The following is a 56622-nucleotide window of genomic DNA, read 5'->3' on the forward strand; positions in this document are numbered from 1 at the left end:
GTCAGACAGTGATATGTGTCGGGTTAGACGGGTGAATGAGGCGTGACGATACCGGAACACATCGAGATCGATCAGCCCCTTCTCGATGGACGGTCCGTCGCGGCGGGGTTCCGGTCGAACGATCAGACGTGGTGTGACGGCCACAACCAGCTTCAGGGCCTTCTCAGGGTGTTGTACCCGGCCTATCGCGTCGAGTACACCTACGCCGTCGAGGGGCGGTTCCCGTGGTCGAGTCCGGCCCACGAACGCGAGTACGCGCTGCTCGACGGCCTCTGGGAGGACAACGACGCGGGACTGGCGATGCATCGCCACGCCGCAAGCGAGACGACGACGATCGATCCGCGGGCGCGCTACGGCGACGCGTCGGTGCCGACGGTCGCGCTCGGCTTCCACGGCGACGAAGCGCGAGCGGCGTCCGTGTTGCCGACCCAGCTCGAACACGAGCGCGAACGGATCGACCGGCAGATCGAGCGGTGGCACGAACAGGCCGACACAGAGGCCTCGGCGGGCAACCACACGAAGGCCCGGCGCTTCCGCGAGCAGGCCGACGCCTACGAGGGCGGCGATCCGCTTCGCGACCTCCGTGAGATCTACGGCTTGCCAGACGGTGTCGACGCCGACTCCTTCGAGGGCGTCGAGTCGATCGATCGAGTGTCTCTCCCCTTCTGGATCGCCGAACTCGGTGCCCAGGACCAGTCCGAACTGTGCTACGTCGCCGTCCGCCCGACCGACGAGGGCTGGGCGCGAGACACCATCACCTCCGTGGGCTGGCTCGAACAGTTCGTGGCGAGCCACCAGTCGGTGCTCGAATCGGACGGCCACTGGCTGGGTGCCGAGGACGTGGCCGTCGAGAGCACGCAAGACCGGATCGACCGTCGGCGCGAGGAGTCGGACGACCGGCCGGCTCGCAGGCAGGACGACGAGGTCGTCGACCCACCGGAGACGGAACTGCTCGACGCCCAGCGACTCGTCGATCCCAGTCCCGACCGGAGCTTCTCTGACGTGGGCGGGATGACGGCGCTGAAAGAGACGCTGGAGGAGAAGGTGCTGAAGCCCCTCGAACACCCCGAGCGCTACCGGGAATACGGGCTCAGTACCGTCGACGGCGTCCTGTTGCACGGGCCGCCGGGCTGTGGGAAGACCTACATCACGGGCGCGCTGGCGGGCGAACTCGGCCAGTCGTTCGTCCGCGTCTCGCCGGCCGATCTCTCCAGTAAGTACATGGGCGAACCCGCACAGAAGGTCCAGGAGCTGTTCGCCATCGCCAGGGCGAACCAGCCCTGCCTGGTCTTTCTCGACGAACTGGACGCGGTCACGGTCGCGCGGGACAACGACGACTCGAACCAGAGCGAGCAGGGAATGGTCAACCAGCTCCTGACGGAACTGGAAGGCGTCCGCGACGAGGACGTGGTCGTCGTCGGCGCGACCAACCACGTCGACGACATCGACAGCGCGATCCGGCGCTCTGGCCGCTTCGACGAGCGCATCGAGGTGCCGCCGCCCGACGCCGACGCCCGCCGCGAGATGCTCCGGGTCCACCTCGCCGGACGGCCCACGACCGAGGGCCTCGACCTGTCCGCGACCGTCTCCGCGACGGCGGGCTACGCCGCCAGCGACCTCGAACGCGTCGTCGACGAAGCGGCCCGCGCGGCGCTGGCAGACGACAGTCCGGTCGGGACCGACCACCTCCGGGCGGCCGCCGAGCGGACCGAGACGAGCATCGACGAGTGGATCGGCCGCTACGAGTTCGTCGCCGAGGAAACCGACGGGACGGGGACGGTCGTCCAGCCGTCGAGTGTCGACCACCTCCAGGCCGACGCGATCGTCAGCGGCGACGTGACTCGGACGTTCGACGACGTTGGCGGCATGACCGACCTGCAGACGACGCTCGAAGAGAAGGTACTGGAGCCACTACGCCAGCCCGAGCGGTTCGAACAGTACGGTCTCGAACCGACCAGCGGCGTCCTCCTGTACGGCCCGCCCGGCTGTGGGAAGACCTACATCACCGAGGCACTGGCGGGCGAACTCGATCACTTCTTCGTCGAGATCTCGCCGGCAGAGCTGGTCAGCAAGTGGATGGGCGAGCCCGCCCAGCGCGTCGCGGACCTGTTCGAGATCGCGCGAGCGAACCAGCCCTGCCTGGTCTTTCTCGACGAGATCGACGCGGTCGCGGGGAGTCGCGGCTCCAGCACGAACCAGAGCGGCCAACAGCTGGTCAATCAGCTGTTGACCGAGCTGGAGGCCATCTCCGACGAGAACGTGATCGTCGTCGGCGCGACCAACCTGATCGAGGACGTCGACGGTGCGATCCGGCGCTCTGGCCGCTTCGACGAGCGCGTCGAGGTGCCGCCGCCCGACGCCGACGCCCGCCGCGAGATCCTTCGGGTCCACCTCGCAGATCGCCCCGTCGCCGACGGCGTCGACTGGGATCGGCTGGCGACCGCCACGGACGGGTACGCCGCCAGCGACCTCGAACTCGTCGCCGACGAGGCCGCCCACCGCGCGCTGCGGGCCGGCGACAGCGTCGACACGACGCACCTCCTGGACGCCGTCGAACGCACAGAGTCGAGCCTGCGCCAGTGGGACGACGGCCAGCGCTACCAGCAGAGCGAGGACACGTCGGACCTCCGGTACTTCGGCTAGCGCGACGACGATTTTCGATCGCGAGTGTCGCTGTACAGCGACGGCGTCGGTAGCTGTCGAATCGCGTCAGCGAGTCCAGACCGGAACCACTATTGCAACGTGGTGGTACCACTAGGTTGTATGAGCGAATTCGAGCAGTTCAGCGACGTCGGTGAGGCGGAAGTCACACGCGCGATCGGGCAGGAGTGGACCGAGGAGTTCATGGACTTCTCGGACTCCGACGTGATCATCGTCGGCGGCGGCCCCTCCGGGCTGACCGCGGCCAAGGAACTGGCCGAGCGCGGCGTCCAGGTCATGGTCGTCGAGAAGAACAACTACCTCGGCGGGGGCTTCTGGCTTGGCGGGTTCCTGATGAACAAGGTCACCGTTCGAGACCCCGCACAGAACGTGCTGGACGAACTCGACGTGGACTACAAGCAGTCCCAGGACAGCGACGGACTCTACGTCGCCAACGGTCCCGAAGCCTGTTCCGGCCTGATCAAGGCCGCCTGTGACGCCGGTGCGAAGATGCAGAACATGACGGAGTTCACCGACATCGTCATCCGCGAGGACCACCGCGTCGGCGGGATCGTCATGAACTGGACGCCGGTCCACGCGCTGCCCCGCGAGATCACCTGCGTCGATCCGATCGCCGTCGAGGCCGACCTCGTCATCGACGCGACGGGCCACGACGCGATGGCCGTCAAAAAGCTCGACGAGCGAGGCGTCCTCAACGCGCCCGGTCTCGAAGAGGAAGCCAGCGGCATGGATTCCACCGGCGACGACACCTACGGCGCACCGGGCCACGACTCGCCCGGCCACGACTCGATGTGGGTCGGCAAGAGCGAGGACGCCGTCGTCGAGCACACCGGCCTCGCCCACGACGGCCTCATCGTCACCGGGATGGCCACCGCGACCACCTACGGGCTGCCCCGCATGGGTCCGACCTTCGGTGCCATGCTGCTCTCGGGCAAGCGCGCCGCACAGGCCGCGCTGGACGAACTCGAAGTCGACGCCGAACCGGTCGACGTGACGGCGACGAACGCGACCCCCGCGGACGATTAGGGAGAGCCTGAGCGAAGAGAAGGGTCTCCGACGCGACCGCGGAGCAAAGCGATGCGGGAGCAGCGAGAGGGGCGCTGTGAGCGTAGCGAACAGCGGTCCTCGTCAGTGCGAGCGGGAGTGAGCGAAGCGAACGACACGCGGGCAGAGAGAGGGGATCGTTACAGCTCGAACTCGCTGTCGTCGTCCTCTTCGGGAGCCTCCTCGAAGGCCTCTGGCGGTTGGCCGGCCTCGTCGACGACCTCGTCGGAGACGATCAGCGGGCAGTCGACGCGCAGCGCGATCGCGATGCCGTCGGAGGGGCGAGCGTCGAACACCATCTCTTTTCGTCGGTCGTCGAGGTACTGCTCGGTGTCGATCTTGGCGTAGAAGGTGCCGTCGGCCAGATCGTCGATCCGGACGCGATCGATCGCCGCACCGAACTCCGCGACCATCTCGACCATGAGGTCGTGGGTCAACGGCCGCTCGAACGGTTCGCCTTCGAGTGCCAGCTGCATCGACTGGGCCTGGTCGGAGCTGACGAAGATGGGGACGACCTCCTCGCGCGCACGCAAGAGAACGACCGGCGCGCCGGGACCTTCCTCACCGACGCCGATTCCGACGCCTTCCACCGTGGCCTCGTGTTCCATGTCCGACGGTTCGGTACGGAGGTATGAAAAGCTGTGCAGTGGGCCACAGATCGTGTTCAGATAAGCCGCTGCATCTTCTGAGTTGTAGACACCGAAAACCCTCGTACAGTTGCGGTCCCGCGACTCGCTGCGCGCGCTTCGCGTGCTTGCCGAGAGGGACTCTCCGAGTCCCTCTGGCCGTGCGAACGGGCGCTTTGCGCCCGTGAGCAGACTTCGTCGGGGTTCCCGCAACTGTACTCGCCCTTTCATCCGCCAGGGTTCAGACTGTGAGGCAGCCGAATCCTGGCGGATGAAAGGGCGAGGCGCAGTCCGGGGTTCTGCGGCGGCACTATCCGAACGGAGTGAGGATATCTGCCACAGAACCTCGGAGCGTGCCGAGGGCTTTCGGTGCTTCAGACTGCCTGCACCGATCTCTTATCTGAACACTACCGGGCCACACCGGCGAGTAGTTTAGGGGCGTGGCGACGAAAGCCGAGTCGTGAGCGACGAGTACCGGGTCGCGATCAAGCCCTCCGCCTGGCAGCGCTCGCGGGCGGTCGGCGAGTGGGTGAACCGCGACGGCGCTCGGCGGGGTTTCGCGTCGAAGGCGCTGGCCCGGGAGTGGGCCAGGGCGTGCTCGGGCCACGGCGTACACCTGTGGGTCCAGGACGCGCCGGACCGCGAGGATCGGCCGATCGACGGCTACCTCGTCGGCGGCGCGCGCGGGACCGACCGCGCTGCCGACGGGGGGAGACAGCAGTCACTCGCCGAGGGGACCGACAATCCCGGTTAATGCGAGTTGATTGGGAACGTAAAACCGGTTGAAGCGGCTTAATCCGGCGGGATTCGACAGTAACGCGTCCCCCCTTCAAGTCCCATCGGCGGCGTAGGTGAGCCCGGAGACAACGACGATGCAACTCAAGACAATCGCCACGCTGGTGCTGGCCGTCGCCCTCGTCACGGGCTCGGCGGCAGCACTGCCCGGCAACGCACCTGCACAGGCCGACGACCACGCCGATACCGACGCGGCGGACGCGAACGCCGATCGCGACGCGGACTCCGCCGAGAGTGACGACGCCGACGGTGCGGCGAACGAATCTGCCGACGCCGACCGCGGCCCGCCCGCCGACGTGCCCGGTGACGACCGACGCGGTCCGCCCGCGGACACGCCCGCACAGGTCCCCGACTTCGTCGGTGAGATCCACTCGCTGATCGGCCAGCACGTCGATGGGGCGCTGGACGGCTCGCTGGGCGAGCAGATCAGCGACGCGACGCCGGACGACGAGAGCGACGACGCGGACATCGACGACGCAGACAGCGACGAGCAGACCGACGCGGACGCCTAAGCCGACCGTCCCCGCTGATACGGACGCCGACCGAGCGCGACGTTTTTTACCACAGCGACCCTCGGTCCGGATATGGCAGAGTCCTCCGACCGCATCGACACGAGCGACCTGCGTGACGGCCTCGAACTGAACCGCTGGCAAGCGATCAAGGCCGTCACTCCGTTCCTGTTGCTCGGACTGGCGGATCTCGTCCTGTTGCTCCAGTGGGGGCTCGACCCACTCTGGGGGTTCATGATCCTGCCGCCGATCCTCTTTATCAGCGTGCTGGCCTGGATCGCCTTCCGGACGGGCTTCACCAAAGAACGGACACAGACGGCGGCAAAAGAGTAGCCCGCTACGACGAGAACAGGTCGTCGACGGCCGCCTGCGCTGCCAGTGCCGCGTCGTCGGCGACGCGTGACTCGTCGTGTCGACCGTCGGGCGCGTTCAGATACACGTCTACGTCGAGGACGCCGTCCTCGAACGAGACGGTCACGTCGAGGTCCTCGACAGCACCGGTGTCGTATCGCGAGAAGACGACGTCTTCGGCAGCCGTCGCGGCGGTCTCGACGACCGCCTCGTCGGTGGGGTCGTCACTGTGCGACTGATCGGTCGACATTTACGCGCCGCCAGCGCCGCCCGGACCGGGTGCGCCGCCGGGACCGCCACCGCCCCCCAGCATCTGCTGGAGCTCGCTCTGGAGGTCCTCGAACTGCTCGCGGACGCGCTCTTCCTGCTTTTCGAGGGTCTCGGTTCGGATCTCCAGTTCGTCGACCTTCTCTTCGAGGTCCTCGACGGCCTCGGCGTAGTCGGTCTTGACGAGCAGTTCGCCGACCTCGCGGTACATCGTCGAGTCTTCGTCGATGTCGTCGAGTTCGTCGAGCGCCGTCTGGGACTCCTGAAGCTGTGTCTCGGCCTGCTGCTTCTGGGCTGCGACCTGCTGTGCGGTCTCCTGAAGGTCCTGTAGCTCTTCGAGTTTCTCCTGTGCTTCCGGCGGCAGATTACCCTGCATACCCACCACCTCGGGTGCCGCACTGAAAAACCATTGCTTTCGGTGCAGGCGTGTCGAATCCCGGGCCGGCTCGTTACTCGGGATACAGTTCGACGCGTTCGTCGATGCCCTCGATGCGGGCCACGTCGGCCTCGTCGAGCGTGAGGTCGGTCGCGGCGAGGTTCGCTCGCAGGTGGGCCGGCGAGGAGGCCTTGGGGATCGTCACGACGTTGTCGTGAGAACACAGCCACGCGATCGCGACGGTGGCTGGCGAGGAGTTGTACTTGTCCGCGATATCTTCGAGGACCGGGTCGTCGAAGACCTTCCCGCCGGCCAGGGGCGAGTACGCGACGAGCGGGTAGTCGTGTTCCTGGGCGTGGGTCAGGAGCTCGTCCTGCCGGAAGTAGGGGTGGAACTCGACCTGGTGGGCCGCGATCGGTGCGTCGAGGTGCGTGCGTGCCGTTCGCAGCTGGTCGGGCTCGAAGTTCGAGAGCGCGACCGCCCGCGTCAGGCCCGCGTCGGCGACCGCGTCGAGCGCCGACAGCGTGCTCGCCGGCTCGTAGTCGCCGCGCGGGCGGTGGACGTAGAGGAGGTCGACGGCGTCCAGACCGAGCCGATCGAGACTCGCCTCGGTACCGGGACGGACGTCGTCGGCGGCGAGACGGTCGATCCACAGCTTCGTCGCGACCGTCAGCTCGTCCCGAGCGACCGGGCTGGCCGCGATGGCGTCCCCGACCGTGGCCTCGTTCTCGTAGATCTGTGCCGTATCGAGGTGGCGGTACCCCAGTTCGATGGCGCGCGCGATCGGGTCGGTCTCGTCGATACCCATCGTCCCGAGGCCGACGGCTGGCAGGTCCATACGACCACTACCGAAGGGGACAACTAGTGTCTGGCGGTGCTATCGGAGGACTTCGTCGACGTGTTCGGCCCACTTCTCGACGGTCGGCTGGCCCCAGTAGTGGACCGATTCGCTCCGGCGGTCGAAGTCGAGCACGCCCTTCTCGTCGAGTCGCGGGAGGTGGACCTCCACCAGGTCCGTCCGGACGGCAGACACCGATACGACATCGAGACAGTCACGACCCATGCCGCGCTGTGTGACCGCCGTGGCGAGGGCCTCGACCGTCGCCGACGACGCCTCGGTGTCGACGAAGTGCAGGACGACCGCGCGTCGACGCCAGTCTGCGAGCAGTTCGAACACGTCGTCGATCATCGGCACGGTGAGACCGCGATCGCGGGGCGTCATCCCACGCCACTCGTCGCCGTCGGGTTCGCCAGTGGGCTGGTTGGTCATGGGTCAAGCACTCAGTTGTAACACTCCCGGGTGCCAATAACTAGCCACCTAGGTGGCTAGGCTATCGGTCGGCCAACAGGACCGCGCGTCGTCCGGTGGCGCGATACTACCGATCGAGCACGCCAGCGAGGAGGTTCCGCTCTGCTCGGCGGAGGTGCTGGTGGAGTGTCGGCGAGGCGATGCCCAGCGAGTCCGCGAGCTCCTCGGCGGTCGTCTCGCGAGGCCAGTCGTAGTAGCCCGAGAGGTACGCGGCCCGGAGGACCTCTCGTTGGCGGTCGGTCAGCGGCGACAGCGGCGACCGTTCACCGTCGCTTTCGGGCTGGGTCCGCTTGCGCTTGGAGACGAGCGTCACGTCCGGGAACCACCGTTCGACGACGGTCTGGACCGATCGGAGGTCCGCGTCGCCGGTCGTCTCGACAACGAGGCGAGCCCCGCCGGGATCGATCTCGGTCTCGACGAGACGGGCACCCACCTCTGCGAGCTCCGTCCCCGGCGACGACGGTCCGTGGAGTTCGACGAGAGAGTCCCCGTCGGTCCGGGTCACCGCCGCGTCGTCGACGAGCTCGGACTCGCAGACCGTGTCGACCACCGTACTGGGGGCGGCTCCGTCGACCCGGAGGTACTGCACCACGCCGTCGCTGGTCTCGACGACGCCGGCCGTTTCGAGCGTACAGTCACAGCTTCGCGCGACCCGGACGAGACAGGCGTCGTCGCTGTCGGAGCGAAACGCCAGCCTGAGCGGGGCCTCGTGCTGGAGCAGCCGCTTGTTCTGGATCGCCGTGAGAGCGAGCCCGATCGTCTCCCCGAGGACGGCGAAGCTACGTGCGATGCGCTCGCTGAACGCGTCCGGTTCGGTCGCGTACACGGCGAGGATGCCGTGGGTCGTCTCGCCGTGACAGAGCGGGGTGACGATCACCGCCTCGAAGCCAGCAGCCGGTGCTCGCTCTGGCCGGGGCGAGAACGCCGCCAGCGATCGCGTGTCCGAGACGACCTGTACCTCGCCGGTGCGGTAGGCACGAGCGACCGGAGCGGCATCCGCCCCGTCGTCGGCGCGGAGCTCGACATCGTCGAGGTGCTCGGTCCACGCACCGGCGCTGGTCAGCGGGACGATCACGTCGTCGCCACCGTGGCGCTCGCCGATCCAGGCCAGTCCGTAACGACCCGACTCGACCAGCCGATCACAGACGGTCTGCCGGAGTTCGATGGTGCTGGCAGCGGTGCCAAGCGCGCCGATGATGTCCTGTACCAGTACGTTCGTCCGGCTCAGCGTCGAGAGTTCGTCTCGCTGGGACTCGATCCGGCGGGTCCGCTCGCGGCGTTCGGTCACGTCGCGCGCGACTCCCATCAGACCGCCGTAACTGTCCCCGCCGGTCGACAGGAGCGTGTAGTGGATCGACAGCTCGCGATCCTCGCCGTCGCGGGTCCGGAAGGTCATGTCGACTTCCGCGCCGTCGGTGTCGGGGTCGTCGAGCAGCGCCTGGACGGTGCGCTGGCCGGCCACCAGTTCGCCGGGAGCGAGCATCTCGGACGCGTGCATCCCGATCAGCTCTCCGCGTTCGTAGCCCAGCATCGCCGCGAACGACTCGTTACAGAAGTCGACGACGCCGTTGTGATCGAGCGTGTACAGGCCGTCGCGCGCCTGTTCGACCAGCAACGCGAGCAGTCGCCGCCGCGTCTCGCGACGGACGCGGTCCGTGATGTCCTCGAACTGCTCGATCGTGATTCCGTCTCCCACACTCTCGAGGCGATGTCGCTGGTGGACGTAGTAGCGGGTGCCAGTGGGGGTGGCAACGACCACCGAGTGGTTCTCGACCGGCCCATCCCGAGGGCCGATGTCGCGGCGGCCACCGTCGTCGGGCTCCGCCGAGACGATCGCGTCCAGTCGCGCGTAGAAGTCCTCCGTCTCCGGGATCGAGCGCTCGATCCGATCGACGGGAAAGAGCGCTTCGAAGCTGTGGTTCGACCAGCGCACGCGGCCCTCGTCGTCGACGGCGAACAGTGCGCTGCCTTCGGTCACCTCCCGACAGATCGTCGAGAGAGCACTCCCACGCGCGTCTTCGAAGGCGTCGGGGAACTGTCCGACGAGCGTCTCGATCTTCTCTGCGAGGAGAGACGCCGCGTCCGCGGTCTCGCGTTCGACGATCGTCTCGACTCGGCGTGTCGTCTCCGCTGGGATCGTCGCCGGGTCCGCGCTCGCGTACAGCACCGACGGACAGTCGACGGCATCGAGGAGCGCGCTGCGTCGGTCCGCCTCGATACCGTCGGTCACGACGAGCCCGTCCCACGATTCGGACTCGGCGGCCGTGACCGCCTCGACGCCGGTCTCGTGGTGTAGGCGACAGTCGGCGAGGCGAGCGGCGAGCCGGTCGGCGACGCTGTCGGTCGGCGTGTCGACGTAGAGCACTCGCTTTCCGTCGCTCGTCTCCGATCCGGACCCGGTTTCGCCGGTCATAGTACCCACCCCGCTGTGATTATCTCAGTGAACACCTCCTTCTGTGTACACATAACTATTTCCACAAACGATCGACTGGCGAAGGCAACGGGCGGAGCGACACTCGCGGAGTCTGGCGGCGCTACGGGACGGTGCCGGCGGTCCGTTCGGCGACGGCGACGAGGGTCGCCCAGGTGTTACAGCCGGCACGGAGCGCCACGAGATCGGCAGCGGTGATCTCGACGACGACTGTCGCCCCGTCTCGACGGAGCGTGGCGGTCGTCCGCTCCCCGCCGATCTCGCCGATCTCCGGGCGGACGCTGCGTGCGACGCGGCGTGCCTGCTGGTCGTCGTCGTACTCGAAAGAGAGAACGGCTTCGTGATCCACGCTACTTGACGTCGACTTCCTTGACGTCGCGCGACCGCTCTTTCAGCAGCACCCGGTGACCGCAGTACGGACAGCGAACGCCGCCGTACTCGTCGAGCGTCACGTCACGCTTACAGCGGGAACACTTGTAGCTCATTACTCGTCCTCGTCTTCGGCGAGCGCAGCGCGGATCGAACGGGTGACGGTCTTCCCACCGGGGGTCTCCGGACGGTACGTGCCGCCAGTGTACTTGTATCCACAGTAGCTACACTCCCAGATGCCGGTCCCCTTGCGGTCGACGCGGTCTTTGCCACATTCGGGACAGGCGTGGTCGTCTCGCATGTCGTCCTCGATCTCGGCGACGCGGCGGCGGGCGACCCGGCCGTACCGTGCGCCGAAGCGACCGGCACTTCCGGTTCGTCCCTTGTCTTTGGCCATAGTATCGTACTGTCGGCCCAGGACTTTCATAAACCTGTTGAGTTTGGACCGACCGCGGGACCCGGACTCCCCACTGGCCACCGCCCCGATCCGATCGAGTCGTCGGCCGACGCCGCGTTCGACACGCCACGCTTATTTATTAGACCCGTCTAATACTACCCGACTGACTCATGTTCGTCCACGCGGAGCTACCGAACGTCAACCGCGAGGTGAGAGCGTGACCGGATTCGTCGAGATCGTCGCGGTCGCGATGATCGCGCAGTTGAGCGTGTTGCCCGGTGAGAAAGTCCAGTTCATCATCGCCGGCCTCTCGACGAAGTACAATCCACTGGTCGTCGTCGCGGCGGCCGGGAGTGCCTTCGCGGGCTGGACGGCCCTGGAGATCGCCTTCGGAGCGGCCATCCAGGCAGCGCTGCCGGGCGTCTACCTCGATGCCTTCACCGCCGGAATGTTCCTCCTGTTTGCCGTCCTGCTCTACCGGTCCGCCCCGACGACGGGAGCCCAGCCGGAGCCGGCGGCGATCGCCGACGGTGACGGGGCTGGGGCCGACCACCGTACCGACGGCGGGACCGCGACCGTCGACCTGCCCGAGGTTGTCACGCTCGCGGGCCGTGAGTTCACCGTCCCCGACCGTTTCGGGAGTTTCCTCCCCATCTTCCTCCTGATGGCGGCCGGCGAGTTCGGCGACAAGACCCAGCTAATCACGATCACGCTCGCGGCCGAGTACGGTGCGACGGCGGCGATCTGGGCCGGCGAGATGCTGGCGATCGTCCCGGTGAGCCTGCTGAACGCCTACTTCTTCTACACCTTCTCGCACCGGTTCGACCTGCGGAAGGCCCACCTCTTCGGAGCGATCCTGTTCGGCTTCTTCGGGCTGGATACGGTGCTTTCGATCCTGACCGGATTCTCGATCTGGGAGACGATCGTCGACGCGCTCACGACGGCGCTGCTGGCCGTCGTCTAGTCCTGGAGGTCCGCCTCGGCCAGCGCGTCGTTGAGGTCTGCCCGGACGCGTTCGCCGAGTTCTCGGTCGCCGGCCGTCGTCACGATACGGTTCTCCTGAACGCTGGAGCCGTCCCGAATCAACAGTCTGACGTTGCCGTGTTCGTCCGCTCGGGTCGCCTTGGCGCGCACGCCGGTCCGCGATCCCGACCCACCGGCGTCGATCGGCCCCGGAATCACCTTCTTGACGTGAGGGTGGGCGGCGACCGTCTGGATGGCTCGCTTGCCGGCCCGGCCACCGACGAGCGTCGAGTGTGAGCCGCCGAGTTTCTCCTCCGGGGCGGCGTCGACGACCTCCAGTGCCGGCTCGCCGCGTCGCTCCAGGACGTGTTCGACCGGCTGATCGCCGTCGACGCGATAGAACGGGTAGTGGAGCTGACTGCGGACGGCCCCCACCACGTCGCGATCGCCGGTGACGTACACCTCTTCGGGCCGCTTACGGCGTACGTCGTCGGCGACGAGTCCCGCGAAGTTGCGCAGTTCGACGACGCCGGTCTCGCCGCCCGCTTCCGGCGTCGTCGTGATCGTCCGTGCGGCCACGACCGTCTCGTCGGCGAGTGCGGTGACCGTCGCCCGCTCGCGGTCGAGTTCGAGGACGACCACGTCCGTGTTCGCCGACCGACAGACAAGGCAGTAATCGCCCGGTCGGTCGAGTTCGGAGCCACACTGCCGACACGACATACAAGCGTTTCGGGGATACGAACGCAAAAGCGAGGCGGTTCGACCGGGCGACCCGAGCGGTGCTAGGCCCGTTACAACTGGGCCGGATCGCGCTTCAGGTACTCACGGAGCAGGACCGTCGCGTAGCTGCCTTTCGGCAGCGAGAACGCGAACTCGACCGCGTCCCCGTCGCGTCGCCGGACGTCGATCTGGCTCCGGACCTGAACCGCACGCCGGGTTCCCGACGAGTCGAACTCACCGGGGAGCGCGAAGTCGGTCGGTTCGAGTTCGGCGTCGGCGAGCACCGCGCGTTCGATCTCGCCGGGTTCGCCCTCTGCCAGCTCCGTCTCGGTCCCGACGAGGGGAGCAGTGACGAACGCCCGGCCCCGCTCGCAGTGTCGCTCGACGGTGTCGACGCGCCCGGCAGTGACCCGCTGTGTGCGGTCGGTGTCGGGGAGCGGGAGGCCGTCTGGCGCGTCGCTATCGGCGAAACAGACCACGTCGCCAGCGACGGGGCGGTCGAAGGGAAGCCCGCGGTCGAGGCGTTCCGAGAGGACGCGGTTGAACAGGTACGACTGGGCGGCGTTGACGAAGAGCGTCTGGAGGTTCGTCGGCAGCGTCTCCAGCGCGCTCCGGAACGCCGCTGGGGAGGCGTCGTCGGCGTCGGCCAGACTGTGACAGAGCGCCCGCTCGTACCCCAGCGCTCGCGGGAACCGCTCCAGTGCCCCCTCCCAGTCGTGGGTCTCTTCGACGTAGGCCCGTGCCGCCTGTGTCGCCTCGGGCTCGCGCTCGTTTGGGTTCCCGAGGTAGGCCATCACCGCGCCCTCCCAGTCGTTCCGGACGATCGCCAGCCCGACCTCGTGGGTGATCGGGCGCTTGCTGCCGAAGCGTTGCTGACCGAAGTAGTTCGGCACCGCGACCGTCGGCTCGTCGGCGGCGTCGGCGCTGCCGGCGAACTCGCGCAGTTGCTCGGTGATCCCGTCGACGCCGTCGGGGCGGTCCACCTCCCGGACGATGATCTCGAAGGCGTTGCCGGCGAGGTCGCCGAACAGCACCGGTCGTCCCGCCCGCCCGACGACGTCGATCTCCGCGCCGTCGATCTCGGGCACGTCGGCCGCGTCCGCGTCGGCGATCGAGAACAGCTGGGTCGTCACGGCCCGCTTGTCTTTCGTCCCCGCCCACGAGACGCGCTCCCGAGAGATGCCGAGACGATCCGACAGCGCCGACGCGAAGTCGTTCGTGTCCCAGTTGTGCAGCGTCGCGCGCACGACGAGGTGAGCGTACGCGCCGCTGTCGGCGTCGGCGGGTTCGGCCTCGAACGCCTCCAGTTCCCGGACCGCGAAGTCCTCGGGCGAGGCACGGAGTCGGCCACCGATGCCGTCGCCGTCGCTGACGTAGTAGCGCATTCCGACGGCCTGCTCGATCGGCTGGGCTGGGCGCATGGTCTGCTGGGCTCTCGCCGCGGCGCGCACATAGGGCTAGCGGTGCGACTCCGGAGAGAGCGAGACGCGGATCTCACAGTGCAACGGACGACGAACAAAAGGGAGACGAATCGTCTACCGCGCGCCTTCGAAGTCGTCGTAGCCGGTGATGTCGACCCCGTCGCCGGTGACGGTGGCGACGTAGACGCCGTTGCCCGAGCCGGTGTCGCGCTCGGTCGCCGCGTACACGGCCTCGACGGCCAGTTCCTCTGCCTCCTCCATCGAGAGGTCGTCGTGGTAGCGGTCTTCGAGCTTCCCGTGGGCGACCTGCATCCCGCTGCCGGTGACGGTGTAGTCGTCTTCCATGACCCCGCCCGCCGGGTCGATGCTGTAGACGTGGCTACCCTCCTCGTCGACGCCCCCGAGGATGGGGTTGATCGCGAAGAAGGGACCACCGCGGGCGAAGTTACCCGCCAGCGTCGCCAGTGCGGAGATGCTCATCGGCTCGCCGCGGCGGACCTCGTAGAGATCGGACTCAGAGCGCAGCGTCCGAATGAACGACTGCGCGCCGCCGACGCTGCCCACGAGGGTGAGCGCGGCCGACGGGTGGATCTGCTCGACCTTCTGGACCGACTTGTTCGAGACGAAGCGACCGCCAAGCGAGGCTCGCATGTCCGTCGCGATGACGACGCCGCCGTCGGTCGTGATGCCGATGGTCGTCGTGCCGGTCTTCGCGACGGCGTCGCCGTCGCCGGCGTCGGCGTCCATGTCGTCGAACGATGCGAGTTCCGGTTCGTAGGGGTTCGCGTCGAGGTTCTTCATACCAGGGAGGTCGGGGAACTTACTCATCGTCATCACCTTCGAGTTCCAGCTCGGTAACTCGTTCGGCGATCTCGTCCTCCGAGAGCGCCGTGAACTGCTCGGACTCGACGTCGATCGTGGCTACGTCGACGCCCGTCGCGTCGAGGCCGTCGTCGCTGACCGATCCCAGCGCTCGCAGCGCCAGCGAGAGTCCGGCTTCGAGGTCCATGCCCTCGTCGTACTCCTCTTCGAGGAACGTCTGGATCTCGTCGCGGTCGCCGCCGATCGCGACGGCCTGCCACTCGTAGGGGGTCCCCGACGGGTCGGTCTCGAAGAGGCGCGGTTCGCCGTCCTCGATACCGCCGACCAGCAGCGCGACGCCGAACGGGCGTGCGCCGCCGGTCTGGGTGTACTGCTGGATGTAGTCGGTGACTTCCTTGGTGAGCGATTCGACGCCGATCTCCTCGCCGTAGCGCAGGTGGTTGACCTGGGCCTGTCGACGCGCCAGGTCGATCAGCTGGCGGGCGTCGGCGACGTGGCCCGCGCTGGCGATGCCGACGTGGTCGTCGGCCTTGTGGATCTTCTCGATGCTGTCACGTTCCAGCAGCGGGGAACGGGCGTGTCGGTCGGCGGCCAGCACGACGCCGTCTGCCGTGCGGACCCCGACACTCGCCGTGCCGCGCTTGACTGCTTCGCGTGCGTACTCGACCTGGTAGAGGCGTCCGTCCGGGGAGAAGATAGTGATCCCTCGGTCGTACGCCTGCTGTTGATTTTGTCCTTGCATTGGCTTCGTTCACCTTGGGTAAGGGGCTGCCAGCTATAACCCTTGTGTCACAGACGGCTATTGCCGACAGCGGTGTCGCTCGCTTGGAGTCAGTACAGGGAGAGGTCACCCGTGACCGCGTCGATCCGGTCGTCGGCCGCCGGCCCGACGGCCAGCGCCGTGACGGTGCCCGGATCGAGTTGCGTGTGACCGGCGTCCCTGACGATCGCATTCGGCAGGCCCTTCCGCTCGGCGTCGTCGGCCAGGCGGAACAGCGCATCCTCGCCCGCGGCCGCGAGGACGACCTTCTTCTGACCCTGCCCTTTCCACTCGGACGTGGCCTGTCGATCGGCGTCCTCGTAGGCCATGAGCGAGGCGTGGGCGACCTGGGCCGCCAGCTTGCCTTCACCCATCCCGACGTCGGTCCGGGCGACGATGGCCTGCTTCATGCCAGTGGGGTGGACCCGGGCAGGTATATGTCTGGTCCCCGCTACGCTTTTCGCCGCCATCTCCACCTGAAACTACTCCACGCGAGCCGAGAGAGCCCCACGAGCACGGAACGGAACGTTTTCACCACCGCGCTCGCGAGTACGCGTATGATCCTCTCGGATACGGACATCCTGCGACGGCTCGAAGCCGGCGATCTGGTGATCGAGCCACTCGACGACATCGACCTGCAGGTCCAGCCGGCCAGCGTCGACCTCCGGCTGGGCCGGGAGTTCCTGGAGTTCCAGCACGCCAACATCCCCTGCATCCACCCCGACAGCGAGCAGGAGACCGAGGAGTACACCGAACGCGTCACCGTCGACGGGGACGACGAGTACATCCTCCACCCCGGCGACTTCGTGCTCGGGACGACCCGCGAGCGCGTCGAGATCCCGGCCGACCTGCTCGCCCACGTCGAGGGGCGGTCGTCGCTGGGTCGGCTAGCGATCGTGGTGCACGCGACCGCCGGCCTGTGCGATCCGGGGTACCAGGGCCAGATCACCCTCGAACTGTCGAACCTGGGGACCGCGCCCGTCGCGCTGTCGCCGGGTATGCGGATCTCCCAGCTGACCTTCACCGAGCTAAAGACCGAGGCCGAACGCCCCTACGGCGAGGAACGCGGCTCGAAGTATCAGGGACAGGAAGGACCGCAGGCGTCGAAGATCGAGAGCGACCACGAATTCGGAGGCGACCAGAAGTGAACCGGACACCCGCACAGAGCAGGGGAGGGCGGTCGCCGTGAGGTTCGTCGAGGAGATCGTCGTCGACGAGTTCCTGCCAACCTTCAGGTCGCTGCTCGCGGAGGCGTTGCGCGAGCGTGACCTCACCCAGTCGGAGGTGGCCGAGCTGCTGGGGATCAGCCAGAGCGCCGTCTCGAAGTACGCCCACGGAGAGGTCGAGCGCAACGAGCGCCTGCTGGAGAACGACCGGCTGGCGGCGCTGATCGAGGAGTTGGCCGACGGGCTGGCCAGCGGCGAGATGACGCCCGTCCAGGCGTTGATCGAGACGGAAGTGGTCGTCCGCGAACTCGAACAGGGGGGCACGCTCGCGGCGCTGCACGAGGACGCCGTTCCGGAACTCGCCGAGTACGGCGGCGACTTCGCGGTCCACGACCCCGACAGCAATCTCCGGGAGGCAGAACAGACCCTCTCGTCGGTACGGCGCGGGCTGCGGCTGCTGGAGAACACCAGTGGCTTCGCCACGCTCATTCCGGCGGTCGGCTCCAACCTCGTCGAGGCCCTCAGCGACGCGACAGGCATCGAAGACGTGGCCGGCGTCCCCGGTCGGATCCTCGACGTGAAGGGGCGGGCGACGATCCCGGCCGAGCCGGAGTTCGGCGTCAGCGAACACGTCGCGGGCGTGTTGCTCGCGGCACAGGCCGGCGGTGCGGACGCGAGCGCGATGGTGAACATCCGCTACGACGACGGCGTCGTCGACGACCTCGAAGCCGCGGGGTACACGACGGTCGCGTTCGACGCCGAGGCCGACACCGAGACCGCGATCGGGGCCGCACTCGACGAGTGCCCGGACGCCGACGTGCTCTACCAGACCGGCGGCATGGGAATCGAACCGATCAGCTACGTGATCGGGCCCGACGCCAGCGCCGTCGCGGAGATCGTCCGCGAGATCGCGTGATGGGCGACGTGCGCTCGTTCTACGGCCGGTGGGCGCGCCTCTACGACTGGCTGGCGACGCTGCCCGGCGTCCGGTCGTGGCGGCGCGCGGCAGCGTCCGACCTCGACCTGGCAGCCGGCCAGACCGTCGTCGAGATGGGGTGTGGCACCGGCGCGAACCTCCCGCACCTGCGGTCGGCGGTCGGCTCCGAGGGGCGTGTCCTCGGACTCGACGTGACACGGGCGATGCTCGACCGTGCGCGCGGTCGCGGCGACGCCGACCTGCTGCGAGGTGACGCGACGCGACCGCCCCTACAGAGTGGCGTCGACGGCTTGCTTGGGACGTTCGTCGTCGGCATGTTCGCCGATCCCCGCTCGGTCGTCGACGAGTGGTGTACCCTCGTCGGACCCGGCCACCGGGTCGCACTGTTGCACTTTACGAGGAGCCGGCGTGCGTGGGCGCGACCGATCGACGCCTGCTACCGGGCGTTCGTCTGGGCGTCCTCGACCGACAAGCGCCAGCGCGACGTGGCCGACAGCCACGACCGGCGCGTCGAGGAGGCCTATCGACGGCTGGCCGAGCGCACGGCGGACTACCGCGAGCGACGGCTGGCCGGTGGCTACCTCCGGCTGGCGAGTGGCCGCGTCGAGTGACGGACGGTCGGCAACGGTGGTCCGGACGACGAATCAGGGGCGGTACCGCTCGGCGTGGGCCGGGCAGAACGCGGTTCCCTGGAGCTGTGCGGCGACGACGCCGGGCTGGCGGTGGGGGTTCGCCAGTCGGCAGCCAGACTCCTCGCAGAATCCCTCGCCCGTCTCCAGATAGTGGTACGCCTGCAGGACGTAGCCCTTGAGCGCCTCGGTCGTGCGCGGGTCGTCTTCGACGAGAAACTCTCCCTCGACCTCGCTCTCTAGGACCTCTCGTGGCGGGGAGTCGCCAGCGACCATCGCGTGCTTCTGTTGTTCCTTGTAGTACTGTTCTGGCTTGGCGGGGGCCTCGTAGAGCCCCGGGACCGACACGAGCGCCGGCTGACCGAGGACGTTGACGCGCTTGTGCCAGCGGCCGTCGTGGTCGCCCCAGGTTCCGAGGACGCGATCGAGCACCGGAACGTGGAGGTGATCGAGCCCGCGCTCGTCGGCGGGCAGTCGTTCCCCGAGGCTCCGCTGGACCTGCAGGCCGTCGTAGATGACGCCGCCCGCCCGCTCGGGGTGGTCCAGCGCCCGCTGCTCGTAGCGAACGATCCCCAGCATCGTGTTGCCCGTCTCGCGCTCGTACGGCGAGAGCACCCGCGCGGCGGCGAACGCATCGGCCAGCTCGTCGTCGGCGTACAGATCGAGGAAGCGATCCCGCACCTCGACGCCGGCCTCGATCCGCGCGGCCAGCCAGTCGGCGATAGCGTCCACGTCGGCGACCGTCGTCGGTGCCCGGTACAGTGTGACCCGTTCGACCATGTATGAGTGAGTGGTACCATTCAGTGAAACAGTTGCGGTCTGGGCCAACGGTAGAGAACAGATCGAGCATTCGCGCGAACGAGCGGTTCGAAGAACCCGGAAGTTCGCGCGATTCACCGTCAGAGCAAGCTCTGACGAGCAGTGCGTTCGCGGCTTTTTCACCACCGGAAGACTCATTTCACTCGTCTTCCGAGCCTTGCCTCGCTTCGCTCGGCAAGACCACGTCTTTGCAAGGGGGTACCCACAGCGCCGCGAAGCGGCGCGAGGAAACCCCCGCAGTAAAAAGAGGGTCAGTCGTCGGCGACGACCGGCTCGTCCTCGTCGGCGAGAAGTCGGTCGATGGCGTCGACCATCGCGTGGACGGAGGCCCGGGTGATGTCCGAGTCGCTGTTGGAGACCGTCACCGTCCGGTCGCCCCGAGACATCTCGACCTCGACGGTGACGACGGCGTCGGTGTTGCCGGTGATGGCGTCGACGTGGTAGGAGTCGAGGTTCCAGTTGACAGAGCTACCGAGCGCTTCCTCGATGGCGGTCATCGCGGCGTCGACCGGGCCCGAGCCGGTGGCGCTGGCGGGCTCGCGTTCCTCGCCGTCGACGGCGAGGCGGATGCTGGCCGTTGGAGTGCCGCCACCGGCGATGGTCGTCAGATCGAGCAGTTCGACGCGGCGCTCGCGGTCGGTGCCTTTGACCTCCTCGGCGATGGTCAGCAGGTCGGCGTCGGTGACCCGTCGGCCGCGGTCGCCGATCTCCTTGACCCGCCCGACGATCGTCGCGAGCTCGTCGTCGCTCACGTCGATGTCGTGCTCGTCGAGCGCGGCGGCGACCCCCGCGCGCCCGGCGTGTTTGCCCAGCGCGAGGCGGCGCTCGCGACCCACCTTCTCGGGCCGGTAGGGCTCGTACATCGCGTCGTCTTTCAGCGTCCCGTCGGTGTGGATGCCCGACTCGTGGGTGAAGGCGTTCTGGCCGACGACGGCCTTGTTCGGGGCCAGCTGGATCCCCGTCGTGTTGGCGACCAGCTGTGCGAGGTCGTACACCTCGGTCAGGTCCATCGTCTCGACGCCGTAGCCGTGATCGAGCGCGATGGCGACCTCCTCTAAGGCGACGTTGCCGGCCCGCTCGCCGATGCCGTTGATGGTCCCGTGGACCATGTCGGCACCGGCGGCGACGGCCACCAGCGCGTTCATCACCGCGAGCCCGAGGTCGTCGTGGGTGTGGGCGCTGACCGGCCCCAGTTTCGAGAGCCGGGAGACGGCTTCGAGCGCGCCGTCCGGCGTCGCGTGACCGACGGTATCGGCCCAGCAGATCCGGTCCGCACCGGCGTCGATGGCGGCACCGAGCAGTTCTTCGAGGTAGTCCAGGTCCGCCCGGGAGCCGTCCTCGCCGATGACCTCGACCCACAGCCCCTGCGCTTTGGCGTACTCGACCAGCTCGACGGTCGAGGCGACGTTGTCCTCCCGAGAGGTCCCGACCTTGTCCTCGACGTGGCGGTCGCTGGCGGGGACGACGAGGTTGATCCCGTCGACGCCACACTCCAGCGCGAGGTCGATGTCGTTGCGAATGCCACGGCAGAAGCTCGTCACCGTCGCGTCGAGGTCGAGATCGGCCACGCGGGAGATGGTCTTTCGCTCGCCCGGCCCGGTACAGGCGCTGCCCGCCTCGATCACGTCGATCTCGGCCGCGTCGAGCTGGCGGGCGATCCGTGCCTTCTCGTCGGGCGAGAGCGAGATTCCGGGGGCCTGCTCCCCGTCTCGAAGCGTGGTGTCAAGGAACTGTACGCCGTCAGCATCAGAGAGGTCCCGCGTCAGCGGGTGACCCCCGAACAATGTCGTCTCTGTCACGGTTGTGTCCTGCGAGTTATCGTCGCTGGCGAATTTCGCGCCCAGCCGCCGTGAGGCGACTTCCTCTATCCTCGTTGTCGGAATCCGACATAGTACTCGATGGTCAAGCGGCCGCCGCTGATTAATCTGTTGGGATCGTTTCGCACGGTCGGGTCACGACTCGATCACCACGCGGTCGCCGGGCTCGACGCCGTCGGCCGCGCCCGCCGGTAGCTCGACGACGGTATCGGCGCGGGCCATCCCCAGCCCGGTCCAGGGCGACAGCGTCTTCACCTGTGCGACCGTCTCGTCCCGGAGCCAGACCACGTCGATGGGGAACCGAACGAACAGCATGTGGATCGACTGGTAGCCGTGGTCGCCGAGCAGTGCCGAGAGCGGCCAGGGTGGCCCGTGGAGTCGAAAGACCAGCGCGTAGTCGTCTGGAATCGACTCGCGAAACATCAGCCCCTTCGCCTGTTCGACGGTCGACGCGGCCACTTCGACGGTGTCGGCGAGCGTCCGACGTTCGTCTCCATCCTCGTGGACGACGCGCATGGCCGTTGGTGGAGGCCGCGGGGCAAAACCCTTGCTGGCCCGAGACAGATTCAAGCGTCTCGATTCGTCAGTGGGCGTATGGAGAAGGCACCCGGCGGGACGAGCGTCGGCGTCGACGACCCGTACGCCCACGTCGACCGCTGTGACTGGATCACGGACGACGGGAAGTGCCGGTGGGCCGTCGAACACGGCCACCACGACCCCGACTTTGCCGACGCCCGCAGTGCCGAGGACTTTCAGTGTCCCGTCGTCGCCGGGGGAGACGACCACGACCCCAGCGTCTCCTCGACCGGTGAGCAGGCGGGCCGGTGGGACTGGGGAGACTGCCCGCACTTTCGGCGACGGGAACGCGACCGGGCGTGTACTCGCTGCGGGCTCGAAGAGCGACGGATGGCCCACACCGACGAGCGGCCGTTGCTGGAAGAACACCACCTGTCCTATCGCGAGGGGGGCGGCGACGACCTGAACCACGAGATCACGATCTACCTCTGTCGGTGGTGTCACGCGAAAGTCCACCAGTCGTGGGCGCGGATCGACGACGACGCGAACCCGGACCCGGAGGCCGTCGCCGAGCGCGAGGGGCGACGCACGCGCGAGCGGTCCGAGCTCGGGTTCGAATCGGCGGCCGAGCGGTACCGCGACGACGAGTGAGTGTTCTGGGTATCAGATGTGATACTCACAAGACACCGTTAAGCGCCCCATGTGAAAACTGAACACAAGCACTGCCATGGACCTCACCAAGCAGTCGCTGGGGCAGTCGTACGTCGTCGCGGCAGGCGTCGCCTTGAGTCTGGCGCTGCTGGGCCACGCCGTCGTCGCGTCCGAGCACGGCTGGCTAACTGCCGTCCTGATCGTCGGTGGACTGGTGCCGGCGCTGACGCTCGCTGGCGCGCAGTACTGGCTCCCGGCCAGTGGTATCGAGGGCGAGCAAGTGTGGCGCGTCGCCGAGTGGAGCAGTCTCGGAATCGGTATATTGACACTAGTCAACGTCGCGGTCCTCGCGTTCGGCCATCCACTGAGCGATCTCGGACCGGTGGTGCTGGCGACGAGCGTCGCCATCGGCGGCATAGCCGGTGTCCTCGTGGGGACGATGCTCGAACTGCGAAACACCAACGCACGGCTACAGCGGAGTAACGACGTTCTCAACCGGGTGCTCCGGCACAACCTCCGCAACGACCTGACCGTCGTCCTCGGCCATCTGAGCGAACTCGAAGCCAACGTCTCGGGACAGCAGGCCGACCGCGTCCGGCAACTCGAAGGAAAAGTCGACGAGATCGTCGCGACGACGGAGAAGGCTCGCGAGATCGACGTGGCACTCACCGCCGAACACCGAACGCAGCACCCTCTCGACGTGGTGTCCCACGTCAGGGAACGCGCCGAAGCGGTCGAGACAGCCTACCCGGACGCGACAGTCGAGACCGACCTGCCAGAGTCGGCATGGGTGTACGGGGACTGGCTCGTCGGGACCGTCCTCGACAACGTCGTCGAGAACGTGATCGTCCACGCCGAGGGCGACCCGTATCTCCGGATCGACTGCGAACGAGACGCCAGCGGTGTCACGGTTCGGATCGCCGACGACTGTCCGCGGATTCCCGACCACGAGCGCCCGATGTTCGATCACGGTGTCGAGACGCCACTGAACCACTCGACCGGGGTCGGCCTCTGGCTCGTCCAGTCGGTCATGGAGAGCTACGGCGGCGACGTGACACTGGCAGCCAGCGAGGCGGGCGGGAACCGGGTCGACCTGACGTTTCCGGCGGCACCGAGCGGGGACGAGGAACGGTTCTCCGATCGTCTGCGCCGAGCAGAGCACTGATACGGACGGTTGTAGGCGTTTACCCAGTCGACCGCACGACGGCGTGCGGTCGATCTGGTAAAGACCTACAACTTTCCGTATGACCCGTCAGGTGCGTTCGGTCGTTTCAAGAGATATATACGGCCCGATAGCGTCCCCTGTAGTAATGACCGAAATCGCCGTCATCGACAATCACGGCCAGTTCACGCACCTCGAACAGCGTGCGCTGCGCGACATCGGCGTCGACGTGGAACTCGTCGACAACGACACGCCGCCCGGCGAGATCGAGGCCGACGGCCTCGTCCTCTCGGGCGGACCGGACATGGACCGCATCGGCAACTGCCCGGCGTACCTCGACATGGACGTGCCGATTCTGGGCATCTGTCTGGGGATGCAGCTGATGGCCGACCAGCTCGGTGGCCGCGTCGGTGCCGGCGAGTACGGCGGCTACGCCGACGTGACCGTCCAGATCGACGACGACGAGGACCCGCTGATCGGATCGCTGGCCCCGGAGACGCGCGTCTGGGCCAGCCACGCCGACGAGGTCAAGGAAGTGCCAGACGGGTTCGAGCGCACCGCACAGTCCGACGTGTGCAACGTCGAGGCCATGAGCAACGGGACCGATCGCTTCGGCGTCCAGTGGCACCCGGAAGTCGCCCACACCGAAGAGGGCGAAGCGGTGTTCGAGAACTTCCTCGCCGTCTGTAACGGAGAGTGAGCCGTCGATACTGCAGGTAACCGATCCACCGCGGGAGGGCGCAGACGGGTACATTTAACCGGATCGATGGGGTGGCCTACAGTATGACAGCGACGCAAGGGAACCTCGCGGGGCTCTCGCGCTTTATCTTTCGGGCCCCTCGCTGGTACACGAGCGTGACGTTCGCGCTGGTGCTGGCGGCCGTCACTGGCATCGCCGCCTTCGACTCGCGGTTCGTCCTCGACGACGCCTGGCAGGGCGTGTTCTTCGTGGGGATTCCGACCGTCCTCGCGAGTGTCGGCACGGCCTACGTCGACAACGCCCTGGGCGGGCAGCTGACGCCCAACCGCGCGTCGCTGCTGGCGCTGTTTTGCGAGCTGATCGTCATCGCCTTCGTCGTCGGTGCCGGCGTCGTCTCGGTGCTGACGGCCTTCGACCAGGAGTTCGTCCTCGATTCGCTGCTGGTGAGTCTCGCCGCGATCTTCGCGTTCCGTCTGCTGGTCGTGATCGCCGTCTCCCGGAGTTCGCTCCCGGTCGCAGCGATCGCTGCGAGCATCCAGCCGGCCGCGGCGGCCGCGCTACTTGCGGTATACACGGGCACGACTTCGGCGCTGCTGGACGATCCGACGCTCCGGCGGTTCCTCTCGCGACCGGATCAGGCCCCGCCGGAGCTACAGTTCCTCCAGCCGGTCGACTTCGGCGTGCTGGCGCTGATGTGCGTGCTGTACGCCGGTGCAGTGTGGCTCTTTCTCGTGTTGCTGGATCGCCCGTGGCGCTCCAGTCTGGGCGTCTCGGTGCTCGATTTCATCCAGGGCTTCATCGGGCACATCGCCGAGGGGAGCCGCGAACTGGAGGACTTCTTCGAGGAACTCGGCGAGGAAGCGCTCGTTCCGGTGACAGTGCTGTCGGTTCGCCGCCCGGACGGCGAGGAGAAAGCCCGCTTCGTCCTCCCGATGATCCACCCGGGTCCGATGGGCGAGATCGGTGGCGGAAACCTCCCCAAACGAGTCGCTACCGAGGCCGACGGACTCGCCTTCCCGCCCCACGCCACGGCTGGCCACGACTTCAACCTCGTCACCGAACGCGAGGTCGACTCGATCCTCTCGGCGGCGCGGTCGGCCTATCGAGAGCTCGAATTCACCGACCGGGCGACGGCGAGCCGCCGGGTGGAGGAGGGGGACGCGTCGCTGCTGGGACAGGCCATCGGCGACGACGCCGTGATCGTCTCGACGTTCGCGCCGGGGTTCGCCGACGACGTGGAGTACGCCGTCGGCCTCTCGGCGGCTGCCGAAGCCCGTGCGGGCTCGCTGGACGAGATCCTGCTGGTCGACGCCCACAACAGCAACGACGGTCTGGAAGGCGAGGACCTGGGCCACGTCGTCCCCGGCAGCGAGCGCTCCTTCGACATGATCGACGGAGCCGGGAAGCTCGGCGCGGAACTGGCCGCCGCCGACCGGGGCCAGCTACGCTGTGGAGTCGCCTGGGACGAGACGCCCTGGGAACCCCAGGAGGGGATCGGCCCGCTGGGGATCCGCGTCGCCGTGTTCGAGGTCGAGGGAACCAGAACCGCCTACGTCCTGATCGACGGCAACAACATGGAACCGGGGCTGCGAGGCGACATTCTCGCCGCGCTCGACGGCATCGACGACGCCGAGGTGATGACGACCGACACCCACATCGTCAACACCGTCGAGGCGGAGAACCAGGTCGGCAGCTCGATTCCCGACGACGAGCTGATCGCGCTGATCGCCGAGCTGACCGAGCAGGCGATCGACGACATCGAACCCGTCGAGGCGGGGATGGCCAGCGAGAAAGCGACCGTCACCGTCTTCGGGAACGACCGGACCGAGACGCTCGCCTCGACGGCCAACGCCGTCGTCTCGCTGGGCGGCGCGCTCGCGGTGACGTTCATCCTCACCGTCTTGACGGTCAGTATCGGGATCTTCCTCGTGACCGGCGGGTAGGAACTATTATAGCGGCGTCGCGTATTAGGTGATAGATACGGTCGAAGGATGACCCGGTAACGCTCTTCTCGGGCCGGCGTGCCCGCCACGGTCAGCGTCTCGACGCGTCGCCAGCCCCGGCTACGGCGACAGCGACACCGCGATACACGACCAGCCATCGATGTCACTACCCGACCACGCAGACAGAGACGAACAGTACACCTGGGAGACCGGTCAGATCTTCGCGACGCCCGCAGAATGGGATCGGTACCGAGCGGAGCTGCAGGCCGACCTCGACGCGGCCGATCCACCCGCCGCCCCGATCGAATCGACGGCCGCGGCGCGCGAGCTCGTCGACACGGTCGCCGACTGGTACCAACGCATCCAGCGACTCGAACTGTACGCGACGCTCCGGGACTGCATCACGGACGACCCGGCGGCGAGCGATCGAGGCGGGACCGCACGCAGCCTCTCGACGCGAGTCGAGACGGCCGTCGGCGAGCACCTCGACCGGCTGCACAGCACAGACGCCGTGACGCTCGATCGGATCGAAGAGGCACTCGGAGAGCGACGGCGCTACTTCGCATCGCTCCGTGCGCGGGCCGCTCGCCGTCGATCGCCGGCGGTCGAGGCCGTCGTCGAGCAGTTCGCCGAACAGTGTTCCAGCGCCGACCGGATCGTCCGGGCCGTCAAGAACGACGACTTCGACGCCCCGACCGTCGAGACGCCCGACGGCGACGAGCGAACCGTCACGCTGGGCCGGTACGCGACCGAGCTCGCCGCTTCCGACCGCGACTATCGGCGGCGAGTGTACGAGTCCTCGCTGGATGGGCTCGCCACGTTCGAGGGGACGCTGGCGACGGCCTACGACGAGAAGCTCACGGCCGCCAGCACGTCCGCCGACGCCGTCGGCATCGACTCGATCCGGGAGCGACAGTTGACGAATCGCTCGTACCCGGAGGGCGGTATCGAGTTTCAGTTCCCGACGGCGCTGCACGACCGGCTGATCGACGCCGTCGGCGACGCGACGGGGCCCCGAGAGCGCGCTCGCGAGCGCCGCGCCCGACGGCTGGGGATCGACGCCGTTCGACCGTGGGACACCCAGGTCTCAGTCGCCGACGCCCCCGAACCCGAGATCGAGTACGAGGCCGCCGTCGGACACGTCGTCGACGCCGTCGCACCCCTCGGCGAGGCGTACCAGGAGCGCGCCCGCCGGTTCTTCGCGCAACGGCGCGTCGACGTGTACGAGTGTGCGGACAAACGCAGCGACATCCCCGCGTTCTGCCCCTCCTCGGCCGAAGACGGTGCCTTCGTGCTCCTGAACTTCCAGCGGGACGTGCGAACGGTGTTTCACCTCTGTCACGAACTCGGCCACGCGCTCCACGTCGAGCACCACCGTGAGGGGCCCGCGATGTACGCTACCGGCCCGCGCCCGATCTCGGAGGTGCCGAGCGTCCTCCACGAGGTGTTGCTGACCGAGCACCTCGCCCAGCAGAACGGACCACTGGCCGCCCACGCCCGCGAGCGACTGCTGCAGTCACTCGAAATGCTGCTGTACGAGCAGGCCGCGAACGCGGCGTTCAAGCGTCGCCTCGCCGCGACCGTCGACGGCGGGGAGCGCCTCACCGCCGACCGGATCGCCGACGCCTACCGCGAGACACTGGCGCGGTTCGACCCCGCGCTCGAACCGTGTGACCGGACACGGTTCGAGTGGCTCACCGGGGCGCTGTTCCGCGACGCCTTCCACCACTACCAGTACGTTCTGGGTGCCGTCGGCGCGCTCCACGTCCGCGAGTCGCTCCGAGACGGACGCCTCGATCCCGCGACCTACCGAGAGTTCCTCCGCTCGACGGGACGAGACGACCCCGTGTCGCTGTTCGAACGACTGGGCGTGGATCTGACGACGAGTGCGCCCTACGAGCGGGCGGCGCAGGCGTTCGAGGGATATCTGGATCGCTGGACGTAGGCCGACGACTCCCACAGCGCTCGCTGGAAGAGCTCTGTTCGCAGAGAAACGCCGAGGGAGAGATTTGAACTCTCGTGTCCTGAACGGACAGTTGCTCTCGAAGCAACCGCCTTGGCCGGGCTAGGCTACCTCGGCTCACTTCATCGTAGCGCGATGTGCTCTTTATCGGTTTCGGTTCGGGCCGGGAGTGACAACCGTTGGACAGCGCCATCCCGATGCCTCCGACAGTAATATTGCGTGTGGCTGACAGAGGAGGGCATGAACGTGACAGAAGCCAGCGACGTGTGTTCGCGGGTGTTAGACGAGATCGGATCGGCGGTGATCGGCGAGCGAGCGTTCTTCGAGACCGTCCTGCTGGGGGTCGTCGGCCGCGGTCACGTGCTGCTGGAGGACGTACCCGGCACCGGCAAGACGCTGACGGCACAGACGATGGCCCAGACGCTTGGCCTCTCCTTCTCGCGGATCCAGTTCACTCCCGACCTGCTGCCGGCAGACATCACCGGGACCCACGTCTTCGACGAGCGCGAGCGGAGCTTCGAGTTCAACGAGGGGCCGATCTTCGCCAACGTCGTCCTGGCCGACGAGATCAACCGCGCACCGCCAAAGACCCAGTCGGCGCTGCTGGAGGCCATGGAGGAAGGTCAGGTCACCGTCGACGGCGACACCTACGAGCTGCCACGGCCCTTCTTCGTCATCGCGACCCAGAACCCGGTCGAGATGGAGGGCACCTTCGAGCTGCCCGAGGCGCAGGTCGATCGCTTCCTCGCGAAGACCTCGATCGGCTATCCCGACGAGGACGGCGAGTTCGAGTTGCTCCAGCGTCGGGCCGGCCGCGTCGAGCAGAGCCCCTCCGTCGAGACGGTGCTGTCGCCCGAGGACGTCGACGAACTGCGAGCGCTGCCCGAGTCGATCACCGTCGAGGACGACGTGTTGCGCTACGTCTCCAACGTCGCACGGGCGACGCGAGAGCACCGCCACGTGGACGTAGGCGTCTCGCCCCGTGGCACCCAGCGACTCTTCGAGGCGGTCCGCGCCCGAGCGCTGATCCGCGGTCGGGAGTTCGTGACGCCCGACGACGTGAAGGCCGTCGCACAGCCGGTGCTGGCCCATCGAGTCGTGCTGACGCCGGAGGCCCGCGTCGAGAACGTCGCCGAGGCGGCCGTCGTCGAGAGCGTGCTGGACGACGTGCCCGTGCCGACCGTGGCTCGCCAGTAGCGTCACCGGTCGAGCGCGTAGGTAAACAGCAGTGCCGCGCCGAGCAACAGGACGATCGCGGTCGTGGGCTGTCCGGTGCTCGCGGCGTCGTAGACGACGTAGCCCACGACCGCGACCACGGAAGCGACCGCGACCGTCACGCCCACGTGTGCGAGCTGGGCACGCGTCGAGACCGCCGCGTGTCCGAGTTGCCGACCGAGGCCGATACCGTGCTCGCCCGCGTCCCACGCGACGACCGCCGCCCCCGCAGCGACCAGCATCGGGACGGGCGAACTCCCCGCGACGCCGGCCAGCAGGACGGCCCCGAACAGCCCCGCGGAGCCGATCCGGTGGAGCACTCGCGAGCCCCGACGCACGCCGATCGGGACCACGACGAGGCCGCACAGCCCGACGGCACCGGCGAGGGGCGTCGTCGCGCTGACCAGCACGGTCACGAGCGCGGCGGCGACCGCGACCGCGACCGAGGCCGTACCGGGTCGCGCGTCGATGGACTCCGCGTCGGCGTCGGTGGTGCGCGTGCTCATCGCGACCCCCCGTCCCAGCGGGCGAGCGCGTGCGGGAACGGTTCCGTCCCGTCCCAGTCGACGACCGGGATGTTGCGCTGCCGGAGGTCGGCGATGCGCAGCGACCGCCTGACTCCGGCCAGTCGGTGACCGACGGAGTCGTCGGCCGTCGGGTCCGGCGAGATCACCGTCGTCCGGTGGCCGTTGGCGTCGAGTCGGATCGCAGAGCCGGCCACGCGATCGTCGGTCAGCGGCGAGAACACGACGATCTGGGCGTCCGTCGGCGCGCGACGCCTGATCCGCTGGACCGCGGCGTAGAGGGAGGTCTCCGCGTCGGGCCCAGACGGAGAGAGCGCCGGCTCCGTCGAGAGGAACTCGCGTGCTCGAACGCGGTGTTCGTCCCCGTTGCCCGGCGAGAGCCAACACTCCGTCGGCGACAGCGCCGTCAGCCCCACGTCGTGGCCCGCGTCGGTCAGCGAGACGTAGGCGTGACCCGCCGCGTCGACGGCCGCGTCGAGCGCCGTCCGGGCCTGTGGCGCTGGGGCGGCGTACGCTGCCTGTCGGGCGTCGACCACCAGCACGACCGAGACGCTGCGTTCGACCCGGTACTGGACGGTGGTGAGGTCACCAGTCCGGGCGGTGCGGTTCCAGTCGACCCGGTTCAGCGGGTCGCCCGGCCGGTACTCGCGGGTCGCGTAGAACTCCACGCCGGGCCCGCCGGTGTCCGCCGGGAACCGTCCCGTGTGACGGGTGGTCTGTGACCGCAGCGGAAAGGAGACGCTCTGGCTCGGCAGCGACGCCTCGCAGTCGACGGTGTCTGGCGCGTCGACCGTGCCGCGTCGCTCCGTGGCTCCGGACGCGTCCCGAGTGAGGATCGTCGTCGGCTCGAACTCGTGGCGACCCCGCCGAGCCCGCAGCGAGTAGGCGAACGTCGTCTCCTCGCCCGGTCGGAGCGCGGTCGCCAGGCGGGGTGACCCCTCGGCCACGGTCATCTTCGGCGGGACGCCGTCGACGAGCCGCAGGTCCGGCATCGTCCGGTCGCTCTCGTTGCGCACCGTCACGGTCACCGCGACGGTGTCGTCGGTGTCGGGAGCGTCGTCGCTGATCGAGCGCTCGACGCTCACCTCGACCGGCGGCGGCGAGGTGACCTGCCCGTAGCCCGCGAAGGCGATCCCGAAGGCACTGGTCAGCAGGAGGCCGGACTCGCGGGTCAGGACCCCCGCTCCGAGCGCCAGGAGCGCGAAGACGGTGACGGCGTACCACCGCCTCGTCCGGCGGTCGACGACCGTGCCCGGCTCGATCTCGAACTCGGCCGCTTCGTCGGTCACGTCGGCAGAGCGCGTGGCCGCCGCCGGAATCGAGCTGAACGACATCAGGCCTCACCACCGTCCTCGACGATGCGGTCGAGCTCTGCGGCCACGCGGCCGGCACGTCGCGGGAACGGCCCCGACCCCCAGAACGTGCCGGTGACGGACTCGCGCAGCGACGAGCCGGCACCGCTGGCGGACGCGAAGAACTCCGCCGCAAGCTCGTCGTCGGTCCAGGTGCCCGCTTCGAGGCGGCGGCGCGCTTCCGTCTCGGAGAGCCCACGGTACTGTGTCAGCACCGACAGCGCCGCGTCTTCGAGGTCGCTCCGGACCGCGAGCGCCCGCTGGTCTCCACCGGAGACGCCGAACGAGGGGGCCTGCGAGAGTACGGCGTCGAACTCGTCGCCCGGCACGGCGGCCGGCCGGCCACGCTCCGGCTCGGGGAGCGAGCCGGCGTCTGGGTCCCGCCCGAACCACTGGTAGGCGCGATACAGGCCCGCGAGGACCGCGAGGCCAGCGAGCACCGTCGGGAGCAACGGCGGCAGCGAAACGACGGCGACGGCGTCGGGAGCGAACGCGAGCACGAGGCCGACGACGGCGGCACCCGTCGCGCCTGCCAACAGGAGCCTGCGGCGGTTCATCGGTCGCCCTCCGAGCGCAGCCGATCCAGCGCGGACCGCGCGCTCGTCTCGCGCTCGCTGGTCGGCGGGCGCTGGCCGTACCGGACCTCGCGGAAGCGGTCGGTCAGCGTCGCCACGGCGTCTCGGTCGAAGCCCGCCACCCGCGCACGAGCGGCGATCTCCGCGGGCGTCTGGGTCCGGCGGTCGGCGTCCTCGACCTCGCTCGCAAGCTCCCGCCAGGCCCGATAGACCGCGTTGGTCGCCTCGGCGTCGGCGTCTTCGAACCGGCCGCTCGCGCGTGAGTCCGCGACGGTGTCCGGCTCGCGGGACGGCCCGGGAGCGTCGGCGACAGTTCCCGTCGACGCGTCGCCGTCTGGCGTCAGCCGCGACGCGAGCACGACGAGGCCGGCCACGAGGACGACCGCGCCGATCACGAGCGCGACCAGCGGGAGCGCGTCGGACACCGCGTCTGTGGCGACGGCGCTGGCGGAGCCGCCGCCTTCGAGGTGCTCTGGCGATCCCGAGGTCGAGCGCTCGGTGTCGGGCTCGCCCCAGGAGAGCGTGAACAGCTGGGAGCCAAACAGCACGAGCCAGGCGACACCTGCGGGGACGACGGTGGTGACGGCGTGTTTGAGCAGTTCGGGCACCGCGCTGGCACCCTCTCGCCACAGTCGATACCCGACCCACGCCAGGTACGCGGCGGTGCCACCGACGAGCAGGAGTTGCAACGCGGGGCCGACCCAGTTGCCGAACGGAGACGAGGCGTTCGGGGCGGCCGTATCGGCCATCTGCTCGGCGGTGTAGCCGGTACCGTCCGACGAACCCGCTCCCGCGCCCTCACTCTCGCCAGTCCCGACCGCCGTGGCGGTCTCTGGACTGTCGAGCCCCGCCGCGGCGGCGGAGATCGCGAGGACCCCCAACACGACGACGAGCGCCGGTCCGATGCGGTCGATAGTCATCGACGGCCCGTTCGAGACACGCACACGTAAAATTACAGTATCAAAGCGCCGATGGATAGCCGGAGCGCGTCGGTCGAAGGCGGTCCGCGGCGATCACGCGCCGTCGGGATCGCCGTAGCCGCCACCGCCCGGCGTCTCGACTCTGACGGTGGTGCCGGCCTCGACCGCGCGGGTGTGCTTCGAGGCAACGGCCTCGCCGTCGACGAAGTTCTCGCCGACGGTCCCGTCTGTGCCGCCGGCTCGTCCCGCTGGCGGCGTCTGGCGGCGATCGGTCAGGAGCGAGACGGTGGCGTCGGTCTCGACGACGATCTCACGGACGAGTCCGTCACCGCCGCGATGGCGGCCGGAGCCTCCCGTGTCGGAGCGCAGCGAGTACTCGGCGACCCGCAGCGGGTACGCCGCCTCCAGCGCCTCGACCGGCGTGTTTCGCGTGTTCGTCATCCCCACCTGGACGCCGGAGGCACCGTCCCGGTTCGGCGTCGCGCCCGCGCCGCCGCCGATGGTCTCGTAGTAGGTGAAGTCCGGTCCCCCGACGACGAGATTGTTCATCGTCCCCTGGCTCTCGGCCGGGACGCGGTCGGGTGCGGCCTCGGCGAGCGCGTCGAAGACGACCTCGGTGATCCGCTGGCTCGTCTCGACGTTGCCGCCGACGACCGCTGCGGGCGGCGTCGGATTCAGCAGCGATCCCTCGGGAGCTTCGACCGTGACGGGATCGTAACAGCCCTGGTTCGGTGGGATCTCCGGGTCCGTGATACATCGTATGACGTAGTAGACGGCGCTCTCGGCGACGGCGAGCGGCGCGTTCACGTTGCCCGCGACCTGCGGGGCGGTCCCCTCGAAGTCGACCGTCACCGCGCCGTCCGCGACGGTCACGGTCGCCTCGATCGGTACCGCCGTGTCGGTCACGCCGTCGCCCTCGATCGTCCCGGCGGCCTCGTAGGTGCCCGGTTCGAGGGCCGACAGCTCTCGCTCCATCCGCGCTCGCGAGTAGTCGACGACGGCGTCGAAGGCCGCGAGCAGCCCCTCACCGTGGTCGTCGAGCAGCTCTCCGATCCGGCGGGCACCGCGCTCGTTGGCGGCCAGTTGGGCCTGTACGTCGGCCCGGCGCTGGGCCGGGTTGCGGACGTTCGCCAGCACCAGCTCTAACACGTCGTCGACCACCGTTCCGTCGGCGACGATCCGGACCGGCGGCACGCGCAGCCCCTCCTGCTGGATCTCGCGTGCCCCGGCGGGCATGCTGCCGGGAGCCATCCCGCCCACGTCGGCGTGATGTGCCCGCGAGACGGCGTACGCCACGATATCGTCGTCTCCGGTAGGTCGGTCGCCGGACCGGGACCGACCACCAGCTCCCGCCCCGATCGGCGAGACGAAGGTCACGTCCGGGAGGTGGGTGCCACCGGCGAAGGGGTCGTTGAGCGCGAACACGTCGCCGGGCCGTGGATCCCGGTCCCGGATCGCGTCGACGGCACGGGGCATCGCCCCGAGGTGGACCGGGATGTGTTCGGCCTGTGCGACCAGCCGCCCGTCGGCGTCGAACAGCGCGGTCGAGCAGTCCCGACGCTCGGTGATGTTGGGCGAGTAGGCACCCCGAATCAGCACCTCGCCCATCTCCTCTGCGACGCTCTCCAGTTGGTTCCGGAGGATCTCCAGTTCGACCGCGTCGACGGCGTCGACGGCGTCGTCGGTCACGCCGATCCCTCCAGGCGGATCGTCCCCTCGTCGTCGGCGACGAGCGTCCACCCCGGCGGGCAGACGACGGTGCTCTCGCCGCCCTCGACGATCGCGGGGCCGTCGATCGACCGTTCCGGTACCAGCGCCGGCCAGTCGTAGATCGGCGTCTCACGACGCCCGTCTCCGAAGACCGCCTCGCGGGTCCCGACCCGCGGCTCGCCGCCCCCTTCGAAGGATCGCTCCGGAGCCGTCCCCTCGATCGTCGCCGTGACGCGGCAGTTGACCAGCTCGACGGGTTCGTCGTCGAGCCGGTAGTCCCGCGCGCGCTCGTGTGCCGCGTGGAACCGCTCTCGCAGGTCGGCGGGGCGGAACGGCTCGCTCACGTCGACGGTGAGTTCGTGGCTCTGGCCGACGTAGCGGAGGTCCGCCTGCCGGCGATACGTCGCCGCGTCGGGATCGCTCACGTCCGCACGGACGCGGCCGCGGAGGTCCTCGTATACGTCCTCGATCGTCGCCCGCGTGGCGTCGCCCAGCGTCGTCCGGTGGGTTCTGACCGCGTCGTGGTGCTCGGCCGCCGCCAGCAGCCCGAACGCCGAGAGGACGCCGCTGGCTCGCGGGACCACCACCCGATCGACGCCGAGTCGATCGGCCAGCGGGGCGGCGTGCATCGGCCCGGCTCCGCCGAAGGCGGCCAGCGCGAACCGCCGAGGGTCGTGTCCGCGCTCGGTCGTCACGCCGCGGATCGCTCGCGTCATCGTCGCGTTGGCGACCCGGAAGACTCCCCGCGCCGCGTCGACCGGGCCGTCGAGGTCCGCCGCCGTCGCGAGATCGTCCAGCGCGGCCACGGCAGCGTCGGCGTCGAGACCGAGGTCGGCACCGAGCGTCGTGTCGGGGCCGAGATACCCCAGCACGAGCGCGGCGTCGGTCACCGTCGGTTCGGTCCCGCCCCGGCCGTAGCAGGCTGGACCGGGGTCGGCACCGGCCGACGCCGGGCCGACGCGGAGCGCACCCCCGGCGTCGACGCCGGCGATCGATCCCCCGCCCGCGCCGACGGTCTCGACGTCGACCATCGGGATCCGGATCGGGTGACCGCCGACGGCCGCCTCGGTCGTCCGCTCGACCGAGCCGTCCCGGACCAGCGACACGTCGCTTGAGGTCCCGCCCATGTCGAACGTGATCACGCCGTCGGCGTCGTCGGGCTCGAAGGCGGCGGCACCGACGACGCCCGCAGCGGGTCCGGACATGACGGTCGTCACCGCTCGCTCGCGGACCGTGGCCGGATCGGCGATGCCGCCGTTTGCCTGCATGACCCGTGGTGCCGGGAGCCCGCGGTCGGCCGCCCGCTCCGCGAGCCGATCGAGGTAGTCGTCGACGACCGGCGTGAGGACGGCGTCGGCGACGGTCGTGGCCGTGCGTTCGTACTCGCGGAACTCGGACAGCACCTCGTGGCTGGCCGAGACGGGCACGTCGAGTTCGGACCGGAGGATCGCCGCCACACGCCGCTCGTTGTCCGGGTGAGCGTACGCGTGGAGGAAGGCGACCGCGACCGCGTCGGCGTCGATCTCCGCGGCCAGCGCCCGCACCTCGTCGGGATCGACCGGCCGCTCGACGCCGTCGGTCGTCGCACGTTCGTCGAGTTCGTAGCGCCGCGCTGCGGGGACGAGCGGCGTCGGTCCTCGCGCGTCCAGATCGTAGAGACTGGGACGGTCCTGTCGGCCGATCGCGAGCACGTCGGCGAAGCCCTCGGTCGTGACCAGTGCCGTCGTCGCTCCCGACCGTTCGAGCATGGCGTTGACCGCGACGGTCGTGGCGTGGCGAAAGCGGTCGACAGCGGTCATCTCGACGCCGGCCCGGTCGCAGGCGCGTTCGACGCCGTCGAGTACGCCCTCGCTCTGATCTGCCGTCGTGGGTACTTTCGCCGTCGTCAGCCGTCCGTCGGCGACGACAACCACGTCCGTGAAGGTGCCGCCCACGTCGACCCCCAGCAGCGTCTCGTCCATATCGGTCGCTGGGTCGGCTGGAGATAAACTGTTGTGACTCGGCTACAGATCGTGTTCAGATAAGCCGGTGCATCGTCTGCAACTCATACTGCCGGCTGTAACTTCGTGAAGATCTTCGCCACCCCAGGGTGGCGAAATCGTTCACATATTTAGAGCCGGTAGTATCAGCAAGCGCGGTCGCTTATTTGAACACCACCGTCGGCGGCGGTGTCCTCGCCCTGCTCGCGGTGCTCGGGGTCGGGCTGCGCCTTCGCGACTATAGTAGCCATTGAAAATCAATGCACACCCGATCGCACGACGGCAGTGCGATCGGTGTGTAATCGTTTCAATTGTTACTATAGACGACCGTCCCGCCAGTCGGCGTCGAGGCCGAGACGGGTCGACGACGCCAGCACGGGCGTGGCAACCGAACGACAATTTTTATTACCACCATAGCTGCAGTTAGTTTTGAAACAGGAGACAACGATGTCACGCTATTACCCACCAACACCCGTCCTCGTCGCCGTCCTCGTCGGCGCGGCACTGACCGGCGGCGTCGCCGCACAGACAGACACCGCCGAGACACCGACCGCGTCGTTCACCCACGAGGAGACTCTGACCGTCGAATCCGGGCCGAACCAACAGATCCGCGGGACGACGTCACTGGAAGCGGGCGCGGAAGTGACGGTCAGGATCCGGTCGGCGAACGCCAGCGATCCGTTCATGGCGCGGCCGACCGCGACCGTCGACGAGAACGGCGCGTTCACCGTCACGGCGAACCTGAGCAACATGTCGCCGGGAACGACGTTCACGGCGGAGCTCCGCATCGATGGAGAGGCGTACGCGGAAACGACCGGGCAGGTCGTCGAGTGCGCGGACGACTGCGATGGGACGGCGGCCGAGACACAGAGCCCGACAGAGACCGCCGCGTCCGACACCGGGACGCATACGGTCACGGAAAGAGAGCCACTGACGACCGACGAACCGGGCTTTGCCACAGCTCCGCGCGTTCTGACGGTTCGAGAAGGAGACTCGGCGGAGCTACTCGTCTCGACCGGCAGCCGCGATCGGGTCGCCCTGGTGATCGGCAGCGAGGACGCAAACTATCGACTCAACGCGACGCTCGTCGACGGTGACGGTGACGGGCACGTCGCGGCGATGTTCGACACCGGGGCTGCGGGACGCCCCGCGACGACACTGACGGCAGCCAGCGAGGGCGACCGCGTCGTGATTGACTCGGAGACCGAAAGCGGGATCGAACTCGCGGAGTACGATATGGACCTCTACGCAAGCCGTAACCACGACGACATCCTCGCACTCGGGACGCTGTCGGTCCGCAGTGCTGGTGGAGAGTCGACTGAGAACGAGACATCCGATTCGGTGTCGGCGCAATCCGAGACGACCGTCGCTGACACCGCAACCGCCGACAACCGATCCGCGACGACGGCGAGCGATGGGCCGGGCTTTGGCGTCTTCGGCGCGCTCGCTGGAATGATCCTCTCGATCGGGGCCGGCGCTCTCCGATCGAAACGCGACTGACAATCTGGCCCGTGGGTACCGGCCTACGGCAACTCGACTTCGAGCGCGTCCAGAATCGGTTCGAACCGCGACCGTACCTCGCCGTACTCCGTCGTCGGGTCGCTGCCCGTGACGATGCCCGCGCCGCCGTACAGCGCGAGCCGTTCGTCCCACGTCAGCCCCGCACGGATCCCGACGACGAAGGTGCCGTCGCCGTCGCCGTCGACCCAGCCGACCGGCGAGGCGTACCAGCCCCGATCGAACGGCTCGACGTCGCGGATCACGTCGCTGGCCGCGCGTCGGGGCGACCCACCGACTGCCGGCGTCGGGTGGAGACGCTCGGCCAGCGAGAGCACGCTCGTCTCGCTCGGGACCGTGGCCGTGATCGGGCGGTGGAGGTGCTGGAGGTTCGTGATGCGCTTGATCGACGGTTCGGCGACGGTCACGTCGTCGGCGACCGGGCGCAACGCGTCGGCGATCGTGTCGGCGACGATGCGGTTCTCGACCTGGTACTTCTCGTCGCCCAGCATCGCGTCGGCCAGATCGGTGTCCTCGGCGGCGGTCTCGCCCCGGTCGGTCGTCCCCGCCAGTGCCTCCGTCTGGACGTGGCCGTCCGCCAGCGCGACCAGCGTCTCGGGGGTCGCACCGAAGAACGTCCGCCCCGGCGTCGGGGAGAAACAGAACGTCGTACAGTTCGGGTACGTCTCGCGCAGGCGCGAGAGCACCGGGGCGACCGGAACGGGAGCGTCGAGGTCGACCGTGAGTTCCTGTGCGAGAACGACCTTGTCGAGTCCGTCGCTCTCGATGCGGCCGATCACGTCGTCGACGGTCCGTTCCCACTCCTCGCGGGACAGCGACCAGTGGAACGCCGTCGCCTCGGGCTCGGTACCGTCGTGGGTGCCAGCGTCGGTCAACCGGTCGGCCCAGCCGTCGAGTTGGCTCGACAGCTCGGAGTGTTCGTCTTCCGGAACCGTGACCGTCAGCCAGGTCGCGTCGTCTCCGGCGACGATCTGGGCCCGCGGCAGGACGAACGTGCCGTCGTCGAAGTCACGCCAGTGGCTCTGTGTGTCGGCGGGCACGGTGTTGCCGTCGAAGAAGGCGAACCCACCGACCGCGCGAGGGGCGGCGATCTCGGGGGCGTCAGGTCCGTCGACGGCTCCGAAAAGCTCCGTCAGGCGGTCGTCTGCGGTCTCGAATCGATCGGGGCTGTCGACCGTCACGGCGGCTGTCGCGCCGACGGCGAGCAGGTCCGGCTCCTCGGGGTGGAGCCAGCAGAATCGCCGCCGGTCGGGGACGGCACCGGCGGCAGCGAGCGGGGACACGTCGATTCGTCGGGACGCGGAGACGTACGTTTCGGCACCGACCGAAGCCGGCTCGGTCTCGGCCGCATCCTGTCTACTCATCAACCAAGATTAGGAGTGGCAACTTATATTTCGCTCGTTCCAGCGAAGGCCAGCGGGGGCGAGAGCGGGCACGGAACCGGTAGGCTCGTGTTAGTCGTCCGTCCGACGCGTCTCGCCGCCCGGGCGACGATCCCACGACGGCGTGCCGGCAGTGTCACTCCGAGTAGCCTTCCTGCAGGAACGCGCCCTCGGTCTCGTACACGGAGACGAGCTCCTCGATGAACGCCTCGTAGGACTCGTCGTCTTCCTTGTGAGCCTCGATGCGCTCGCTGAGTTCGTCGCTGAGTTCGATCGTGTGGCTCATACCTGGAGCACCGCCACCACACACGTCGGGGCCGACGATCAAATAACCCACAGTCGGTCCAGCCCTACTCGACGGCGTCCAGCCGGCGGAGCATGACGGAGCGCGACTGGTAGTCTTCGATGAACGACCCCTTGCCGCCGACGCTGACGATCCCGTCGCCGGTGTCGATGAAGAAGCTGTTTTCGAGCGTGAAGTCGTTGGTCGTCGGTTCGATGAACGCCTGCCTGATCTCCGTGACCGGCCCGGACACCGTCGTCCCAGACTCCGTCTCGACCTCGGCGTACAGATCGACGCCGGCCTGCTCGTGTACGGTCGCGTGCAGCGTCGCCTGCCGGAACCAGTCGTAGGTCCTGGGCAGCGGATCCGGATCGGTGACGTACAGCTCCGTCGCGGCGGGCCAGTAGGCGCTGAAGTACATCCCGAGAATCGACCCGGACAGCTGGGGTTCCGAGACCGTCACGGCGACGTCGTCCGTGTGTGTGCCCGAGACGATCGTGGAGTCGCCGATCATCGCCGACGCGTCGTCGACCGTGTAGACCAGCGGGAGGCTCTCCCCCCAGTACCGGACCACGTCTGCGATCCCGGCGAACTCGCTGCCGTCGCCGTCGACCTCGTCCATCCCACCGATCAGGAGGAAGACGACCACGTCGCTGTCGACGGCGGTGCGCAGCTCCGATTCGATCTCCGGGAAGACGTGTTCCGGAACCGCCAACAACAGCTCCTGTCTCGCCGCCGAGATCGCGCTCTTGATGCGTTTGAGCGCCGTCTCGCGGGACTTGATCATCTGGATCTCCGGGGTCTCCGGCGTCGTCTCGTTGAAGCGCGCTTCGAGCGCCGGCCTGATCGAGTCGAGACGGTCAGAGAGGTTCTCGATCGCCTCTGCGGGCGGAAGCGCCCGAATCGTCGTCGGAGAGGCGTGGTCGTTGACCCGCACGAGCCCCCTGCCTTCGAGTCGCTCGGCGATGTTGTACACCGCCCGCTGGGTCACGTCCGTCGTCTCGGAGACCGTACTCGTCGAGGCCTCCCCACACGCGAGCAACGCGAGGTACGTGTCGATTTCCGTATCGGAGAGTCCGAAGACGCGCAGCTCCTCTCGGAGCTGTTCGTCGTCGTGTTCGTCTGAGGTCCCCATTACCAGTGCGGTAGAACGGCTACGGCCATGTACGTGTTCATCTCGAAACCACCGCGGGTTCCGGTGAGTCCGCCGGCTCCGGGTCTGGACGGCGGCCGCGAACCCCTCGGGGCTCTCGGGAAGCAGGGACGACCGGCAGCGTTAGTCCATCGCGACGGTGACGTAGCCGCCGAAGTCGAGGATGACTCGCTGCGTTCGGTCACCGAAGACGGCCTTGCCGGTCGGCGAGCGACGCTGCCCCGGCAGGAAGATGTGATCGCAGTCGGTCTCGTCTGCGAGCGTGATGATCCGGTCTGCCTGGTTCTCGTCGGCGACCTCGACGCGAACGTCGTAGGAGATGTGCTCGCCCAGAACGTCCGCAGCGAGGTCCGAAACGTCGCTCGCGAGCCCGTCGAGGATCGTGCCCTCGTCGTAGGTGGTGTGTTCGACCTGCCCGATGGCGTCGAGCGTCTCGGCGACTTCCTCGTACTCGTCGGTCGTCACGAGCGAGAGGACGACGAGGTCGCTGTCCGAGCCGGCGGCGAACGAACGCGCGCGATCGAGCAGTTGGCGATCACGATCGATGTCTTCGACGACGACGAGCGCATCTGACATTGTACTGGCTGTCACGTCAGCGTAGAACATTAAAACAGTGTCGCAGTGAGAGCGAGGCGGCGTCGCCCAGAACCGCCACGACGCCGCCCAGAACCGCCGATCGTTTACTATGACGAATTACTGCTGGCCGACACCACGCCGTGACGAGCGATCGCCACTGCGTGGCCAGCTGCGCGAGAGGAGCCGGCAGTAAGTATCAGCCGAGCAGTTCCTCGAAGGGGTCCCAGTCGGCGTAGATACACGCCGCCGACCCGAGGAAGACGGCACCGAGCATCGCGCCGCTGAGCACCGAGATCACGAACGTCCCCGTTCCGGGTTCGATCGTCGGCGTCGCCAGTCCGAGCAAGGCGAGCAACACCGCACTCGACACGAAAAAGCCGCGCAGGACGATCGTCATCGGTAGGTACGCTCCGAGAGGGCCGCGTCGGTAATCGGGCTTTCGCTCGTCGCGTCGGTGTCGAGTGTGGTCGCACCCATGCTCAGTCGTTCAGTGTCGGCGACTCGGCGGCTTCGACGCCGTCGAGGGGTTCGCTCTCCCAGTACTCGTGGTCGGGATCGGTGCGGTGGCAGGCGGCACAGCGTTCGCTCGCCGTCGCCGCCTCCTCGCCAAGTTCCGGAGCCGTGGTGGTACAGACCTCCCGAGCCTCCGGACAGCGGGTGTGGAACCGACAGCCCGACGGCGGATTCACCGGGTCCGGGATGTCGATCGAGCGGACCGGCGGATCGGTCATCTCCTGGGCGGTCGGATCCAGATCGGCGGTCGCCCAGCGCAGCACCTTCGTGTAGGGGTGCTGGGGGTCGTTCAGGACCTCGTCGGGCGGGCCGATCTCGACGATCTCCCCGAGGTACATGATGCCGATGCGTCCGCCCGCTTCCTGTGCCAGATAGCGGGCGTTCGAGAGGTTGTGACTGATGAACACGAACGAGGTGTTGAACTGCTCTTGCAGCTCCAGGAGGAGGTTCATCGTCTCGACGCGCAGCGACACGTCCAGCGCCGAGACGGCCTCGTCGGCGAGGATCACGTCCGGATTCATCAGCAGGGCCCGGACCAGCGCGATCCGCTGCTGTTCGCCCCCAGAGAGCTGGTGGGGGAACCGATGCGCGTAGTCTTCGGGCGGCTCCATGCCCACCCGGTCCAGCAGCGCGAAGATCCGCGCCCGGCGGTCCTCGGTGGACATCTCGGGGTCCCACTTCTTCAGAGGCGCTTCCAGCGTCGTCAGGACCTTCCGGTTGGGGTTGAGCGCCGCGCCGGGGTCCTGGTGGATCATCTGAAGCGACCGACGGATGTCGTCGAAGGGGACGGTCACGTCGCCGCGGCCGTCCTTGGCGTCCCACACGTCCTGTCCCCGGTAGGAGACGGTCCCCTCGGTGGGGCGCTGGACGCCGATGATCGTCTTGCCAAGCGTCGTCTTCCCGCAGCCAGACTCCCCGACGAGTGCGAGCACGTCGTTCTCGGAGATGTCGATCGACACGTCACTGACCGCCTGGACGGTCTCTGGCTCGTCGAACAGCGACTCGAGGACGCCCTGTTCTTTCTCGAAGTCGACCGAGACGTTCTCCAGCGACATCACGACATCGTCGTCCCGGGTAGTGCCCGTCGTCGTGGCGCGGTCGCTCACGCGTCGGACACCTCCGAGAGGTCGAACGGAACGGCGTCCTCGGCCTCGTCGTAGTGGAAGCAGGCCGAGCGGTGGTCGTCCTCGACGTCGACCCACGGCGGCGTCTCCTCGTGACACTCCCTGGTCGCGAGCGGGCACCGCGGCGCGTAGTGACAGCCGTCGGGGACGTGGGCCGGGTTCGGCGCGGTCCCCTCGATCGGTCGCATCGAGTCGGTCGGCGCGTCGAGGTTCGGCACGGCCTGCAACAGCGCCCGCGTGTAGGGGTGTTTGGAGTCGTGGGCGATCTGCGTCGCGGTGCCGACCTCCGCGAGCTCGAAGGCATAGAGGATCGCCAGTCGGTCGGCCAGCCCCGCGACCAGCGGGAGGTCGTGGGTGATAAAGAGGATCGTCAGGTCGTACTTGGCCTTGATGTCGGCCAGCAAGGAGAGGATCGAGCGCTGCATCAGCAGGTCGAGCGCGGCCGTCGGCTCGTCCATCAAGAGGACCTGCGGTTCGAGGACCAGACTGAGTGCGATCAGCGCCCGCTGGCTCATCCCGCCAGAGAGTTCGTGGGCGTACGAGTCCAGAACGCGGTCGGGATCGAGGTACAGGTCACCGAGGAGCTGTCTGGCCCGTTCCATCCCCTCCTCCACGTCGTAGTCGTGGGCCGCCAGCGTCTCCTCGAAGTGCCCGCGGATCGACATGGTGGGGTTGAACGACGACAGCGCGCCCTGGAACACCATCGACACTTCCTCCCAGCGGAACTCCTTGAGGTCCTCGGTCGAGAGGTCGAGAACGTCGACCGGTTCGCCGCCGTCTTCGGGGTAGTAGGTCACTTCACCGGTCGTGATACCGGGTTCCTCGACGGCGTCCATCATGGCGTTTGCCAGCATCGACTTGCCGCTGCCGGACTCGCCGACGACACCGAGAATCTCGCCCCGGCGGAGGTCGATCGACACGTCGTCCAGTACCATCGCGTCTCGGTGCTCCAGGTCGTAGGTGACACAGACGTTGCGGGCCTCGATGATCGGGTCCGCGCTGTCGGGGCCACCCTGCGTGCGTTGTTCTTGCATTCAGATCTCCCCCGTGGTCGCGTCGTCGTCCCCGTCGCTCGCGACGGTCTCGGCGTGGCGGGCACGGACCCGCGGATTGAAGATCCGGTCGGCCCCCTGGGCCAGCAGCGTCAGGCCCAGCGCGAGGATGATGATCGTCACCATCGGCACCAGCAGCCAGTGGAAGGCCGCGGGTGAGGACGTGGCACCGGCGCGGTTGACGGCGGCGTTCATCATCACGCCCCAGTTGACGCTGGTGTAGGGCAGGACGCCGAGGAAGTACAGGCCGACGGAACCGAAGATGACGGCCCGGGCCTGCTGGACGAAGTTCATCGTAATGTAGGGCATCAGGTTCGGAATGATGTCCCCGGAGATGATCGTCGAGGTCTCCATCCCCATGATGCGCGACGCTTCGACGTACTCGGCGTCGCGCAGGGTCAGCACCTGCGATCGGATGGCGCGTGCGAGCCCCGCCCAGGCGTTGATCGTGATCAGGATCCCGATGATCACCGGGTTCCCGTCGATCTGGAGCGCCGAGGCCAGCACGATCGTCAGGGGCAGCCCCGGAATGGTCATCATGATGTCCGTGACGATCATCAACACTCGATCGACGGTGCCGCCCTTGTAGCCCGCGATGGTGCCGAAGGCCGTCCCGAGACAGACCGTGAAGACGGCACCCGACGCGATCATCGTCAGCATCGACGGCGTCGCGTAGACGGTCTGGGAGAGCAGACTGACGCCGGACGCGGTCGTTCCCAGCGGGAACTCCAGCGTCCGGAAGGCCCCGACCAGGTAGCCGCCCTGGTTGGGCGACGGTTCGGTGACGATCGCGAGGCCGACCGTCGCCATCAGTACGTAGAAGACGACCACGAGCGCGCCCGTGCGTGCGCGCCAGTCGCTCCAGACGATCCGGGCCGGCGCGAGGAGCTTCTCGTCGATCCACTGTCGCCGCCGTTCGGCGTCGGTCATCGACACGTCGGCCATCTGCTGGAACTCCGAGACCGACGAGGAGCCCCCGTCGGCCGCGACGCGGCCGTTGCGGGCGTGGCCCGAGATCGGAGCACGACCGGGGTCGCGGCCCTCGTCGGTGAACCGCTCGGGGGTGCCAAGCGCGTCGCCGACGGCCTCGAAGTCGGCGTCCGACCCGGGTGTCTCGCCGGAATCGTCGTCGCGATCAGTACGACTCACGAGAGCCACCTCCCTTGGCCCGCGGATCGAGCACGCCGTAGGTCAGGTCGGCGACGGTGATGCCGATGACCATCGCGATCGTGATGATGATGAACCCGCCCATCATCAGCGGGTAGTCCCGCGCGTTGATCCCCTGGATGAGGTAGAACCCGACGCCGGGGTACGCGAAGATGTTCTCGATGATCACCGCGCCGCCGAAGACGGTGCCGATGGCGATCATCAGCCCGGTGTACATCGGCAGGATGGCGTTGCGGGCGACGTAGCGCATCGCGATCCGCCGGGTCGAGAGCCCGCGCAGGCGCGCGACCCGGAGGTAGTCCTCCCCGAGCACGCGGATCGAGTTGCCCCGCATCGACAGTGCCCACCCGCCGAACCCGACCAGCGCCATCGAGGCGATCGGCAGGGCACCGTGATAGAGCACGCTGCCAAGGAACGAGGCGTTGAAGCCGACGGTTAGCTCCGAGGCGTACCGCCCACCCGTCGGGAACAGCTCCATCCGGTAGCCCAGATAGGAGATGAACAACAGGGCGAGGACGTAGCCCGGCGTCGAGTTCAGCACGAGCCCGACGCCCGTACTGGCCACGTCGAAGCTCGACCCCTCCTTGTAGGCCATGAACGCGCCCAGCGAGACGCCGACGGTAAAGGCCAGAAACAGCGCCGTCGCCGTCAGGAACACCGTCCACGGGATGGCCGGCCCGATGATCGACATCACGGGATCGCCGTAGCGCGTCGAGACGCCGAAGTCGCCCTGCAACATCGCGGCCATGTAGTCGGCGTACTGGACGTAGATGGGCTCGTTCACGGCGATGTTGGTCTGGGCCGCGATGCGAGCGTTGATCTCGGACATCGAGAGGTCGCTCCCGCCCTGCTGGACGGCCTGGGCCCGCAGGTAATCGAGCGGTCCGCCCGGCAGCAGTCGGACCAGTCCGAAGCTGGCCGAGATCACCACGTAGACGGTGAGCACCGATTGCGCGATGCGTTTCAGTACGTAGCTCATGGCTCTCCTACTGGTTGGCCGTCGACAGCTCGTCGACGATGTCGACGGGCGTGACGGTCTCGCCGTCGCGCTCATCGTCGTGGAGGATCGGCGATTCGAACTCGCTTGGGAGGTTCCAGGCGTTCTTGGCGTCCCAGCTGTTGAAGATCCAGTCGAAGTGGAAGTACGGGTACGAGTGGTCGTAGGAGGCCCACCCCTGGAGCCCGACGACGAAGTCGCCGTTGGAGTAGTCACTCCCCCAGTACGTGGAGTTGTCGAGCATGACTGACTCGGCCTCGATGCCGAAGTCCTTGAGGTTCGAGACGATCGTCTCGACGCCGGTCACCCAGTCCGAGAAGCCCGACGGCCCCTTGATCGGGAGTTCGAGGGGCTCGCCGTCCTTCTGCCAGGTGCCGTTCTGTTTCTCGTAGCCGGCGTCGCGAAGCAGCGACGCGGCCGCTTCGGTCTGGGACTCGCCCGGGCCGTAGGTCTCGAACTCGTCTGCGACGCCGTCGAGCCAGCCGCCCTCGATCTGGTCGTTGAACTCGCCGGTCAGTCCGCTGGGGTAGGTGACCGCGAGCTTGGACTGGGTGCCCGCACCGGAGTTGAGCGCCGCGTTCTCGCGGTTGACGACGTGGGCGATCGCTTTGCGGACCCGAACGTCGTCGACGGGCTCTTCCTCGAAGTTGAACATCAGCCCCATCCCCCAGTGACGCGGGATGAGACTGACCTGCATCGAGTCGGGCAGCTGGTTGAGCCGGTTCTGGGGCATGAACAGCGTCGCGGACCCGTCGGTCTCGTTGTTGATCAGCGAGTTCCAGCGCCCCTGGTTCTGTGGCTTGTAGAGGTACTCGGCCTCGGGGACGTTGATGTTGTCCGCGTCCGGGTGGTCCTCGTACTTGGTCAGCAGCGTGCGCTGGCTGTCGGCGTCCTCGAACTGGAAGGGGCCACAGCCGACCGGTTCGGGGGTCGTGTCGTTGGTGAGATCGCTGAGCGCCGACGCGCGCTCGTCCTCGCCGGCGGCCTCGTCGAGTGCGGTGACGAACTCCCCGTAGGAGCCGTCGTGGGCGGTGAGCCGCTTTGGCTGGAGGTACGCCAGCAGGATCGTCTCGCTGGCGGGTTCGGCCAGCGTGATCTCGACCGTCGACTCGTCGACCGCCGTGACCCGGTCCGACACCGCGCCCACGTCCTCGGGCGCGACGAAGTTACCCAGCGAACCGCCGTTGTAGATGTCGAGTTTGACCTGGTTGGCCACGTCCGTCGCGGTGACGGCGTCGCCGTTGTGCCAGGTCAGCCCCTCGCGGACGGTGAGCGAGACCGTCTCCTCGCCGACCTCCCAGTCCTGGATGGCGTAGCCGGTGTACTCCTGGGTCGCGAGGTTGTACTTCATGAACCGATCGAACATCAGACGACGGGCTTCGCCGTAGTTTTGCCCGTTCCAGGGGTTGTACTGTGAGTCCTGGGGAACGGCCCACTGTGCGAAGGTCAGTCGGTCGTCGTCGGAGTCGTCCGTCGCCGTCCACTGTCCCTCCCGCGGGAGCCACTCTGTGGGCCAGTAGGTCTGGACCGCATCGCTGTCGGTCCCGGGCACGTTCCAGTCGTCGGTCGACTGGAACGACTGGGCGAGTTTCTCCATGACCGGCAACACCGGGAGCGTCTGGTTCGTGATGTAGGCCAGCTCCTGAATCTTGCGCTGGGCCTCGCTAGTGGCCTGGACCTCCGTTTCGGTCTCGGTGTCAGTATCGCCCGCGTCGGTCTCGTCGCCGCCGTCGCCGGACGTCTCGGTCGCCGTCTGCTCGGCCTGCTGTCCGCCACAGCCCGCGAGGCCGGCGATGCCGGCCAGGCTGACGCCGCTGACGAAACGGCGGCGAGATAGTATCGACTGGTGCTCGTGATCGGTATGATTATTCGCCATGTTCGTCTACTGCTGTGGGACACCCTCGCAATAAAAATTCCGGTAGAATAGCTTCTTCGGGATTCTCGCAGAACTTAAGTGGGAGTCTCGCTTCGTCGTTCGTGAACGAAAGCAGGCGAGCCGCCTGCACGTCGTCGAACATCGACCCACGATGACACAGCACAGCACGCACCGGCCGAGAACGGCCACGAGATCGCCCGACGCGGCGACGGCACCGACTCGACCGGTTCAGCGACGAGGCACGACCGAGCGACCAACTGGACGGAGCCACACGGACGAACCTCGCGTTCGTCCCCCCGTCGAGGCTGTCGAACGAACGCTTCGTTCGAGACGCACAGACAGCCACGACCTACGGACTGGCCGCCGCGCCGGTGAGTGGCGGTGAGCGAGACAGTCGAGCGGACGCGATCCGACCGCCAGTGGTGGGAAGAGGCCGTCGTCTACCAGATCTACCCGAAGAGTTTCTTCGACAGCGACGGCGACGGGATCGGTGACCTCGCGGGCATCACCGAGAAGGTCGACTACCTCGACGCGCTCGGGGTCGACGCGGTCTGGCTCTGTCCCGTCTACGACTCGCCACAGGCCGACAACGGCTACGACATCCGCGACTACCGGTCGATCTTCGACACCTACGGCGACATGGCCGACTGGGAGCGCCTGCTGGCCGAACTCCACGACCGAAATATTCGGCTGGTCATGGACCTCGTCGTCAACCATACATCGGCCGAACACGAGTGGTTCCAGCACTCGCGCCGTGGCGAGAGCGAGTACGCCGACTACTACCACTGGCGCGACGGCCGCCCGGCTGAGACGGCCGACTACGACACCGACGACGGTCCCGCCGACGAGGTCGCCCCCAACAACTGGGACTCGATCTTCGGCGGCCCGGCGTGGGCCTACGACGAGGAGCGCGGACAGTGGTACCTCCACCTCTTCGACGAGAGCCAGCCGGACCTCAACTGGGAGAACGAGGCCGTCCGCGAGGACGTGTACGAGATGATGCGCTGGTGGCTCGACCGCGGGATCGACGGCTTCCGCATGGACGTAATCAACCTCGTCTCGAAGACGCCGGGGCTCCCCGACGGCGACCCGGAGAGTGGGCTCGTCGGTGCAGAGCACTTCATGAACGGGCCCAAAGTCCACGATTACCTCTCGGAGCTGGTCGCCGAAGCCATCCCGGACGACGAGATCCTCACCGTCGGCGAGACGCCGGGAGCGGGCGTCGAGGACGCCCAGCGGTTCGTCGGCGAGGACGGCCTCTCGATGGTGTTCCAGTTCGAACACGTCAACGTCGGCCACGAGGGCGACAAGTGGTCGCTGGAGGACTACTCGCTGGTCGAACTCAAAGAGAGTCTCGCACGCTGGCAGAACGGTCTGGCCGACGAGGGGTGGAACAGCCTCTACCTGAGCAACCACGACCAGCCACGGACCGTCTCCCGGTTCGGCGACGACGGGCGGTACCGTCGCCGCTCCGCGAAGCTGTTCGGGACGCTGCTGTACACCCTCCAGGGAACGCCGTTCGTCTACCAGGGCCAGGAGATCGGCATGACCAACGCCCCCTTCGAGTCGAAGTCAGAGCTGCGGGACGTGGAGTCGATCAACTTCGTCGAGGAAGCCATCGAGAGCGGCGCGGCCGAGAGCTACGAGGACGTACGCGACGCCGTCGAGACCGTCGGCCGCGACAACGCCCGGACGCCGATGCAGTGGTCCGACGACGAGAACGCCGGCTTCACCGACGGCGAGCCCTGGCTCAAGGTCAACCCCAACTACGACGCGATCAACGTCGAGCGGGCACGCGCCGACCCCGATTCGGTGTGGCACTACTACCGCGAACTCGGCGATCTTCGGGGGAATCGGGACCTGCTGGTCTACGGCGACTTCGAGCTGCTCGCGCCCGGGGACGAGCAGGTGTTCGCCTACACCCGGACGCTGGGCGACGAACGGGCCCTCGTTGTCCTCAACGTCTCCGCCGAGCCCGCGACGTTCGCGGTGCCCGACGACGCTGGCGACGACCTCGAACTCGCCATTGGGAACCTGAACGCCCTCGAAACGCCCGGCAGCACCGTCGAACTCGATCCCTACGAGGCGCGCGTCTATCTGACGCCCGCGACCGACACTGACCGACCGACGACCACGAACTCCGATTCGACATGAGCACGAACACACTCACGACCCTAGAGAACGTCGACCGCGAATGGTGGAAAGAGGCCGTCGTCTACCAGATCTATCCACGAAGCTTCAGCGACACCGACGGGGACGGCGTGGGCGACTTACAGGGTATCGTCGACAAGGTCGACTACATCGACTCGCTGGGCGTCGATCTCGTCTGGCTCTGCCCGGTCTATGGCTCGCCCAACGAGGACAACGGCTACGACATCAGCGACTACCACGCGATCATGGACGAGTTCGGCGACATGGCCGACTGGGAGCGCCTGCTCGACGAGCTCCACGACCGAGATATTCGGCTGATCATGGACCTCGTCCTGAACCATACCTCGAGCGAACACGAGTGGTTCCAGCGCTCGCGCCGTGGCGAGGGCGAGTACGCCGATTACTACTACTGGCGCGACGGCCGCCCAGCCACCGACGCCGACTACGACACCGACGACGGCCCCGCCGACGAGGTCGCCCCCAACAACTGGGACTCGATCTTCGGCGGGCCCGCCTGGAGCTACGTCGAGGAGCGCGAGCAGTGGTACCTCCACCTCTTCGACGAGAACCAGCCGGACCTCAACTGGCGAAACCCGACCGTCCGTCAGGCGATGAAAGACGTGGTCTCGTGGTGGCTCGACCGCGGGATCGACGGCTTCCGCATGGACGCCGTGTCCCACATGTCCAAGACCGACGGCCTCCCGGACGGCGATCCCGAGGGCACGCCCACCGGGATCGAACACTTCAGTCACGGCCCGCGGCTGGAGGAGTACCTGACCGAGTTGTCGGCGGACGTGCTCTCGGACCACGACATCACGACCGTCGCGGAGATGGGCCACACCTTGATCGAACAGGCCGCCGACTACCTCGACGACGAGGCCATCGGGCTGGACATGATATTCCAGTTCAGCCACATGGGCGTCGACGGCGGCTGGGACCCCGAGACCGTCGGCGAGTGGGACCTCCCCGAGTTCAAACGGATCATGTCCGAGCGCCAGGACGCGCTCGCGGACCGTGGCTGGGACGCCCTCTTCCTGGGCAACCACGACCAGCCCCGGATCGTCTCTCGCTTTGGGGACGAAGCCTACCACCGCGAGTCGGCCTCGCTGATCGGGACCTTCCTGTTGACGATGCGAGGGACCCCCTACGTCTACCAGGGCGAGGAGATCGGCATGACTAACGCGGACTTCGAGAGCCTCGACGAGATCGACGACCCACAGACGGTCGGTCGCGTCGAACAGTACATCGCCGACGGCGTCGCGGACTCCTACGAGGAGCTTCGCGAGGTCGTCAACGCACGGAGTCGCGATCACGCCCGGACGCCGATGCAGTGGTCCGACGAGCCAGGTGCCGGCTTCACCGACGGCGAGCCCTGGCTCAAGTGCAACGCCGACTACACCGAGATCAACGTCGCCGCCCAGCGAGACGATCCGGCGTCGGTACTGAACCAGTACCGACGACTGATCGACCTCCGCCAGTCGACGGACGTGCTTGTCTACGGCGACTACGAACTGCTCGCGCCCGAGGACGACCAGCTGTATGCCTACACGCGCACCCTCGACGACGAACGGGCACTCGTGGTGCTGAACTGGTCGAGCGAGCCGGCGACGTTCGAGGGCAGCGAGATCGAGGTCGACGATCCGACAGTACTGTACGGGAACTACGACGACGCGCCGACCGAGCCCACCAATGTGTCGCTTCGGCCGTGGGAAGCAGTCGTCTACCGACTGTAGGGCTCTGCACTTCGTCGCTCGGCTACGCCGCCCGTCTCAGTCCGTCGCCGATCGGACGGTTCGAACGCTCCCGTGAACGGCGAGCGGCCAGTTCACACGATCGTTACCAGGCGGCGTGTGGGCGATGCCGACCAAGATTTCACAGAGACGTGTCCCCCCGTGAGCGCCGGGCACACCGACAGCACCGACCGAATGGAGCAAGTACGTTCGATCTATGAAAGTATCTGGTAAGTTCGGTACAGCTACACACGATAAGTACACGAGTGCCACCAAACAGCACCCAATTCCACAGCTGGGTCTGTGGAATGATCGGAACAGCTTAAGTGATGGCTGTCGTACAGATTCACCGATGGACGCTGATGGCACGACAGACACCGTAGTTGCCGACCCGGACGGAAGCGAGCCGTCGCAGCCGCGAGCACTGATTCACAAAAAGATACTCGACACCGCACAGTCGAATCCGACGGCGGCCACGGCAGAGATCGCCACAGAGGTCAGCGGTGCCTCGGTCGAACTCGTCGAACAGGTCCTCCAGGAGTACGGCGACCCGGCAGCGGAAGACGACCAGCCCGTCGAGAGCGACGATCAGGACACCGTCGACGACGAGACATCCGAACCGGAAGACGACGAGGTCGAACCACCTATCTCGGCCGAAACAGGCCCAGACGAGAAAGGAGAGGACGTCGACCTCACGGCACTGGACGAAAAGCAGCGCGAAACGCTGCGAGCGATCCACAGGCAACCGACGGCGACACAGGCAGAGATCGCCGACACACTCGACGTGAGTCGTGCGACGATCCCCAAGCGCGTCAACGACATTCCGGGATTCGACTGGCCGTCGAGACAGGCGTTCGTCGAAGCGCTGTTCGAGACGGACGCCGAGAGCGATGACGATCTCGCAGCGTTCGAGGAGTCGCTGACCGAATCCCTGGAGGAACTGACGGCGCGAATCGAGACGATCGAGACGCAGCTCCAGACGACGACACCCGCAACGAACGTCGTTCACGTCGAACCGGGGTTGCTCCACAAGGTCGTCCACGCCTGTATGGACGCCGACTACATCTCTCGGGACGAGGAACTACAACTGCTGCACCGACTGCTATCGGACGCGGCAGACGACTGATACGGACGGTTGTAGGCGTTTACCCAGTCGCCCGCACGACGGCGTGCGGTCGATCTGGTAAAGACCTACAACTTTCCGTATGAAACGATACTCAGCGTCCCGAAGACCACCACCGGGGCGGCGAATTCTCACCCCGATCGTATCAGGACCGGCGTCGCATCGTCAGGCTACCGACGACACCGGCAAGCAGCGCTGCGAAGACGAGCTTCGAGAAGCTCCCGCCCTCTCCGGTCGTCGGACTCGGAGTGACAGCGTCCGATGCAGTCGGCTCCGTCGTCGCGGTTTCCGACGGCGTGGTCGCCGTGTCCGGCGTCCGGGTCGAGCGCTCCGTCGTCGATACCGGCGTCGCCGTCCGGTTCGACGACGGCGTCGCCGTCACCGTCGGCGAGGCAGTGGCGTTCGTCCGCGTCGCCATCGGCGTCGCCGTCTCAGTCGCGGTCGAGACCTGACCACCGCCACCACCAGCACCGGACTTCGTCGTCGTCGGCGACTCGGTCACCGAGATGGTCGTCGTCTCACTGATCCCGACCAGTTCGTTGTGGTCGAACGCCGTGGCACCCGTTTCGGCACGGCTGACGACCCGATACGTGCCCTCGTCGAGCGTTCCAGCGGGGATCGTCGCGGTGTATCGCTGTCCGTCCGCTCTGCTCGCGGTAACGTCGTGTTCCTCCGAGCCGTCCCAGAGCGTCAGGACGATCTGCTCGAACTCGGCGTCCTCGTGGATAGCGTCGGCCGTGATCGAGACCTCCGTCTCCGTACCGGCCGTCGTTTCGTCGGGAACGTCCTGTGAGAGATCGTAGCCTCGAACGACCAGCGGCATGGCCGCGACGGTGCTGTCCTGTTTGATCGTGACCGCGTACGTCCCCGGATCGAGCGTGCCGAGATCGAGCGGCACTTCGCCGGTGCCCGAGCCAGCGTTAGACTGCCGAATGCTCTCCCCTTTGTCGACGACGTAGACCACGTAGTCCGCGTCCTCGGGCGCACTCGCAGTGGCGATAAAGGTCGTTTCTGGGTCTGCGACGCCGGTCTGTGAGATCTCGAACGTATCGCCGTCGTAAGAGACCTCCTGTGTCGGGATGTCGACACTGGCGTCTGCAGAGAGCGAGTAGTCAGCGGTCGATTGCGCACCGAGTACACCGGCACCGAGGAGGGCACCGAGCACTACGCTGCACAGTAGGAACCAACGACGCATTGGTTGGTAGTAACGACCGTCGATGAAATAGATACTGGATCTCGGGCGGATCAAACGGGAAGAGCGGACGAATCGAAGCGGGAGCGAGTCAGGCTCGCCGTCTGAGGATGGCCAGCGTCGCGACCAGTGCAATCAGCACCATCACGGGCGTGAAGCCGGGACCGTCTCCCGTGGTCGTGTCGTCATCGTCATCGTCGTCGTCGTCGTCCGTCGGCGTGTCCGGCTCGTCCGTCGGCGTGTCCGGCTCGTCCGTCGGCGTATCCGGTTCGTCCGTCGGCGTGTCCGGCTCGTCCGTCGGCGTGTCCGGCTCGTCCGTCGGCGTATCCGGTTCGTCCGTCGGCGTGTCCGGCTCGTCCGTCGGCGTGTCCGTCGGCGTGTCCGTCGGATCGTCGTCGTCGTTGTCGCTATCGTCGTCATCGTCGTCATCGTCACCGTCGTCGCTGCGCCTCGTGACGGTGGCTTCGATGGTGATCGTCTTCGTCGTTCCGTGGGCCGTCTCGATGGTCAACTCACCGTTGTCGAAGCTCTTGGCGTTGTCGAAGGTGAGGTGGACCGTCTTCGAGTTGCCGGCTCCGATCTTGTGGAAGGTCTCTCCCACAGTGAACGACTCGCTGTAACTTCCACTCGTGGTGATGTCGGTAACCGTCAGCTCGGCGGTCCCGGTGTTTTCGATCGTGAACTCCTTGGTGCGGTCGTTCCCGCGTGTGACCTTGCCGAAGTCGATCGTATCGCTCGGCGAGACCTTCATGTTTGGTTCACCGACCTGTCGCTTGATCGTGGTCGTCGAGGAGCGCGTCTCCCCGTCGATCGTCGCGACGTGGACGAGCGTGTACGTGTCCGGCGGAGTTCCCTCCGGAACGGTGATCGTCACCTCGTCTTTGGCGTCGCCGACGGTCGATCCGACGGCTGCGTAGAGGGTCTCGCCACCGTCGGTGGTGACTTTGTCGGGATCGACAACGTCCTCCAGAAGCGTCGTCACGTCGATCGTGTCGCTGGTCTCGCTGGTGCCGATCGACGTACCGAACGGCTCGGCACCGCTGGAGAGATCGGTGTCGGCTTTGACCTCTTCGATCGATGAATCGACCGACGTGATCAAATCGTCTTCGTTTCCGGTAGCGTGAATGCTCTGTTGACTCAGTCTGTCCTCGTTGATCAGCAAGACGGTGTGGCTGACGTCCTTCCCGTCCTGGATACTCTTGAGGTCCTCACCGGCGTCGACCGAGAGGGTTCGCGTACTGCCCGGCGCGATGCTCGACGGGGCGTTGATCGAGCTTTCGCCCTCCTGAACGAGCAGGCTGTCCGCACCGATGATCGTCACTTCGTCTTTCGCCTCGATGTTACCGTCTCCATTCCCTTTTTGCTGGAATCCGGTGCGATCGGTATCAGCACTGTCCTCGATCTGAACGAGGCCGACCACGTAGCGACCGGACTTCGAAGGCTCATACACGACCGCCTCCTCATCAAGGATCGGCTCATCCTGATCGCGGTACGTGTCGACAACTTCGGCTTCGACGTTCGGGTTGTCCGTCAGCAGCGACGGTAACTCGTCAACCGATTCTGGACGAGACACGTCCGCTCCGAGGCGGGCAGCGACGAGCTGATAGTCGTCACCGTCTCCGCTAACACCCATCTGCGACGTGAATTTGTACTCAATCTCGGTGTTTTTGTTGTAGACATTCAGCTCTTCTTTCTGGAGATCAAGTTCGGTTTCCCAACCGTCAGAACGAGCTGTCGCGGTCACATCAGCACTCTGGACCGACGTTGGTGCTAACGATTTTGTGTTCTCGTTGGGCCGCAAGCGCGCAGGAGCGAACGCGTGGACTGAAATGGTATCGTCCGGATTGACGATATAACCCTCATCGTCAATCTTGGCCGAGACGCCGCCCGATCCGGGTGTCTGGCCGGACGTGACCATGATCGACGGCGTCGGTGCCGTTCGCTCGAACTGAGCGGACGCTGATTGTTCGACATCGGAACCGCTGACGTAGTCGTCCAGTGACTCCGCAGACACGGCCCCGGCGATCGGCGCACCGAGCATTAGCACGGTCAGCACGATCGCTAGGACGGTCTGCTGGCCATCTGAAATTGCCCCATTCATATATCGGATCCTTAGCATATCGACCAGTGGAAATGATATAAGCGTTATCATTGGTATAACAGAAAGGAGCAATTTTTGTTGTACCTTTTATTCACATTGCTACCAGTCTGTCTCGCGATACCACGACGTGGCGTTCGAAACACCAACCCTCATGAGGGCTGCATGAAACAGTCGAGACGATGAACGCCGCTGGCCGCAGACGACGATACGCGCTGCTCGTCGGGGCGGTCTTTGCCGTCGCACTCGCCGCGCGGCTTGGTACCCTCCACTGGAGTCCGCTGCCGT

The 56622-nt window shown here is 67.4% G+C and carries 55 protein-coding genes and 1 tRNA gene (1 of these 56 only partly in view); 20 read left to right on the forward strand and 36 right to left on the reverse strand.

Annotation, left to right across the window (positions count from 1 at the left end):
* Positions 1-42 precede the first annotated feature (42 nt).
* Positions 43-2643 carry an AAA family ATPase gene (locus HMUK_RS00005; protein ID WP_012807545.1) on the forward strand — a complete coding sequence of 867 codons (2601 nt, stop codon included), beginning with the start codon at positions 43-45 and terminating at the stop codon, positions 2641-2643.
* 120 nt (positions 2644-2763) lie between these two features.
* Positions 2764-3687, forward strand: a complete 924-nt coding sequence (locus tag HMUK_RS00010; protein ID WP_012807546.1) for a sulfide-dependent adenosine diphosphate thiazole synthase — start codon at positions 2764-2766, stop codon at positions 3685-3687.
* Between the two features lie 158 nt (positions 3688-3845).
* Here the strand turns inward: HMUK_RS00010 and HMUK_RS00015 are convergent, their stop codons facing one another.
* A complete protein-coding gene (locus HMUK_RS00015) occupies positions 3846-4313 on the reverse strand; it encodes a bifunctional nuclease family protein (protein ID WP_049940678.1) in 468 nt (155 codons plus the stop codon).
* A gap of 478 nt (positions 4314-4791) precedes the next feature.
* Between HMUK_RS00015 and HMUK_RS00020 the strand changes: the two genes are divergently transcribed.
* The 3 genes from HMUK_RS00020 (at position 4792) to HMUK_RS00030 (ending at position 5968) form a co-directional block, all read left to right on the forward strand.
* Complete coding sequence (locus tag HMUK_RS00020) at positions 4792-5085, forward strand: hypothetical protein (RefSeq protein WP_012807548.1); 294 nt, start codon at positions 4792-4794, stop codon at positions 5083-5085.
* 118 nt (positions 5086-5203) lie between these two features.
* Entirely contained in the window at positions 5204-5638 is a 435-nt protein-coding gene (locus HMUK_RS00025; RefSeq protein WP_012807549.1) for a hypothetical protein, read from the forward strand.
* 72 nt (positions 5639-5710) lie between these two features.
* The gene (locus HMUK_RS00030; RefSeq protein WP_012807550.1) at positions 5711-5968 is read left to right on the forward strand and encodes a hypothetical protein; all 258 of its coding nucleotides are present in this window, start codon (positions 5711-5713) and stop codon (positions 5966-5968) included.
* Between the two features lie 4 nt (positions 5969-5972).
* Here the strand turns inward: HMUK_RS00030 and HMUK_RS00035 are convergent, their stop codons facing one another.
* The 8 genes from HMUK_RS00035 to HMUK_RS00070 form a co-directional block, all read right to left on the reverse strand.
* On the reverse strand, positions 5973-6236 hold the full coding sequence (locus HMUK_RS00035; RefSeq protein ID WP_012807551.1) for a hypothetical protein: 264 nt from the start codon (positions 6234-6236) through the stop codon (positions 5973-5975).
* A complete protein-coding gene (locus HMUK_RS00040) occupies positions 6237-6629 on the reverse strand; it encodes a prefoldin subunit beta (protein ID WP_012807552.1) in 393 nt (130 codons plus the stop codon).
* 73 nt (positions 6630-6702) lie between these two features.
* Entirely contained in the window at positions 6703-7467 is a 765-nt protein-coding gene (locus tag HMUK_RS00045) for an aldo/keto reductase (protein WP_012807553.1), read from the reverse strand.
* A gap of 39 nt (positions 7468-7506) precedes the next feature.
* A complete protein-coding gene (locus HMUK_RS00050; RefSeq protein WP_012807554.1) occupies positions 7507-7899 on the reverse strand; it encodes a DUF7344 domain-containing protein in 393 nt (130 codons plus the stop codon).
* Positions 7900-8005: 106 nt separating this feature from the next.
* Entirely contained in the window at positions 8006-10351 is a 2346-nt protein-coding gene (locus tag HMUK_RS00055; protein ID WP_012807555.1) for a bacterio-opsin activator domain-containing protein, read from the reverse strand.
* A gap of 121 nt (positions 10352-10472) precedes the next feature.
* Complete coding sequence (locus HMUK_RS00060) at positions 10473-10718, reverse strand: KEOPS complex subunit Pcc1 (RefSeq protein ID WP_012807556.1); 246 nt, start codon at positions 10716-10718, stop codon at positions 10473-10475.
* Between the two features lies 1 nt (position 10719).
* Complete coding sequence (locus HMUK_RS00065; RefSeq protein ID WP_012807557.1) at positions 10720-10854, reverse strand: DNA-directed RNA polymerase subunit P; 135 nt, start codon at positions 10852-10854, stop codon at positions 10720-10722.
* The gene (locus HMUK_RS00070; RefSeq protein ID WP_049940679.1) at positions 10854-11135 is read right to left on the reverse strand and encodes a 50S ribosomal protein L37ae; all 282 of its coding nucleotides are present in this window, start codon (positions 11133-11135) and stop codon (positions 10854-10856) included. The genes HMUK_RS00065 and HMUK_RS00070 overlap by 1 nt, the downstream gene beginning before the upstream one ends.
* 217 nt (positions 11136-11352) lie before the next feature.
* On the opposite strand from HMUK_RS00070, the gene HMUK_RS00075 reads away from it, so the two are divergent.
* Positions 11353-12099 carry a TMEM165/GDT1 family protein gene (locus HMUK_RS00075; protein WP_012807559.1) on the forward strand — a complete coding sequence of 249 codons (747 nt, stop codon included), beginning with the start codon at positions 11353-11355 and terminating at the stop codon, positions 12097-12099.
* On the opposite strand, the gene HMUK_RS00080 is transcribed toward HMUK_RS00075, so the two are convergent.
* The 5 genes from HMUK_RS00080 to pth2 all read right to left on the reverse strand — a co-directional run bounded on the left by HMUK_RS00080 (position 12096) and on the right by pth2 (position 16231).
* On the reverse strand, positions 12096-12818 hold the full coding sequence (locus HMUK_RS00080; protein WP_012807560.1) for a DUF2103 domain-containing protein: 723 nt from the start codon (positions 12816-12818) through the stop codon (positions 12096-12098). The two genes, HMUK_RS00075 and HMUK_RS00080, sit on opposite strands and share 4 nt — an antisense overlap.
* Positions 12819-12889: 71 nt before the next feature.
* Positions 12890-14239, reverse strand: coding sequence for a tRNA pseudouridine(13) synthase TruD (truD, locus tag HMUK_RS00085; protein WP_012807561.1), 1350 nt, complete (start codon positions 14237-14239; stop codon positions 12890-12892).
* A gap of 114 nt (positions 14240-14353) precedes the next feature.
* On the reverse strand, positions 14354-15067 hold the full coding sequence (gene psmB, locus HMUK_RS00090) for an archaeal proteasome endopeptidase complex subunit beta (protein WP_012807562.1): 714 nt from the start codon (positions 15065-15067) through the stop codon (positions 14354-14356).
* Positions 15060-15803 (reverse strand): archaeal proteasome endopeptidase complex subunit alpha, encoded by a 744-nt coding sequence (gene psmA / locus HMUK_RS00095; RefSeq protein WP_012807563.1) that lies wholly within the window; start codon positions 15801-15803, stop codon positions 15060-15062. Before psmA ends, psmB begins: the two co-directional genes overlap by 8 nt.
* 89 nt (positions 15804-15892) lie before the next feature.
* A complete protein-coding gene (gene pth2, locus HMUK_RS00100; protein ID WP_012807564.1) occupies positions 15893-16231 on the reverse strand; it encodes a peptidyl-tRNA hydrolase Pth2 in 339 nt (112 codons plus the stop codon).
* A 147-nt stretch (positions 16232-16378) separates the two neighbouring features.
* Here pth2 and dcd point away from each other — a divergent pair, with 147 nt between their 5' ends.
* From dcd to HMUK_RS00115, 3 genes are read left to right on the forward strand one after another with little or no spacing between them, the layout of a single operon-like run.
* Positions 16379-16969, forward strand: coding sequence for a dCTP deaminase (gene dcd, locus HMUK_RS00105; RefSeq protein ID WP_012807565.1), 591 nt, complete (start codon positions 16379-16381; stop codon positions 16967-16969).
* A gap of 37 nt (positions 16970-17006) precedes the next feature.
* Positions 17007-17903, forward strand: a complete 897-nt coding sequence (locus HMUK_RS00110) for a thiamine-phosphate synthase family protein (protein WP_012807566.1) — start codon at positions 17007-17009, stop codon at positions 17901-17903.
* The gene (locus tag HMUK_RS00115) at positions 17903-18535 is read left to right on the forward strand and encodes a class I SAM-dependent methyltransferase (protein ID WP_012807567.1); all 633 of its coding nucleotides are present in this window, start codon (positions 17903-17905) and stop codon (positions 18533-18535) included. The genes HMUK_RS00110 and HMUK_RS00115 overlap by 1 nt, the downstream gene beginning before the upstream one ends.
* Before the next feature lie 33 nt (positions 18536-18568).
* Here the strand turns inward: HMUK_RS00115 and HMUK_RS00120 are convergent, their stop codons facing one another.
* From HMUK_RS00120 to HMUK_RS00130, 3 genes are all read right to left on the reverse strand, one after another.
* Complete coding sequence (locus HMUK_RS00120) at positions 18569-19333, reverse strand: DUF7001 family protein (RefSeq protein WP_012807568.1); 765 nt, start codon at positions 19331-19333, stop codon at positions 18569-18571.
* A 290-nt stretch (positions 19334-19623) separates the two neighbouring features.
* Positions 19624-21156, reverse strand: a complete 1533-nt coding sequence (locus HMUK_RS00125) for a (R)-citramalate synthase (RefSeq protein ID WP_049940680.1) — start codon at positions 21154-21156, stop codon at positions 19624-19626.
* Positions 21157-21324: 168 nt separating this feature from the next.
* Positions 21325-21705: a DUF192 domain-containing protein gene (locus HMUK_RS00130; protein ID WP_012807570.1), complete on the reverse strand. Its 381-nt coding sequence runs from the start codon at positions 21703-21705 to the stop codon at positions 21325-21327.
* Between the two features lie 78 nt (positions 21706-21783).
* Between HMUK_RS00130 and HMUK_RS00135 the strand changes: the two genes are divergently transcribed.
* The 5 genes from HMUK_RS00135 (at position 21784) to HMUK_RS00155 (ending at position 28106) form a co-directional block, all read left to right on the forward strand.
* Positions 21784-22356 (forward strand): DUF7097 family protein, encoded by a 573-nt coding sequence (locus tag HMUK_RS00135; RefSeq protein ID WP_012807571.1) that lies wholly within the window; start codon positions 21784-21786, stop codon positions 22354-22356.
* 76 nt (positions 22357-22432) lie between these two features.
* A complete protein-coding gene (locus HMUK_RS00140; RefSeq protein ID WP_012807572.1) occupies positions 22433-23521 on the forward strand; it encodes a sensor histidine kinase in 1089 nt (362 codons plus the stop codon).
* A 145-nt stretch (positions 23522-23666) separates the two neighbouring features.
* Complete coding sequence (locus HMUK_RS00145; RefSeq protein WP_012807573.1) at positions 23667-24218, forward strand: GMP synthase subunit A; 552 nt, start codon at positions 23667-23669, stop codon at positions 24216-24218.
* Positions 24219-24301: 83 nt separating this feature from the next.
* Positions 24302-26161, forward strand: coding sequence for a DUF2070 family protein (locus tag HMUK_RS00150; protein ID WP_012807574.1), 1860 nt, complete (start codon positions 24302-24304; stop codon positions 26159-26161).
* A gap of 160 nt (positions 26162-26321) precedes the next feature.
* Positions 26322-28106, forward strand: a complete 1785-nt coding sequence (locus HMUK_RS00155) for a M3 family oligoendopeptidase (RefSeq protein WP_012807575.1) — start codon at positions 26322-26324, stop codon at positions 28104-28106.
* 49 nt (positions 28107-28155) lie between these two features.
* On the opposite strand, the gene HMUK_RS00160 is transcribed toward HMUK_RS00155, so the two are convergent.
* A tRNA-Ser gene (locus tag HMUK_RS00160) sits at positions 28156-28241 on the reverse strand.
* A gap of 123 nt (positions 28242-28364) precedes the next feature.
* On the opposite strand from HMUK_RS00160, the gene HMUK_RS00165 reads away from it, so the two are divergent.
* Positions 28365-29321 carry an AAA family ATPase gene (locus HMUK_RS00165; protein WP_012807576.1) on the forward strand — a complete coding sequence of 319 codons (957 nt, stop codon included), beginning with the start codon at positions 28365-28367 and terminating at the stop codon, positions 29319-29321.
* Positions 29322-29323: 2 nt separating this feature from the next.
* Here the strand turns inward: HMUK_RS00165 and HMUK_RS00170 are convergent, their stop codons facing one another.
* From HMUK_RS00170 to HMUK_RS00195, 6 genes are all read right to left on the reverse strand, one after another.
* A complete protein-coding gene (locus HMUK_RS00170; RefSeq protein WP_012807577.1) occupies positions 29324-29845 on the reverse strand; it encodes a DUF7519 family protein in 522 nt (173 codons plus the stop codon).
* Entirely contained in the window at positions 29842-31197 is a 1356-nt protein-coding gene (locus HMUK_RS00175; RefSeq protein ID WP_012807578.1) for a DUF58 domain-containing protein, read from the reverse strand. The genes HMUK_RS00170 and HMUK_RS00175 overlap by 4 nt, the downstream gene beginning before the upstream one ends.
* Positions 31197-31772 (reverse strand): DUF7269 family protein, encoded by a 576-nt coding sequence (locus tag HMUK_RS00180; protein WP_012807579.1) that lies wholly within the window; start codon positions 31770-31772, stop codon positions 31197-31199. The genes HMUK_RS00175 and HMUK_RS00180 overlap by 1 nt, the downstream gene beginning before the upstream one ends.
* On the reverse strand, positions 31769-32710 hold the full coding sequence (locus HMUK_RS00185; RefSeq protein WP_012807580.1) for a DUF4129 domain-containing protein: 942 nt from the start codon (positions 32708-32710) through the stop codon (positions 31769-31771). The genes HMUK_RS00180 and HMUK_RS00185 overlap by 4 nt, the downstream gene beginning before the upstream one ends.
* 93 nt (positions 32711-32803) lie before the next feature.
* The gene (locus tag HMUK_RS00190) at positions 32804-34399 is read right to left on the reverse strand and encodes a hydantoinase B/oxoprolinase family protein (protein WP_012807581.1); all 1596 of its coding nucleotides are present in this window, start codon (positions 34397-34399) and stop codon (positions 32804-32806) included.
* A complete protein-coding gene (locus HMUK_RS00195; RefSeq protein ID WP_012807582.1) occupies positions 34396-36381 on the reverse strand; it encodes a hydantoinase/oxoprolinase family protein in 1986 nt (661 codons plus the stop codon). The genes HMUK_RS00190 and HMUK_RS00195 overlap by 4 nt, the downstream gene beginning before the upstream one ends.
* A gap of 465 nt (positions 36382-36846) precedes the next feature.
* On the opposite strand from HMUK_RS00195, the gene HMUK_RS00200 reads away from it, so the two are divergent.
* On the forward strand, positions 36847-37899 hold the full coding sequence (locus HMUK_RS00200; RefSeq protein WP_012807584.1) for a BGTF surface domain-containing protein: 1053 nt from the start codon (positions 36847-36849) through the stop codon (positions 37897-37899).
* A gap of 23 nt (positions 37900-37922) precedes the next feature.
* On the opposite strand, the gene HMUK_RS00205 is transcribed toward HMUK_RS00200, so the two are convergent.
* The 10 genes from HMUK_RS00205 to HMUK_RS00245 all read right to left on the reverse strand — a co-directional run bounded on the left by HMUK_RS00205 (position 37923) and on the right by HMUK_RS00245 (position 48040).
* On the reverse strand, positions 37923-39281 hold the full coding sequence (locus HMUK_RS00205; protein ID WP_012807585.1) for an isochorismate synthase: 1359 nt from the start codon (positions 39279-39281) through the stop codon (positions 37923-37925).
* A gap of 154 nt (positions 39282-39435) precedes the next feature.
* A complete protein-coding gene (locus HMUK_RS17380) occupies positions 39436-39585 on the reverse strand; it encodes a DUF7557 family protein (RefSeq protein ID WP_012807586.1) in 150 nt (49 codons plus the stop codon).
* A 64-nt stretch (positions 39586-39649) separates the two neighbouring features.
* The gene (locus tag HMUK_RS00210) at positions 39650-40717 is read right to left on the reverse strand and encodes a TrmB family transcriptional regulator (protein ID WP_012807587.1); all 1068 of its coding nucleotides are present in this window, start codon (positions 40715-40717) and stop codon (positions 39650-39652) included.
* 141 nt (positions 40718-40858) lie between these two features.
* Positions 40859-41311, reverse strand: coding sequence for a universal stress protein (locus HMUK_RS00215; protein ID WP_049940682.1), 453 nt, complete (start codon positions 41309-41311; stop codon positions 40859-40861).
* Between the two features lie 196 nt (positions 41312-41507).
* Positions 41508-41708 (reverse strand): hypothetical protein, encoded by a 201-nt coding sequence (locus tag HMUK_RS00220; protein ID WP_012807589.1) that lies wholly within the window; start codon positions 41706-41708, stop codon positions 41508-41510.
* An 82-nt stretch (positions 41709-41790) separates the two neighbouring features.
* Positions 41791-42930, reverse strand: coding sequence for an ABC transporter ATP-binding protein (locus tag HMUK_RS00225; RefSeq protein WP_012807590.1), 1140 nt, complete (start codon positions 42928-42930; stop codon positions 41791-41793).
* A complete protein-coding gene (locus HMUK_RS00230; RefSeq protein ID WP_012807591.1) occupies positions 42927-43982 on the reverse strand; it encodes an ABC transporter ATP-binding protein in 1056 nt (351 codons plus the stop codon). The genes HMUK_RS00225 and HMUK_RS00230 overlap by 4 nt, the downstream gene beginning before the upstream one ends.
* Positions 43983-45149 carry an ABC transporter permease gene (locus HMUK_RS00235; RefSeq protein ID WP_012807592.1) on the reverse strand — a complete coding sequence of 389 codons (1167 nt, stop codon included), beginning with the start codon at positions 45147-45149 and terminating at the stop codon, positions 43983-43985.
* Positions 45136-46146 (reverse strand): ABC transporter permease, encoded by a 1011-nt coding sequence (locus HMUK_RS00240; protein WP_012807593.1) that lies wholly within the window; start codon positions 46144-46146, stop codon positions 45136-45138. Before HMUK_RS00240 ends, HMUK_RS00235 begins: the two co-directional genes overlap by 14 nt.
* A 7-nt stretch (positions 46147-46153) precedes the next feature.
* Complete coding sequence (locus HMUK_RS00245) at positions 46154-48040, reverse strand: ABC transporter substrate-binding protein (protein WP_012807594.1); 1887 nt, start codon at positions 48038-48040, stop codon at positions 46154-46156.
* A gap of 381 nt (positions 48041-48421) precedes the next feature.
* Between HMUK_RS00245 and HMUK_RS00250 the strand changes: the two genes are divergently transcribed.
* From HMUK_RS00250 to HMUK_RS00260, 3 genes are all read left to right on the forward strand, one after another.
* Positions 48422-50194 (forward strand): glycoside hydrolase family 13 protein, encoded by a 1773-nt coding sequence (locus tag HMUK_RS00250; RefSeq protein WP_012807595.1) that lies wholly within the window; start codon positions 48422-48424, stop codon positions 50192-50194.
* Positions 50191-51924: a glycoside hydrolase family 13 protein gene (locus tag HMUK_RS00255; protein WP_012807596.1), complete on the forward strand. Its 1734-nt coding sequence runs from the start codon at positions 50191-50193 to the stop codon at positions 51922-51924. Before HMUK_RS00250 ends, HMUK_RS00255 begins: the two co-directional genes overlap by 4 nt.
* Positions 51925-52273: 349 nt before the next feature.
* Positions 52274-53047, forward strand: coding sequence for a winged helix-turn-helix transcriptional regulator (locus tag HMUK_RS00260; RefSeq protein WP_012807597.1), 774 nt, complete (start codon positions 52274-52276; stop codon positions 53045-53047).
* A gap of 142 nt (positions 53048-53189) precedes the next feature.
* Here the strand turns inward: HMUK_RS00260 and HMUK_RS00265 are convergent, their stop codons facing one another.
* Positions 53190-54239 (reverse strand): hypothetical protein, encoded by a 1050-nt coding sequence (locus tag HMUK_RS00265; protein ID WP_012807598.1) that lies wholly within the window; start codon positions 54237-54239, stop codon positions 53190-53192.
* Positions 54240-54327: 88 nt separating this feature from the next.
* A complete protein-coding gene (locus HMUK_RS00270; protein WP_164731967.1) occupies positions 54328-55869 on the reverse strand; it encodes a choice-of-anchor D domain-containing protein in 1542 nt (513 codons plus the stop codon).
* 647 nt (positions 55870-56516) lie between these two features.
* Here HMUK_RS00270 and HMUK_RS00275 point away from each other — a divergent pair.
* On the forward strand, positions 56517-56622 hold the 5' portion of the coding sequence (locus HMUK_RS00275) for a sodium:phosphate symporter (protein ID WP_012807600.1). The gene runs 1637 nt beyond the window's last position; 106 of the gene's 1743 nt are visible here — the first part of the coding sequence; it begins with the start codon at positions 56517-56519; its stop codon lies off the right edge, out of view.

It is taken from the genome of Halomicrobium mukohataei DSM 12286, assembly GCF_000023965.1.
GTDB lineage: Archaea > Halobacteriota > Halobacteria > Halobacteriales > Haloarculaceae > Halomicrobium > Halomicrobium mukohataei.

What these genes read in the sequence shown, in the direction of transcription:
- HMUK_RS00035 (WP_012807551.1), bottom strand. Translation starts at nt 6,236, where the DNA reads ATGTCGACCGATCAGTCGCACAGTGACGACCCCACCGACGAGGCGGTC.
- HMUK_RS00170 (WP_012807577.1), bottom strand. Translation starts at nt 29,845, where the DNA reads ATGAGCACGCGCACCACCGACGCCGACGCGGAGTCCATCGACGCGCGA.
- HMUK_RS00055 (WP_012807555.1), bottom strand. Translation starts at nt 10,351, where the DNA reads ATGACCGGCGAAACCGGGTCCGGATCGGAGACGAGCGACGGAAAGCGA.
- HMUK_RS00240 (WP_012807593.1), bottom strand. Translation starts at nt 46,146, where the DNA reads ATGAGCTACGTACTGAAACGCATCGCGCAATCGGTGCTCACCGTCTAC.
- HMUK_RS00145 (WP_012807573.1), top strand. Translation starts at nt 23,667, where the DNA reads ATGACCGAAATCGCCGTCATCGACAATCACGGCCAGTTCACGCACCTC.
- HMUK_RS00175 (WP_012807578.1), bottom strand. Translation starts at nt 31,197, where the DNA reads ATGTCGTTCAGCTCGATTCCGGCGGCGGCCACGCGCTCTGCCGACGTG.
- HMUK_RS00220 (WP_012807589.1), bottom strand. Translation starts at nt 41,708, where the DNA reads ATGACGATCGTCCTGCGCGGCTTTTTCGTGTCGAGTGCGGTGTTGCTC.
- HMUK_RS00140 (WP_012807572.1), top strand. Translation starts at nt 22,433, where the DNA reads ATGGACCTCACCAAGCAGTCGCTGGGGCAGTCGTACGTCGTCGCGGCA.
- HMUK_RS00230 (WP_012807591.1), bottom strand. Translation starts at nt 43,982, where the DNA reads ATGCAAGAACAACGCACGCAGGGTGGCCCCGACAGCGCGGACCCGATC.
- truD (WP_012807561.1), bottom strand. Translation starts at nt 14,239, where the DNA reads ATGCGCCCAGCCCAGCCGATCGAGCAGGCCGTCGGAATGCGCTACTAC.
- HMUK_RS00195 (WP_012807582.1), bottom strand. Translation starts at nt 36,381, where the DNA reads ATGGACGAGACGCTGCTGGGGGTCGACGTGGGCGGCACCTTCACGGAC.
- HMUK_RS00030 (WP_012807550.1), top strand. Translation starts at nt 5,711, where the DNA reads ATGGCAGAGTCCTCCGACCGCATCGACACGAGCGACCTGCGTGACGGC.
- HMUK_RS00255 (WP_012807596.1), top strand. Translation starts at nt 50,191, where the DNA reads ATGAGCACGAACACACTCACGACCCTAGAGAACGTCGACCGCGAATGG.
- HMUK_RS00080 (WP_012807560.1), bottom strand. Translation starts at nt 12,818, where the DNA reads ATGTCGTGTCGGCAGTGTGGCTCCGAACTCGACCGACCGGGCGATTAC.
- dcd (WP_012807565.1), top strand. Translation starts at nt 16,379, where the DNA reads ATGATCCTCTCGGATACGGACATCCTGCGACGGCTCGAAGCCGGCGAT.
- HMUK_RS00180 (WP_012807579.1), bottom strand. Translation starts at nt 31,772, where the DNA reads ATGAACCGCCGCAGGCTCCTGTTGGCAGGCGCGACGGGTGCCGCCGTC.
- HMUK_RS00130 (WP_012807570.1), bottom strand. Translation starts at nt 21,705, where the DNA reads ATGCGCGTCGTCCACGAGGATGGAGACGAACGTCGGACGCTCGCCGAC.
- HMUK_RS00040 (WP_012807552.1), bottom strand. Translation starts at nt 6,629, where the DNA reads ATGCAGGGTAATCTGCCGCCGGAAGCACAGGAGAAACTCGAAGAGCTA.
- HMUK_RS00010 (WP_012807546.1), top strand. Translation starts at nt 2,764, where the DNA reads ATGAGCGAATTCGAGCAGTTCAGCGACGTCGGTGAGGCGGAAGTCACA.
- HMUK_RS00015 (WP_049940678.1), bottom strand. Translation starts at nt 4,313, where the DNA reads ATGGAACACGAGGCCACGGTGGAAGGCGTCGGAATCGGCGTCGGTGAG.
- HMUK_RS00045 (WP_012807553.1), bottom strand. Translation starts at nt 7,467, where the DNA reads ATGGACCTGCCAGCCGTCGGCCTCGGGACGATGGGTATCGACGAGACC.
- HMUK_RS00270 (WP_164731967.1), bottom strand. Translation starts at nt 55,869, where the DNA reads ATGGGTGTTAGCGGAGACGGTGACGACTATCAGCTCGTCGCTGCCCGC.
- pth2 (WP_012807564.1), bottom strand. Translation starts at nt 16,231, where the DNA reads ATGAAGCAGGCCATCGTCGCCCGGACCGACGTCGGGATGGGTGAAGGC.
- HMUK_RS00265 (WP_012807598.1), bottom strand. Translation starts at nt 54,239, where the DNA reads ATGCGTCGTTGGTTCCTACTGTGCAGCGTAGTGCTCGGTGCCCTCCTC.
- HMUK_RS00070 (WP_049940679.1), bottom strand. Translation starts at nt 11,135, where the DNA reads ATGGCCAAAGACAAGGGACGAACCGGAAGTGCCGGTCGCTTCGGCGCA.
- HMUK_RS00150 (WP_012807574.1), top strand. Translation starts at nt 24,302, where the DNA reads ATGACAGCGACGCAAGGGAACCTCGCGGGGCTCTCGCGCTTTATCTTT.
- HMUK_RS00065 (WP_012807557.1), bottom strand. Translation starts at nt 10,854, where the DNA reads ATGAGCTACAAGTGTTCCCGCTGTAAGCGTGACGTGACGCTCGACGAG.
- HMUK_RS00165 (WP_012807576.1), top strand. Translation starts at nt 28,365, where the DNA reads ATGAACGTGACAGAAGCCAGCGACGTGTGTTCGCGGGTGTTAGACGAG.
- HMUK_RS17380 (WP_012807586.1), bottom strand. Translation starts at nt 39,585, where the DNA reads ATGAGCCACACGATCGAACTCAGCGACGAACTCAGCGAGCGCATCGAG.
- HMUK_RS00185 (WP_012807580.1), bottom strand. Translation starts at nt 32,710, where the DNA reads ATGACTATCGACCGCATCGGACCGGCGCTCGTCGTCGTGTTGGGGGTC.
- psmB (WP_012807562.1), bottom strand. Translation starts at nt 15,067, where the DNA reads ATGAGTAAGTTCCCCGACCTCCCTGGTATGAAGAACCTCGACGCGAAC.
- psmA (WP_012807563.1), bottom strand. Translation starts at nt 15,803, where the DNA reads ATGCAAGGACAAAATCAACAGCAGGCGTACGACCGAGGGATCACTATC.
- HMUK_RS00210 (WP_012807587.1), bottom strand. Translation starts at nt 40,717, where the DNA reads ATGGGGACCTCAGACGAACACGACGACGAACAGCTCCGAGAGGAGCTG.
- HMUK_RS00115 (WP_012807567.1), top strand. Translation starts at nt 17,903, where the DNA reads ATGGGCGACGTGCGCTCGTTCTACGGCCGGTGGGCGCGCCTCTACGAC.
- HMUK_RS00215 (WP_049940682.1), bottom strand. Translation starts at nt 41,311, where the DNA reads ATGTCAGATGCGCTCGTCGTCGTCGAAGACATCGATCGTGATCGCCAA.
- HMUK_RS00025 (WP_012807549.1), top strand. Translation starts at nt 5,204, where the DNA reads ATGCAACTCAAGACAATCGCCACGCTGGTGCTGGCCGTCGCCCTCGTC.
- HMUK_RS00245 (WP_012807594.1), bottom strand. Translation starts at nt 48,040, where the DNA reads ATGGCGAATAATCATACCGATCACGAGCACCAGTCGATACTATCTCGC.
- HMUK_RS00260 (WP_012807597.1), top strand. Translation starts at nt 52,274, where the DNA reads ATGGACGCTGATGGCACGACAGACACCGTAGTTGCCGACCCGGACGGA.
- HMUK_RS00205 (WP_012807585.1), bottom strand. Translation starts at nt 39,281, where the DNA reads ATGAGTAGACAGGATGCGGCCGAGACCGAGCCGGCTTCGGTCGGTGCC.
- HMUK_RS00200 (WP_012807584.1), top strand. Translation starts at nt 36,847, where the DNA reads ATGTCACGCTATTACCCACCAACACCCGTCCTCGTCGCCGTCCTCGTC.
- HMUK_RS00050 (WP_012807554.1), bottom strand. Translation starts at nt 7,899, where the DNA reads ATGACCAACCAGCCCACTGGCGAACCCGACGGCGACGAGTGGCGTGGG.
- HMUK_RS00135 (WP_012807571.1), top strand. Translation starts at nt 21,784, where the DNA reads ATGGAGAAGGCACCCGGCGGGACGAGCGTCGGCGTCGACGACCCGTAC.
- HMUK_RS00120 (WP_012807568.1), bottom strand. Translation starts at nt 19,333, where the DNA reads ATGGTCGAACGGGTCACACTGTACCGGGCACCGACGACGGTCGCCGAC.
- HMUK_RS00155 (WP_012807575.1), top strand. Translation starts at nt 26,322, where the DNA reads ATGTCACTACCCGACCACGCAGACAGAGACGAACAGTACACCTGGGAG.